Annotated in this window: 61 protein-coding genes and 1 other annotated feature (2 of these 62 cut by a window edge); of the genes, 56 read left to right on the forward strand and 5 right to left on the reverse strand. The window is 42.7% G+C overall.

Annotated elements, in window-relative coordinates; genetic code table 11:
* Positions 1-320, forward strand: the 3' end of a protein-coding gene (gene ctaG / locus QR721_RS05485) for a cytochrome c oxidase assembly factor CtaG (protein ID WP_348029449.1). 613 nt of this gene lie to the left of the window's left edge; only the last 320 of its 933 coding nucleotides appear in the window; the start codon falls outside the window, past its left edge; the stop codon is at positions 318-320.
* A 21-nt stretch (positions 321-341) separates the two neighbouring features.
* Positions 342-797 carry a DUF420 domain-containing protein gene (locus tag QR721_RS05490; RefSeq protein WP_348029450.1) on the forward strand — a complete coding sequence of 152 codons (456 nt, stop codon included), beginning with the start codon at positions 342-344 and terminating at the stop codon, positions 795-797.
* A gap of 61 nt (positions 798-858) precedes the next feature.
* Here QR721_RS05490 and ytvI read toward each other — a convergent pair whose 3' ends face one another.
* Both ytvI and QR721_RS05500 read right to left on the reverse strand, forming a co-directional pair.
* A complete protein-coding gene (gene ytvI, locus QR721_RS05495) occupies positions 859-1,875 on the reverse strand; it encodes a sporulation integral membrane protein YtvI (protein ID WP_348029451.1) in 1,017 nt (338 codons plus the stop codon).
* A 159-nt stretch (positions 1,876-2,034) separates the two neighbouring features.
* A complete protein-coding gene (locus tag QR721_RS05500) occupies positions 2,035-2,406 on the reverse strand; it encodes a YugN family protein (RefSeq protein ID WP_348029452.1) in 372 nt (123 codons plus the stop codon).
* 189 nt (positions 2,407-2,595) lie between these two features.
* Between QR721_RS05500 and QR721_RS05505 the strand changes: the two genes are divergently transcribed.
* The 7 genes from QR721_RS05505 (at position 2,596) to coaD (ending at position 6,501) form a co-directional block, all read left to right on the forward strand.
* Complete coding sequence (locus tag QR721_RS05505; protein ID WP_348029453.1) at positions 2,596-3,651, forward strand: CAP domain-containing protein; 1,056 nt, start codon at positions 2,596-2,598, stop codon at positions 3,649-3,651.
* Between the two features lie 97 nt (positions 3,652-3,748).
* Positions 3,749-4,150 carry a spore coat protein YlbD gene (ylbD, locus tag QR721_RS05510; protein WP_348029454.1) on the forward strand — a complete coding sequence of 134 codons (402 nt, stop codon included), beginning with the start codon at positions 3,749-3,751 and terminating at the stop codon, positions 4,148-4,150.
* Positions 4,151-4,161: 11 nt separating this feature from the next.
* The gene (locus QR721_RS05515; RefSeq protein ID WP_348029455.1) at positions 4,162-4,395 is read left to right on the forward strand and encodes a YlbE-like family protein; all 234 of its coding nucleotides are present in this window, start codon (positions 4,162-4,164) and stop codon (positions 4,393-4,395) included.
* A gap of 61 nt (positions 4,396-4,456) precedes the next feature.
* Positions 4,457-4,888, forward strand: coding sequence for a YlbF/YmcA family competence regulator (locus QR721_RS05520; protein ID WP_348029456.1), 432 nt, complete (start codon positions 4,457-4,459; stop codon positions 4,886-4,888).
* A 38-nt stretch (positions 4,889-4,926) separates the two neighbouring features.
* Positions 4,927-5,196: a YlbG family protein gene (locus QR721_RS05525; RefSeq protein ID WP_348029457.1), complete on the forward strand. Its 270-nt coding sequence runs from the start codon at positions 4,927-4,929 to the stop codon at positions 5,194-5,196.
* Positions 5,197-5,461: 265 nt separating this feature from the next.
* On the forward strand, positions 5,462-6,019 hold the full coding sequence (gene rsmD, locus QR721_RS05530; protein ID WP_348029458.1) for a 16S rRNA (guanine(966)-N(2))-methyltransferase RsmD: 558 nt from the start codon (positions 5,462-5,464) through the stop codon (positions 6,017-6,019).
* The gene (gene coaD, locus QR721_RS05535; protein ID WP_348029459.1) at positions 6,019-6,501 is read left to right on the forward strand and encodes a pantetheine-phosphate adenylyltransferase; all 483 of its coding nucleotides are present in this window, start codon (positions 6,019-6,021) and stop codon (positions 6,499-6,501) included. Before rsmD ends, coaD begins: the two co-directional genes overlap by 1 nt.
* 64 nt (positions 6,502-6,565) lie before the next feature.
* On the opposite strand, the gene ylbJ is transcribed toward coaD, so the two are convergent.
* The gene (gene ylbJ, locus QR721_RS05540) at positions 6,566-7,795 is read right to left on the reverse strand and encodes a sporulation integral membrane protein YlbJ (protein WP_348029460.1); all 1,230 of its coding nucleotides are present in this window, start codon (positions 7,793-7,795) and stop codon (positions 6,566-6,568) included.
* Positions 7,796-7,981: 186 nt separating this feature from the next.
* On the opposite strand from ylbJ, the gene QR721_RS05545 reads away from it, so the two are divergent.
* Complete coding sequence (locus QR721_RS05545; RefSeq protein ID WP_348029461.1) at positions 7,982-9,007, forward strand: SepM family pheromone-processing serine protease; 1,026 nt, start codon at positions 7,982-7,984, stop codon at positions 9,005-9,007.
* A 41-nt stretch (positions 9,008-9,048) separates the two neighbouring features.
* Here the strand turns inward: QR721_RS05545 and QR721_RS05550 are convergent, their stop codons facing one another.
* Positions 9,049-10,263, reverse strand: a complete 1,215-nt coding sequence (locus QR721_RS05550; RefSeq protein ID WP_348029462.1) for a nucleotidyltransferase — start codon at positions 10,261-10,263, stop codon at positions 9,049-9,051.
* Positions 10,264-10,447: 184 nt separating this feature from the next.
* Here QR721_RS05550 and QR721_RS05555 point away from each other — a divergent pair, with 184 nt between their 5' ends.
* The 41 genes from QR721_RS05555 to QR721_RS05750 all read left to right on the forward strand — a co-directional run bounded on the left by QR721_RS05555 (position 10,448) and on the right by QR721_RS05750 (position 50,766).
* Positions 10,448-10,969, forward strand: coding sequence for a YceD family protein (locus tag QR721_RS05555; protein WP_348029463.1), 522 nt, complete (start codon positions 10,448-10,450; stop codon positions 10,967-10,969).
* A 52-nt stretch (positions 10,970-11,021) separates the two neighbouring features.
* Positions 11,022-11,195 carry a 50S ribosomal protein L32 gene (gene rpmF, locus QR721_RS05560; protein ID WP_348029464.1) on the forward strand — a complete coding sequence of 58 codons (174 nt, stop codon included), beginning with the start codon at positions 11,022-11,024 and terminating at the stop codon, positions 11,193-11,195.
* Positions 11,196-11,310: 115 nt separating this feature from the next.
* Positions 11,311-11,802, forward strand: a complete 492-nt coding sequence (locus tag QR721_RS05565; protein ID WP_348029465.1) for an RsfA family transcriptional regulator — start codon at positions 11,311-11,313, stop codon at positions 11,800-11,802.
* 140 nt (positions 11,803-11,942) lie between these two features.
* Positions 11,943-12,830 (forward strand): ketopantoate reductase family protein, encoded by an 888-nt coding sequence (locus tag QR721_RS05570; RefSeq protein WP_348029466.1) that lies wholly within the window; start codon positions 11,943-11,945, stop codon positions 12,828-12,830.
* A complete protein-coding gene (locus tag QR721_RS13885) occupies positions 12,827-13,201 on the forward strand; it encodes a DUF3397 family protein (protein ID WP_431189517.1) in 375 nt (124 codons plus the stop codon). Before QR721_RS05570 ends, QR721_RS13885 begins: the two co-directional genes overlap by 4 nt.
* Positions 13,202-13,282: 81 nt before the next feature.
* Complete coding sequence (bshC, locus tag QR721_RS05575) at positions 13,283-14,902, forward strand: bacillithiol biosynthesis cysteine-adding enzyme BshC (protein ID WP_348029467.1); 1,620 nt, start codon at positions 13,283-13,285, stop codon at positions 14,900-14,902.
* Between the two features lie 189 nt (positions 14,903-15,091).
* Positions 15,092-16,015, forward strand: a complete 924-nt coding sequence (gene cyoE / locus QR721_RS05580) for a heme o synthase (RefSeq protein WP_348029790.1) — start codon at positions 15,092-15,094, stop codon at positions 16,013-16,015.
* Between the two features lie 209 nt (positions 16,016-16,224).
* Positions 16,225-16,656, forward strand: coding sequence for a division/cell wall cluster transcriptional repressor MraZ (gene mraZ, locus QR721_RS05585; protein ID WP_348029468.1), 432 nt, complete (start codon positions 16,225-16,227; stop codon positions 16,654-16,656).
* Positions 16,657-16,684: 28 nt separating this feature from the next.
* Positions 16,685-17,665: a 16S rRNA (cytosine(1402)-N(4))-methyltransferase RsmH gene (rsmH, locus tag QR721_RS05590; RefSeq protein WP_348029469.1), complete on the forward strand. Its 981-nt coding sequence runs from the start codon at positions 16,685-16,687 to the stop codon at positions 17,663-17,665.
* The gene (gene ftsL, locus QR721_RS05595) at positions 17,662-18,030 is read left to right on the forward strand and encodes a cell division protein FtsL (protein ID WP_348029470.1); all 369 of its coding nucleotides are present in this window, start codon (positions 17,662-17,664) and stop codon (positions 18,028-18,030) included. Before rsmH ends, ftsL begins: the two co-directional genes overlap by 4 nt.
* 14 nt (positions 18,031-18,044) lie before the next feature.
* The gene (locus QR721_RS05600) at positions 18,045-20,231 is read left to right on the forward strand and encodes a penicillin-binding protein (protein WP_348029471.1); all 2,187 of its coding nucleotides are present in this window, start codon (positions 18,045-18,047) and stop codon (positions 20,229-20,231) included.
* A 205-nt stretch (positions 20,232-20,436) separates the two neighbouring features.
* Positions 20,437-22,374, forward strand: coding sequence for a stage V sporulation protein D (locus QR721_RS05605; protein WP_348029472.1), 1,938 nt, complete (start codon positions 20,437-20,439; stop codon positions 22,372-22,374).
* Between the two features lie 130 nt (positions 22,375-22,504).
* Positions 22,505-23,974, forward strand: coding sequence for a UDP-N-acetylmuramoyl-L-alanyl-D-glutamate--2,6-diaminopimelate ligase (locus QR721_RS05610; RefSeq protein WP_348029473.1), 1,470 nt, complete (start codon positions 22,505-22,507; stop codon positions 23,972-23,974).
* 3 nt (positions 23,975-23,977) lie between these two features.
* Positions 23,978-25,357 carry a UDP-N-acetylmuramoyl-tripeptide--D-alanyl-D-alanine ligase gene (locus QR721_RS05615; protein WP_348029474.1) on the forward strand — a complete coding sequence of 460 codons (1,380 nt, stop codon included), beginning with the start codon at positions 23,978-23,980 and terminating at the stop codon, positions 25,355-25,357.
* A gap of 37 nt (positions 25,358-25,394) precedes the next feature.
* Positions 25,395-26,381: a phospho-N-acetylmuramoyl-pentapeptide-transferase gene (gene mraY / locus QR721_RS05620; RefSeq protein WP_348029475.1), complete on the forward strand. Its 987-nt coding sequence runs from the start codon at positions 25,395-25,397 to the stop codon at positions 26,379-26,381.
* Entirely contained in the window at positions 26,378-27,727 is a 1,350-nt protein-coding gene (gene murD, locus QR721_RS05625; RefSeq protein ID WP_348029476.1) for a UDP-N-acetylmuramoyl-L-alanine--D-glutamate ligase, read from the forward strand. The genes mraY and murD overlap by 4 nt, the downstream gene beginning before the upstream one ends.
* 81 nt (positions 27,728-27,808) lie before the next feature.
* Positions 27,809-28,921 carry a stage V sporulation protein E gene (gene spoVE, locus QR721_RS05630; protein WP_348029477.1) on the forward strand — a complete coding sequence of 371 codons (1,113 nt, stop codon included), beginning with the start codon at positions 27,809-27,811 and terminating at the stop codon, positions 28,919-28,921.
* A gap of 148 nt (positions 28,922-29,069) precedes the next feature.
* Positions 29,070-29,873 carry a cell division protein FtsQ/DivIB gene (locus QR721_RS05635; protein WP_348029478.1) on the forward strand — a complete coding sequence of 268 codons (804 nt, stop codon included), beginning with the start codon at positions 29,070-29,072 and terminating at the stop codon, positions 29,871-29,873.
* A gap of 320 nt (positions 29,874-30,193) precedes the next feature.
* Positions 30,194-31,486, forward strand: coding sequence for a cell division protein FtsA (ftsA, locus tag QR721_RS05640; RefSeq protein ID WP_348029479.1), 1,293 nt, complete (start codon positions 30,194-30,196; stop codon positions 31,484-31,486).
* A gap of 60 nt (positions 31,487-31,546) precedes the next feature.
* Positions 31,547-32,701 (forward strand): cell division protein FtsZ, encoded by a 1,155-nt coding sequence (gene ftsZ, locus QR721_RS05645; protein ID WP_348029480.1) that lies wholly within the window; start codon positions 31,547-31,549, stop codon positions 32,699-32,701.
* Between the two features lie 227 nt (positions 32,702-32,928).
* Positions 32,929-33,849 (forward strand): sigma-E processing peptidase SpoIIGA, encoded by a 921-nt coding sequence (gene spoIIGA, locus QR721_RS05650; RefSeq protein ID WP_348029481.1) that lies wholly within the window; start codon positions 32,929-32,931, stop codon positions 33,847-33,849.
* Positions 33,850-33,880: 31 nt separating this feature from the next.
* A complete protein-coding gene (gene sigE, locus QR721_RS05655) occupies positions 33,881-34,600 on the forward strand; it encodes an RNA polymerase sporulation sigma factor SigE (protein ID WP_348029482.1) in 720 nt (239 codons plus the stop codon).
* A 96-nt stretch (positions 34,601-34,696) separates the two neighbouring features.
* A complete protein-coding gene (sigG, locus tag QR721_RS05660) occupies positions 34,697-35,476 on the forward strand; it encodes an RNA polymerase sporulation sigma factor SigG (protein ID WP_348029483.1) in 780 nt (259 codons plus the stop codon).
* 96 nt (positions 35,477-35,572) lie between these two features.
* Positions 35,573-35,806 carry a YlmC/YmxH family sporulation protein gene (locus QR721_RS05665; protein WP_348029484.1) on the forward strand — a complete coding sequence of 78 codons (234 nt, stop codon included), beginning with the start codon at positions 35,573-35,575 and terminating at the stop codon, positions 35,804-35,806.
* An 82-nt stretch (positions 35,807-35,888) separates the two neighbouring features.
* Positions 35,889-36,701 (forward strand): peptidoglycan editing factor PgeF, encoded by an 813-nt coding sequence (gene pgeF / locus QR721_RS05670; protein WP_348029485.1) that lies wholly within the window; start codon positions 35,889-35,891, stop codon positions 36,699-36,701.
* Between the two features lie 28 nt (positions 36,702-36,729).
* The gene (locus QR721_RS05675; protein ID WP_348029486.1) at positions 36,730-37,422 is read left to right on the forward strand and encodes a YggS family pyridoxal phosphate-dependent enzyme; all 693 of its coding nucleotides are present in this window, start codon (positions 36,730-36,732) and stop codon (positions 37,420-37,422) included.
* Positions 37,423-37,426: 4 nt separating this feature from the next.
* Complete coding sequence (locus QR721_RS05680; protein WP_348029487.1) at positions 37,427-37,858, forward strand: cell division protein SepF; 432 nt, start codon at positions 37,427-37,429, stop codon at positions 37,856-37,858.
* 15 nt (positions 37,859-37,873) lie between these two features.
* The gene (locus QR721_RS05685) at positions 37,874-38,137 is read left to right on the forward strand and encodes a YggT family protein (protein ID WP_348029488.1); all 264 of its coding nucleotides are present in this window, start codon (positions 37,874-37,876) and stop codon (positions 38,135-38,137) included.
* Positions 38,138-38,146: 9 nt separating this feature from the next.
* Positions 38,147-38,932, forward strand: coding sequence for a YlmH family RNA-binding protein (locus tag QR721_RS05690; RefSeq protein ID WP_348029489.1), 786 nt, complete (start codon positions 38,147-38,149; stop codon positions 38,930-38,932).
* A 95-nt stretch (positions 38,933-39,027) separates the two neighbouring features.
* Positions 39,028-39,525: a DivIVA domain-containing protein gene (locus tag QR721_RS05695; RefSeq protein ID WP_348029490.1), complete on the forward strand. Its 498-nt coding sequence runs from the start codon at positions 39,028-39,030 to the stop codon at positions 39,523-39,525.
* 81 nt (positions 39,526-39,606) lie between these two features.
* Positions 39,607-39,849: a binding site (T-box leader), on the forward strand.
* Positions 39,850-39,904: 55 nt separating this feature from the next.
* Positions 39,905-42,652 (forward strand): isoleucine--tRNA ligase, encoded by a 2,748-nt coding sequence (ileS, locus tag QR721_RS05700; RefSeq protein WP_348029491.1) that lies wholly within the window; start codon positions 39,905-39,907, stop codon positions 42,650-42,652.
* A gap of 118 nt (positions 42,653-42,770) precedes the next feature.
* A complete protein-coding gene (lspA, locus tag QR721_RS05705) occupies positions 42,771-43,238 on the forward strand; it encodes a signal peptidase II (RefSeq protein WP_348029492.1) in 468 nt (155 codons plus the stop codon).
* Entirely contained in the window at positions 43,238-44,143 is a 906-nt protein-coding gene (locus tag QR721_RS05710) for an RluA family pseudouridine synthase (RefSeq protein ID WP_348029493.1), read from the forward strand. The genes lspA and QR721_RS05710 overlap by 1 nt, the downstream gene beginning before the upstream one ends.
* 191 nt (positions 44,144-44,334) lie before the next feature.
* A complete protein-coding gene (pyrR, locus tag QR721_RS05715) occupies positions 44,335-44,892 on the forward strand; it encodes a bifunctional pyr operon transcriptional regulator/uracil phosphoribosyltransferase PyrR (protein ID WP_348029494.1) in 558 nt (185 codons plus the stop codon).
* A 155-nt stretch (positions 44,893-45,047) separates the two neighbouring features.
* Complete coding sequence (locus tag QR721_RS05720; RefSeq protein WP_348029495.1) at positions 45,048-45,950, forward strand: aspartate carbamoyltransferase catalytic subunit; 903 nt, start codon at positions 45,048-45,050, stop codon at positions 45,948-45,950.
* Positions 45,931-47,223: a dihydroorotase gene (pyrC, locus tag QR721_RS05725; protein ID WP_348029496.1), complete on the forward strand. Its 1,293-nt coding sequence runs from the start codon at positions 45,931-45,933 to the stop codon at positions 47,221-47,223. Before QR721_RS05720 ends, pyrC begins: the two co-directional genes overlap by 20 nt.
* A 51-nt stretch (positions 47,224-47,274) precedes the next feature.
* Positions 47,275-48,033 carry a dihydroorotate dehydrogenase electron transfer subunit gene (locus tag QR721_RS05730; RefSeq protein WP_348029497.1) on the forward strand — a complete coding sequence of 253 codons (759 nt, stop codon included), beginning with the start codon at positions 47,275-47,277 and terminating at the stop codon, positions 48,031-48,033.
* Entirely contained in the window at positions 48,033-48,941 is a 909-nt protein-coding gene (locus tag QR721_RS05735; RefSeq protein ID WP_348029791.1) for a dihydroorotate dehydrogenase, read from the forward strand. Before QR721_RS05730 ends, QR721_RS05735 begins: the two co-directional genes overlap by 1 nt.
* On the forward strand, positions 48,941-49,654 hold the full coding sequence (gene pyrF / locus QR721_RS05740) for an orotidine-5'-phosphate decarboxylase (protein WP_348029498.1): 714 nt from the start codon (positions 48,941-48,943) through the stop codon (positions 49,652-49,654). Before QR721_RS05735 ends, pyrF begins: the two co-directional genes overlap by 1 nt.
* Positions 49,644-50,258, forward strand: coding sequence for an orotate phosphoribosyltransferase (gene pyrE, locus QR721_RS05745; RefSeq protein WP_431189518.1), 615 nt, complete (start codon positions 49,644-49,646; stop codon positions 50,256-50,258). Before pyrF ends, pyrE begins: the two co-directional genes overlap by 11 nt.
* An 88-nt stretch (positions 50,259-50,346) precedes the next feature.
* Positions 50,347-50,766, forward strand: coding sequence for an organic hydroperoxide resistance protein (locus tag QR721_RS05750; RefSeq protein ID WP_348029500.1), 420 nt, complete (start codon positions 50,347-50,349; stop codon positions 50,764-50,766).
* 23 nt (positions 50,767-50,789) lie between these two features.
* Here the strand turns inward: QR721_RS05750 and QR721_RS05755 are convergent, their stop codons facing one another.
* Positions 50,790-52,508 (reverse strand): Rqc2 family fibronectin-binding protein, encoded by a 1,719-nt coding sequence (locus tag QR721_RS05755; protein WP_348029501.1) that lies wholly within the window; start codon positions 52,506-52,508, stop codon positions 50,790-50,792.
* Between the two features lie 101 nt (positions 52,509-52,609).
* On the opposite strand from QR721_RS05755, the gene QR721_RS05760 reads away from it, so the two are divergent.
* The 5 genes from QR721_RS05760 to coaBC form a co-directional block, all read left to right on the forward strand.
* Entirely contained in the window at positions 52,610-55,258 is a 2,649-nt protein-coding gene (locus tag QR721_RS05760) for a calcium-translocating P-type ATPase, SERCA-type (protein WP_348029502.1), read from the forward strand.
* A 225-nt stretch (positions 55,259-55,483) separates the two neighbouring features.
* Positions 55,484-55,741, forward strand: coding sequence for an extracellular matrix/biofilm regulator RemA (gene remA, locus QR721_RS05765; RefSeq protein WP_348029503.1), 258 nt, complete (start codon positions 55,484-55,486; stop codon positions 55,739-55,741).
* 37 nt (positions 55,742-55,778) lie between these two features.
* On the forward strand, positions 55,779-56,396 hold the full coding sequence (gene gmk / locus QR721_RS05770) for a guanylate kinase (RefSeq protein ID WP_348029504.1): 618 nt from the start codon (positions 55,779-55,781) through the stop codon (positions 56,394-56,396).
* Positions 56,396-56,596: a DNA-directed RNA polymerase subunit omega gene (rpoZ, locus tag QR721_RS05775; protein WP_348029505.1), complete on the forward strand. Its 201-nt coding sequence runs from the start codon at positions 56,396-56,398 to the stop codon at positions 56,594-56,596. The genes gmk and rpoZ overlap by 1 nt, the downstream gene beginning before the upstream one ends.
* A gap of 72 nt (positions 56,597-56,668) precedes the next feature.
* Positions 56,669-57,671 carry the 5' portion of a bifunctional phosphopantothenoylcysteine decarboxylase/phosphopantothenate--cysteine ligase CoaBC gene (gene coaBC, locus QR721_RS05780; RefSeq protein ID WP_348029506.1) on the forward strand. Its footprint extends 203 nt past the window's final position, so only the first 1,003 of its 1,206 coding nucleotides appear in the window; the start codon lies at positions 56,669-56,671; its stop codon lies beyond the right edge, outside the window.

A 57,671-nucleotide genomic window follows, 5' to 3' on the forward strand; every position in this document is an offset into this window, starting at 1 on the left:
TCATTTTTGCATCACATCCTCTATTTGATGCATACAGCCAAAATGGAGCTTGGATGCAGGCGCTTGCGCTTTGTGTTCCTGGAGATGTGCTTGGCAATCTCCAATTCGCAATCTCAGGACCTGAAATGTTCTCATCTATGTCGACAATGGAGGATCAGCAGCTTGGTGGGATTATTATGAAAATCATGCAGGAAGGAGTGTATATTTTCCTCATGGCGAGAATCTTCTTCGGATGGTTCACGAGAGAAAGTCTGAAAGTGGATCCGTTACCTGCCGACTGGTCAGATGCGGACATTCAAGACACAAAATATACTATTTGACACCTGAAAGGAAACTGACATATGCCTATTCTGCCAACTCTTAGTACATCATTTATTGTTTTGAGCGGGATCCTTGTTGCGATTGGTTGGATTCAGATTGCGAAGGGAAAGTACAAAGCACATAAGAATACAATGATCGCTGCTTCGATCAGTGCTTTGTTATTCTTTATCATTTATCTTTCGAGAACTATCTTCGTTGGGAACACAAGCTTCGGGGGACCTGACAATATCAAGACATACTATACAATTTTTCTGATTTTTCATATCACATTGGCAACAGGAGGGGCTATTCTTGGTGTCGTAACGCTCGTTCTTGCGTTCAAACGAAGAATTGACCGACATCGAAAAATGGGGCCGATAACAAGTATTGTCTGGTTTTTTACTGCGATTACAGGTGTCGCTGTTTATTTGCTTCTTTATGTATTTTATAAAGGCGGCGAAACAACAAGTCTTATAAAAGCAATTCTTGGAACATGAAAAAGCAGGAGCAACCGCTCCTGCTTTTTTGGTTTATATGCATATTTACCGCAACCGCTAGTTAAACTTTTACATTCCATTTAATAATTCCGGCTTCTTTAGCTGATTTGAATGCGATGACGAGTAAAGGTCCTAATATAAATCCAAATATGCCAAGAAGCTTCAGACCGATGAACATTGAGACTAGAGTTGCAAGTGGAGAGAGTCCTATATGTTGTCCCATGAACTTAGGTTCAAGAATACGTCTAATAGCAAGCAGGATTACCGCCAATATTGCAAGTTTGGTGCCGAGGACTGTATCGCCTGAAAGGAAGGTGAAAATAAACCACGGTCCAAGTATGATAATGGAACCGATTATCGGAATGATATCGATAATCCATATAATGAGCGACATGATGAATGCAACTTCTGGAACAATCAGAAATAATCCGATCAGCGAGGCGCCCAAAATGAAGAAACTTACAAGTACTTGTGCCTTGATAAAGCCAAGAACAACACTTCCGAGTCGTTTGTTCATGAATGTCACTTTAGCCGCAGTTTCTTCTGTCAGCATTGCATAAATGCGAGCCTTAATTATAGGAAGTTCCAGCATAAATAAGAACAAGGCAATCAAATAAACAAGAATACTGATCAAATATTGAGGAACTTTAACAAAAAGTTGAGCAATATTATCAAGCGTTAGTTTATCCTTAGCTGCATTTCCGATTGTTGTAAGATTATCTTGCAGACCGCTTGTCACTTGCCGAACAAATTCTGGAGGCAAATTTTGGGCGTATTGCTGCAGTTCTTCTTCAAGCTTGCCGTAAATGACATTTAAGTCGTTGATGTATTTTGGCATATCATCAATCAAATGAACAATTTGTGTTAGAGTCGTAATGATTATATATGTACCAGCTGTTCCTACAAGGAAGAGAAATAGAAGGAAAACAATCAAAACGGCATGCTGTCTGCTTAATCTCGCCCGGCGTTGCAGCAACTTTACGAGCGGGTTAAGAGCAAGTGCTGTTATAAGACCAGCAATTAGTGGAATGGATACAGGGAGTATGAAATAAAGCGCAATAATTGCAATGGCGAACATGAATATGAGCGTCCATTGGCGTTTGGATATTTTACGTAACAAGACGATCGGCTGGCTCCCTTCAGTTAACGGTTTTTCTTAAAGAATATAGCATGAACTGACACTTTTTAACAGCTTGTAAAAGTAAACAGACCAGCTTACTTCAGCTGGTCTGTTCCATTAGACATGGGCTTTATATGCTTCTATTTCTTCTTGTATTTTGTCCACAAGCCCCTGGGCCCGTTCTACAAGAGATTGAGGAAACTCTTCGTCTGGTCCATATTCAATACCATGGGGATAATAATGTTTGCCTAGCAATGGTGTCATAAGTTTAATGATTGCATCACGGCGATCGACATCGCCTTCAATTGCGCGGCCCTGGATGCGGATGTAGTATGTAATGTTCTTTTCATTGGAGCCGATTTTGAAATCATATGTAACGCGTTCATAATCCCATTGGCCTGCACGGATGAAACCATGTTTGCCCATCAGGTGGTCAAGCGGACGCAGTTCTACAATTGCACCATCTACCACGGAATTCTCAATCTTCATTAATTATACACCTCGCAAAATTAGCCTCTCACTCCATATAATAGTATGAATTGACAGAAGTTGCAATGATTTCAGAATAACACCTTCTTACCAGCTTAAAAGACTCATATTTCTGTTCTATTTTCCTCAATAACGGTTATAATGTTCTAAAAGAAAATAAGGCGGTGCCTTGGCAGAAAGGAATGCGATATGCGAAAGATACGCAATCTGCTTTTAATATTTTTAGTTATTTTTGCAGCTTATTCCATCTTAACGAGCAATAATGCAGAGAAAAAAGAAACAATGAACAGAGCTGAAAAAATAATAACGAATACAAATTCTGAGAAGAACCTTCAAACAGGTGCAGGAACAATCCCGTTAAAGGGTGATCTTTATAAATGGATAGGCAAGAAGGATTCAGACCTATTGAAGGCTTATGGTAAGCCACTGCGAAAGGACTTAAGCGCTTATGGTTATAAGTGGTGGGTGTATAAAAATAAAAACAACAGCTATATTCAATTTGGTGTTGAAAATGGAGTCGTTCAGACTCTTTACGCTATTGGAAAAGGAATAGGAATGGATCCTGTTAAATACGGAGATTCTTATTCAGAAGCTAATTCCAAATTGCATTTCAAGAAACGGGTTACGTATGAGAAAGGGATGTCCTCCTATACGTTCAGATTGAAAGATAAGGATATGAAGATGTGGCCGCTGATGAAAATCAACGATTCCCTTTTCGCTCAATATTATTTTGATACATTCACAGATCAGTTGTCAGCTGTAAGAGTTATGAATGCAAATGTGCTGTTAAAGCAGCGTCCTTATGAAGTTGAATATCGTGGTAATTTGCCGGAACGTCCAGAACTGACGGAGGTCGATTGGGAGAAAGCAGAGTCTGGAATGGAAAAGCAAATTCTGGATATTACCAATGTGATGCGTCAGTCACATGGCAAGCGAGTATTGAAACCAGATACAAAAACAGCTGAAGTTGCCTATTTGCACAGTAAGGACATGTCCGACAACAATTATTTCTCACATTATGGTCTGGATGGAACTGGACTTAAAGAAAGACTTGCCGAAAAACACCTTACCTATATTTCTGCCGGGGAAAATATCGCGGCTCAATATCCAGATGCTGCGGCGGCTATGGAAGGATGGCTTAATTCCAAAGGCCATCGTGAAGCATTACTGCATAATGGCTATACACATCTTGGAGCAGGTGTTTATAAGTATTACTATACACAGAACTTTTTGCAGAAACCTTAATGATAAGAGGCTGTCCGCCGTGACAGCCTCTTTGTATATTCATCTTTTGTTATCGCTTTGCATATAAATGGTAGAAAAATAGTCCGGAGGTGAGTGCGTGGCAGATCAAGAACTACATCCGCAGGTCGTGCAGTTCAGGGAGTTCCTTCAAAGACGTCCTGGTTTGGTCCGGGCTGCGAGGGAAAGTGGAAGGGGATATCAGGAGTTTTTCGAGAATTGGGTATTACTTGGAGAGAATGATCCTTATTGGAAGAAATTCGAAGAGGGAGAAGAAACCAAAGATACCGAAAAGAAAGCGGAAAAATCTTTGCCTTTTCTTGATACAGTTATGAATTTAGCAAAAAAAACGGACCCTGCTGAAATCCGCAAACATGCTGAGTCTTTTGGTGAGACGATCCGCTCTCTTCAAGAAATGGTAGCACTATTTCAGAAAAACGAAAAAAATACGGTGAAGAATCAATCTGGGAATAGTGAATTGTTTCATGTATTCCGTGACTAGGAGGAAGGATTATGGATTCAGATACGAGAATCAGGCTGCGGGAACAGCCGGAGCTCATTCGTTATGTGAGAATGCACCCTGACTGGTACCGGCAGCTGTCGCGTGATCCGGAAAGTTTTTCGAAACTTGAAAAGGAAGCTAAAGTATTCTATGGAAAGACGTTTCCCCAACGAGTTGAAAGAATCGGAAATCAGCTGCAGATGCTTCGACTTCTTGCGGGTATGGCAAAATCGCTGGATGAATGAAGTCGATACAGTATTTCCCACGGTCGCATTTTCGTGTTAATATAAGACCGGGGGAGATAACATGATTGCAACGCTCGAATATGCCCGGATCCTTGACGAGTCCGAGGCTTTAGGCCAGATGATTTTACGTTCTGAGCAGGCAAGTGCTTACATCGAAGCCCGCCGTGCAATGGAAGAAGATCAAGAAGCCCAAATGCTAATTAAAGCATTTAATCATATAAAAATGCAGTATGAGGACGTTCAGCGATTTGGCCGGTATCATCCGGATTACAATGAAATTATGCGGGATGTTCGTAAGACAAAACGGGAGATGGATATGAACTCGTTAGTCGCTGCGTTTAAAATAGAAGAGAGAAAGCTGCAGCAATTGCTCGATGAAGTTAGCATAATCATTGCCGATAGTGTCAGTGAGCAGGTCATTGCCCCGCGAGGAACTTCCGGTGGCGGCTGTGGTTGCGGAAGCGGTGGCGGTTGTGGTTGTAAAGTCGGATAAGCGATGCTCCGCCTCGCCCTCGGAAAGGTAGGTAAACGATGGATGTATCACGTCAGGGACTGATTGTCTGGTTCCAGCATATGAAAAATCTACGTCAAATCAAAAGACATGGGCATCTCGTATATGCATCAAAAAAGATGCGTTATGCTGTTCTCTATGTAAACCAGGATGAGATCGGCGATGTGGAAGTACGATTGCAGAAACTCAGCTTCGTCTCGCGGACAGAGCGGTCTGAAAAGCCGTTTGTCAATACAACTTTCGAGAATGCGCTTCCCGACAAGGCAAAGCAGTATGATTATAAATTCTAAAAAAGAACCTGCAGACACATGTTCTGCAGGTTCTTTTGTTCCTGGGAACAAAAGGCAAAGGGAGAGGAGAAACTGAAAGAGAATTTACGGGGAAAGATAAACTCTCTTCCTTGAACAGCCTGGCATTCGCGCGCTGTTCACTAGTTATTATGGACAGTTACGGAAGATATATACATATTTATTGATAAAATTTTTTCGTATATAATAACGAACAGAGACTTTATAAAAGAAATGGGTGATGATGATGCGTGTTATAGCAGGAGAAATGAAAGGGCGAAGACTGGATGCGGTTCCTGGCTCAGCAACAAGGCCTACAACAGATAAAATTAAAGAATCGATTTTTCAAATCATGGGCCCGTACTTTGACGGTGGCATTTGTCTGGATTTATTCGCTGGGAGCGGATCGCTTGGTATCGAAGCGCTAAGTCGAGGGATGGACGAGGCGATTTTTGTAGATAAGAATCCGAAAGCTGTACAGGTGATCAAACAGAATCTCCAAACATTAAAGATTGAAGAACATGCAGAGGTATTCCGGGCTGATGCTTTTCGTGCCTTGCAAGCTATTGCCAAAAGAGGGCTGAAGTTCAAGCTCATCCTTCTAGACCCTCCATATGGAAAAGTGGACTATTGCAAGCTTATTGAAGTGATTGAAGCCTCAAGTTTGCTTGATGACGGCGGTATTATTTACGCGGAACATGAACCTGGAGAAAAAGTTCCGGAATCGACATCTACTTTGCATATTACAAAGCAGACCGATTACAGCCGTTCGATAGGTATCACAATATATGAAAAAAATATTAGAGAGAATGAGGTGGAAGCCTAATGGGTGGAAGAGCGATATGTCCAGGGAGTTTTGACCCCGTAACGAATGGGCATCTTGATATTATCAGCCGCGGTGCTAAGGTGTTCGATGAAGTGATAGTTGTCGTTTTCAACAATGAAACAAAGCGTCCATTATTTACAGTTGATGAGCGTGTTGCCTTATTGGAAGAGGCTACAGCTGATTTGCCAAATGTGAAAGTAGATGCATCGAAAGGGTTGCTGATGGATTATGCACAGGCCCATCATGCACAGGCAATTTTAAGGGGACTTAGAGCGGTTAGCGATTTTGAATATGAAATGCAAATTACGTCTATGAACCGCAAGTTGAATCCGTCAATTGAAACATTTTTTATGATGACGAACAACCAATATTCCTTCCTAAGTTCGAGTGTTGTAAAAGAAGCTGCTAAATTCCATGCTGATGTCGCAGATCTCGTGCCCGAAGTTGTAGCCAAAGCACTCAAGAAAAAATTTTGTAAATAAAAATAAAAATAAAAACTAAAGCCCCCTGACTCGAGTCAGGGGGCTTTGCTTTACAATTAATTGCTTATGCGGAGTTCTTTTTTGTCTTTAAAATCTGCACTAACATTAGATAAGCTGCGAGTGCAAGGCAACCGATTGTGAGTATGGGGCCAGCTATCGCAGTAACTTCGATAAGATCGTTAACCTGTTCAGAAAACACAGTTTCAGTTACAGGGAAGTGCTGATAATCAAATACTTGCCTGTTCAAATATAGCGGCTTGTACAATAGGAAGGTCAAAGATGCTGCGATAATCCCGTGCAGGATACGAGCGAAGAAATATGGCTTGAACCGGATATCTGACTTTGCCAGTATACTTGCTACTTGTGATTGTATGGAAAACCCATTAAAACCGAGAATAAAGCTGACAGCTATGGCCATTCCAAACATATCATCAAGAGCGAGCTGAGAAATCATTTGCGAGCCAAGTGTAATTTCAAACATTCCTGACATGATTGGCAAGCCGAGTTCACCCGGCAATGACAGCATTTCTAGTATGATTGTAAGTATAGATGCGATAACCGGGGTGATGCCGGTAAGGTAGAGTAATTTAGTCAATACAGAGAACAAAATAATGAAACCGCCGACCATTACGAGTGTTTTAATGGAATTAATAACGGCTGTGCTAGCGATTTCACCGAGGGGGCGTTTTTCTCTAAGACGGGTTCGATGCATCTCTCTCAATGCTCTCAGAAGTGGCATACCGCTTTTTTTAGTTTGCTTGCTAGTTGTATTTCTCTCCTCTTTATGTCCATAAAAGCGCATGCATATTCCAACTATGGCGTTGCCTGCATAGTGACTGATTGCAAGGAGGATCCCTAGTTTGGAATCATGGAAAAAACCGATTGAAACAGCACCGAAGATAAACAGCGGGCTCGATGCATTAGTAAAACAGACGAGCCGTTCTGCTTCAATCCTTGTAAGCTGTTTTTCTTCACGGAGACGGACAGCTATCTTAGCTCCTGTCGGATATCCGCTTGCCATACCCATGATCCAGCCGAAGCTTCCAGCACCTGGTACACGGAAGAGCGGCCTCATGACTGGTTCAAATAAAACACCAAGGAACCTGACAACCCCGAAGGATATTAGTAATTCTGCCGTTATGAAAAAAGGCAGTAATGATGGGAATACGATTTCCCACCACATGTTAAGCCCGTGTATGCTCGCTCCCACAGCCTGATCGGGAAATGTGATCAGGCCAAGGGCAATGAATGACGTTGCCCCGGCGAATAGCAATGTATGTAAAATCTGTTTCATGAATCAGTCCTCCTGAAAAAGAGCTCGGGCTTTTACAACCTTTTTAGGGCATAGTAGAATAAATGAAGAATTTGCTATGCGAGTCTCTAACAATATACGCACATACAGCAGAGCAATATGCCATAATAATATAAACACCGGCAGCCGTATCAAGGATTATTGGATGAAGAGCGACAGGAGGAACTTATGAAGAATTTACGCAAATATCTTATAACGACAATGATCATGCTGATCGTCGTTTACTTGCTTGTCGGTTTTAGGCTGCCATATTACATATACAGACCAGGCAGTGCCGATGTTTTAGAGCCAATTGTGAAAGTCGATGATGGATACAAGAGTAAAGGCAGCATGCATATGGTGACGGTGAGTGGTGGACAGGCGACATTGCTAGGACTCATGCTTGCAAAAATGACGCCTCATAATGAAATATTACCGATTGACGAAGTGCGTCCTAAGGGCATTACGAATGACCAATACAGACATGCTCAAATTGAGATGATGGAGGGCTCACAAGAGAAAGCGACCATTGTTGGGTATAAAGCTGCAGGGGCTGATATCGAGATTAAGTATAAGGGTGTCTATGTCGTCTCAGCAATTAAAGGAATGCCGGCATATGGCAAACTTAAAAAAGGCGATCTTATTACATCAATTGATGGTACAGAAGTGAAAAGTGCTGAAGATCTGATGCGAATCTTGCAAGATAAGCAAGCGGGAGACAAAGTGCAAGTTGACTATAAGAGGGGTAAGAAAAAACAGCAAGCTGAGATTCAATTGAAAATGTTTAATAAAGGTTCCGAAAAAGCTGGTCTCGGCATACAGCTTGTGACAGACAGAGAACTTGATGTCGATCCTAAGATACATTTTTCGAGTGGCGATGTGGGAGGACCTAGTGCTGGGCTTATGTTTTCGCTTGAAATCTATGACCAATTGACAAAGAAAGACCTTACCGGAGGGCACGAAATTGCTGGTACAGGAGAAATCAGCTATGAAGGAGATATCGAGCCCATAGGGGGAATCGATAAGAAAGTGATTGCAGCCGATCAGCAAGGCATTGAAATATTCTTTGCGCCAAATGAGCACGGCAAGGAAAATTCCAATTATAAAGTTGCTAAGGCCACAGCAGATGAGATCGGAACAAAAATGAAAATTGTTCCTGTTGATACATTTAAAGAAGCATTGAATTATCTAGAGAAACTTCCTCCGAAAAAATAAAGGACCAGCCCCGGAAAAATAGTGGGGCTGGTTTTTCTTTTTTAATCTGCAATAACAGGTCCTAGCATTTCTTGCCTGTACAGACTGGTTCTTTGTTCAGGGCTAAGAATACTGTAATAGGCTTGTGCTGCACGCTCTTCAATTTCAAGTTCCAAAATAGGTCTCTCGTGAACACGCGTAATCAGGGGTCTGTCCAGTGATTTCTTGATTCTGTTTAAGTAGAGACGTCCGTTACTATTCATGCCGAGGATTCGGAGGTATGGTGTGGCGAGCCGAGAATGGGAAATAAGTATTTCCTCTTTAGTCACATTCGCTAAAATGTGGACGAAGGCACGCTGGAGACGAGTCCACGTATAGCGTTTCGTCTTAATAGCAGCAATCCATTCATTCATATTTCGTGCTGTTGCTGCTGTTTTTTTAATCCGGTTTTCCAAACCTTCTTCCACGCCATGATAAAGCGAGAGTTCTTCTGCCGAGGAAACAGAAACTTTGTAATGGAGAAGCGGAAAATAGTTCTCCCAGCTGTGCCAAAAGCCGGCAGCTTCCTTATAGAGTATAAGTTGTGTGGCAGACTGTTCTGTAATCGCCTTTTTTGTCTTCTCTGTAAGTTTCCCATCTGCAAGCAGCTGCTTTCGAATGCTCGTTGCGCTTGCGATTCTCCCAGTAACTTCTGGGTCGTGATAGCCACTTTGTGTTCTCTTGATTGTTAGAGGTTTAATATTTGGATGTCTCTCAATAATCTCTCTAACATAGCTGAAACCGAGAATGTTATTTGGCTGAGTTAAGTCTAATGCATCACGATCAAGTCCAATTGCTGTATAGGCTGCCTTGTTTGCCTCCGGGAAAGAGAGTCCCTGATCCATTTTGCTTCGGAACATTTCCTGATATTCTGTTTCCCTCTCTTTGCGCAAGTCGTATGACTTTTTGAAAGAATCAGCTTCACCGGATTCACTGCCAAAGCAGATGGAAGAGACTCCAGCAGCTGCCAGGGTTGCAACAGAACCTCTTGCAAACCACTCGCTGCTTTCCACAGCATATGTAAAAGGGAGCTCCAGAACAAGATCCGCCCCTGATGCCAGTGCCGCCCGAGTCCGGTGGAATTTATCAATTATTGCAGGCTCACCGCGCTGCAGGAAATTACCGCTCATTACACAGATAATAATTTCTGTACCGGATACTTTTCTAGCTTCCTGGACATGATGCAGATGGCCGTTATGAAAAGGGTTATATTCGACAACAAGGCCGCAAGCATCCATTATGTTCACTCCTTCTAATTCAATTCATAACAAACATTTTAACAGAAGAAGGGTTGTCCGTCTTTTTCATTTGCAGATAAGTTGTAAACACGCATCTATTCGGATAGAATAGATGTAAAGAAAAAAACATTGACAAACACCCTGTTTACTTTTAAAATTACTCTTGTTGTCATGAGGTGATCTTATGAAATGGGCAGTAAGCCAGATAAAAAAACAAGCTTTCAACGAGCCGTTCAAGTTCGATGAAATGGTTGATGTTTCAGAGCTCGCTACCCTGAACAATGACTTGATCCGCATTGATCCAGTTCATGTGAAGGGGCAGTGCGATTTCCGGCATGGTCAATATATATTTGATCTTGTGATTGAAGGGGAAATGATTTTACCTTGTGCACGTACACTTGTTGAAGTGCCTTATCCATTCAGCATTAGCACACGTGAAATTTTTGCCTCATCTGACATGGGCAGTGAACATGATGAAATTCATCCGATTGATGGAGAAGTTCTTGACTTAATGCCCATCATCAAGGAAAATATTTTATTGGAGATCCCTTTTCGAGTTTTTTCCGAAGATGCAGAAGCAGAAGCCGCCGCTCCCAAGAGCGGGAATGGCTGGGAATTGGTAACGGAGGGAAACACTGAACCGAAAATTGATCCCCGCTTGCAGAAACTGCAGTCTTTGTTGAAAGATAGAAAGAATGAGGAATAATATCCTGCATGCAAGAATCTCAAGCTTATCCAATTTGAAGGGGGTGTAAGACATGGCAGTACCTAAACAAAGAACGTCCAAGAAAGTTAAGAACCAGCGCCGTACTCACAAGAAACTTCACGTACCAGGCATGGTTGAGTGCTCTAACTGTGGCGAGTACACTAAGCCACACCACGTTTGTGCGTCTTGCGGTCACTATGATGGCAAGGAAGTAGTAAGCAACTAATTTGATTAAGAGGCGGGCAGTCTTAGAGACTGCCCGCCTCTTTTTGCGTTAATTCGTGATTCTATCAATTTGCCTTATAGCATATATTGCATTAAGACTTAAGGGAGTTGATTGGATGAACGGTTCACGGCAAGACGCCTGGACAACTAGTGAAGATAGGATTCTTGCGGATACTGTACTCCGCTATATAAGAGAAGGCGGCACTCAGCTTGATGCTTTCAAAGAAGTAGGGGAAAAATTAAAGAGGACGCCTGCAGCTTGCGGCTTTCGCTGGAATGCTAATATTCGCAAAGCTCATGAGAAGCAGATTGCAGAAGCTAAAAGACTAAGAAAAGGTCTTTTACAGAAAGTGGAAGAAGAAGTGCTGCCGAGCAAAGATGCGCTTGATCATGCGATTATGCTGCTTGAGAATTTGAGAAATGATGGAAAAGAGAATGAAGAAGAGGACTATAAAATGTTGTTTGTGAAGCTGAAAGAGGAGAATATACAACTTGAGCAGCTGATCGGGCAATATGAAGACATTTTAAAACAAATGCTGCAGCTTCTACATCAAGCTCAGAAAGCGGGCAGAGAAGTTCTGCCATTCGAAAGAGATAAAGGATATTAGAACTATAAAAAACCGGCCTAGCGAAAGGATGAATTTTATCCTTTAGCAATTGCTGGTTTTTTGTTTTTTTGAAAGACTCTTTCCAATACAACCTAGCTCGAATTATAATAGACTTATTGGATTGAAAAGGACGGGGTAAGATGAAGGTGGGAATTATCGGCTGTGGAGCGACAGGCTTGCTCATGGCCAGCTTCCTTGGCAGAGTTCATAATGTTACATTATATGCCAGAAGATTGGAGCAAGTGGAAGATTTAAATAAAAATGGTTTTGTATTGGAAACATCAGCGGGAAGCAAGGTATTTCATATTCCGGCGAAGCATATTAACGAATTGGAAGAGGAAGAACTGGCTATCATTTGTGTCAAACAGCCGGATGTACAACCTCTATTGGCAAATTTGAAGAACCATCCTGCTATGCCGATTCTGTTCTTGCAGAATGGAATGGGTCACGAGCGATTGGCGGCAAGTTTACCAAATCCTGTACTGATAGGTGTGAACGAGCATGGTGTTCGACTTGTAAGTCCAAATCGTATCAGATATGGCGGCAGTGGCAATATAATAATTGGTCCGCTTCAGGGAGACCATGATCTATTGGTGAAAATATCAGAAGCACTTGATTCACAAGAACATCCTTTCGTACTTTCAGATAATATCATCTATTTCCAGAAGATGAAACTGCTTGTGAATGCCGTGATCAATCCTATTACGACCCTGTTTCGTGTAAATAACGGAAGAATTATCGACAATACACATTTGCGGGAGCTTGCTCTAAAAACAAGTAATGAAGCGTCTTTTGCTCTTGGTATTGATCAGGAAGCTGCTTGGCAGCAATGTTTACTGATAGCCGGGCGTACAGCAGAGAACCGTTCTTCAATGCTACAAGATATGGAGGCGGGCCGTCGTACCGAAATTGATTCGATACTTGGCTATATAATTGACGTGAGTGACAAGGAACTTGTGACGATTGATTTTCTAATTAAATGTATTAAAGCTTTGGAAACTATTCACGTACAGGGGGAAGACGAATGAACATTGTATTTCGTATTATTGCTTTACTTATTGTCTTTCCCCCTATAAGTACATATATTCTCTTTAGAATTGTCCGGAGACCGTTAAGAAACCGCAGGAGGGCCATACACTTTGCTGCTGAATGGACGGCACCTCTTTATATGATCGCGACAACATTTATAATTTCGGGAATCATCAGACATGGAATGGGTCCCTGGATGCTAGTTGTACTGATTGCGGTTTTCTCAATCTTATTAATTATTCATGTTCGTAAAGAAGGTGAGTTGATTATAGGTGAAATGGTACGAAGGTTTCTGCGCGGCTCGTTTATAATCTTCTTCTTGCTCTATTTAATTCTTGGAATTGTGTCCATATTAATGTACATTTTCTGATTGTCCAAACAGATTATGTGAATTTGCGGGTAGCATTCGGTAAAATAACGTTTGATATCGAATGAAAAAAGGAGTTATGTCATGCAAATCGAGAAGGCATCTTTGCCAAACTTGAATAAATTGATCCGTGATTATAAAAATCATGATACATATATTATGAATTATTTTGACTACGAGCCGTTCTCAGAATCATTTGATAGCCGGCTGACAGATTTGCAAGACAGAACATTTGACCGTGATGAATTGGCAGATGTGCTAGTAAAGGCAAATAAGCAATGGAATGCCCCTGAATCGACTTTCTCCAATATTGAAAAACTGCGCCGCAATGATTCGGTTGCTGTTGTTGGTGGGCAACAGGCTGGATTGCTGACAGGGCCCCTTTATTCTATAAATAAATTGATTTCAATTATTCAGCTTGCAAAAGCTGAAGAGGTTAGGACTGGGGTACCTGTTGTTCCCATCTTCTGGATTGCAGGTGAAGATCATGACTTCGATGAAATTAATCATGTCTTCATGCCTGTGGAAGGGAAGATGGAGAAGATCAAGCTGGCGCAGAAGCCTGATAAGAAGTCGGTATCAAAAGTGGCAATAAATGCTGAAAAGAGCAGGGATTTTCTCGATGCGGTTTTTGCTACTTTGGAAGAGACTGAGTGGACGAAAGAATGGTATCGCATCTGTATGGAAATATTGGAACAATCTGATTCATATGTGGATTTTTTTGCACGTCTTATTTTCTCTATCTTTGAGGAAGAAGGCGTCATTTTGCTTGATTCTGCAGATCCGGACATTCGCCGTTTGGAGAGTAGACATTTTGTGAAAATGATTGAGAAACAGCAAAATATTGCGGCTTCAGTAGTAAGGTCTCAAAGTGAACTTGCAAGCAAAGGGTATCATGTACCGCTTGAACCAGCATTTACAGATGGAAATCTGTTTATAGAACATGATGGTGAGCGTGTGTTGCTGCAAGTTGATGAAACTGGCAAATGGGTTGGAAAGCAAAGAGAAACAGTGTTATCTACTGATGAACTATTGGAAATTGCCCGCACATCACCGGAGAGGCTGAGCAATAATGTAGTAACTCGACCTATTATGCAAGAACTGCTTATACCGACTCTTGCTTTTCTGGGTGGGAATGGAGAAATTGCATACTGGTCTGCGTTGAAAGATGCGTTCCATGTGCTTGATCTTAGGATGCCACCGGTATTGCCGCGTTTATCATTTACATATATAGACAAGGCAACAATGAAAAGAATAAACCGTCTCTCTCTTGAAAAAGATTCCATTATAACTATGGGGACTGGAAAGGCTCGGATGAACTGGTTAAGGAGTCAAATCTCCCCACCGGTTGACTTGATGCGAGATGAATTAAAACAGACAGTGGCGAACGCCCATGAACCTTTAAAAGACTATGCGCAAACTATTCGTCCTGATATTGGGAGGCTTGCTGAGAAGAACATCCGTAAAATAGAGAAGGAAATTGACTTTCTGTATAAACGGATTATGTTGGCTTTAGAGGAACAACATTCAGCTGTGCTAGCAGATTTCGATGATATAGAACTGATGCTGCATCCTTTAGGAGGTCTGCAGGAGCGAGCTTGGAATCCAGTCAGTTTCCTGAATCTGCACGGAAAGGATTTCTTTAAAAGGTTGGCTGCAGAAGAGCTCTCGTTCCAAGCGGATCATTATTTTGTGTACATTTGACCCTTTTGGATAAATATGAACATATTGTTACAAGAAGTAAGTGATTATTGTTTGTTTAGGCGCGGAATCCGTCTTTAGGAAACGTATTATGTGCTATACTATAATATGAAGAAATGAACGAGTCATGCGCTTAACAGCTGCATGGCTTTTACACCGTTTAAGAATCAGGAGGGACAGGCTTTGATCAAGATGAAAAAAACAGCAGCTGTCCAAGTTGCAAGTACTCAGGGTGCTGCAGCGATTAAAAGTATATCTCTTTTTTCTGAAATAAAGTTGCTTGTAAAAGGAATCGTTCTTGTTATGAATGTGCTTCCTGTTTTTGTAGGTTTTGTACTTGCTCTTTATTTCACACATGGATCTCTATCTGCAAATATCCCATTATTTATTCTGACAATGGCAGGCAGTACGCTTGTCATGGCAGGTGCACTTATCCTGAACAATTGGTATGAAGCCGATCTGGATGAAAAAATGGATCGGACAAAAAAGAGGCCGACTGTAACAGGTACTTTGCAAATGAACACGGTTCTCTGGCTTGGAATCGGAGCATCTGTCCTCGGAATGATCATGATGCTGTTCACGACAATGGAAGCGGCGCTTTACGCATTTATTGGATGGTTTGTCTATGTTGTATTGTATACATTCTGGTCTAAGCGACGCTTTACGCTAAATACGGTAATTGGTAGTGTGTCGGGCGCTGTCACCCCACTTATTGGCTGGGCTGCAATCAGCTCCTCATACCATATCATCCCGGTCATGATCAGCATTATTCTATTCATTTGGCAAATCCCGCATACTTTTGCAATTGCAATGCGAAGATATGATGACTATAAGGCAGCGGGTGTGCCTATGCTTCCGGTTGTTTATGGATTTGGCATGACAAAGCGACAAATGTTCGTCTATGTCGCTGCTCTGTTACCGCTCCCGTTTTTTATGACATCTTTAGGTACGGCTTTTGTTATTGTGGCGACAATTCTTAATATCGGTTTCCTCTTTATATCTGGTATAGGTTTTGTCACAAAGAATGACCATCAATGGGCAAATGGAATGTTCCGGGCATCACTTATTTATTTAACGCTCCTATTTATGGCGCTGCTCGTTGTGGCAGCCATATAAAATTTCAAAGATCCTGCTGGCAAATTATGCCTCGCAGGATCTTTTTTTGCTGTATTTTGGAGTGTTTGACAAGAAATTTTGCCTTACACGCCCGAATGCAGGCGGGGAGCGGAAATCTGACAGTAATTTGTCGTTATTTTTGAAAGGTTACTGGTGGTGTAAAGTGGTGGGTTGTGGTAACATGAAACCATGAAAGTGGGGAAGCCGGCATGTTCATGGGAGAATTCCAGCACAACATAGATATAAAAGGCCGAATGATTGTTCCTGCCAAGTTCCGTGAAGGGCTCGGCAGCCGGTTTGTTGTGACGCGAGGCTTGGACAAATGTCTCTTTGCCTACCCTATGGATGAATGGAAAGAAGTCGAAGGTAAATTAAGACAACTTCCCCTTACTAAAAAAGATGCTCGCGCATTTACCCGCTTTTTCTTCTCCGGCGCCATTGAGTGTGAAGTGGACAAGCAGGGAAGAATCAATATTCCGCAGACTTTAAGAAGTTATGCTGGACTTGAAAAAGAATGTGTTGTCATCGGTGTTTCCAGCCGAGTGGAGCTATGGTCGAGAGAAATTTGGGAAGACTACTTCAGTGAATCCGAAAATTCGTTCGCTGAGATAGCGGAAAACCTTATGGATCTTGATATTTGATATGAATGTAAATGGAGCGGGTGTTACAATGTTTGAACATTACAGTGTATTGAAAAGAGAAACAATTGAAGTATTGAACATTAAACCCGACGGTCTTTATGTAGACTGTACACTCGGGGGGGCAGGCCATTCTTATGAGATTGCCTCACGCCTCGGGGAAAAAGGGTTGCTTATCGGTTTTGACCAGGATGAAGATGCACTTGCTGCAGCTTCTGAGCGACTGGAGCCTTTTAAGGACAAAGTTAAACTTGTCCACGCTAATTTCCGGCAACTTGGTTATAAACTAAAAGAACTTGGCATTGAAAACGTGGATGGAATTCTTTTTGATCTAGGTGTGTCTTCACCACAGCTGGACCGTGGAGAACGGGGATTTAGCTATCAACACGATGCACCGCTTGATATGCGTATGAACCGTCAAGAGACACTGACTGCATACGAAATTGTAAATGAATGGCCATATGAGCGCCTCGTTTCGATTTTCTTCAAATATGGAGAAGAGAAATTTTCTAAGCAGGTTGCCAGGAAAATTGAAGAAAATAGGAAGAAGAAACCTGTGGCTACGACACATGAACTTGCTGAACTGATAAAGGAAGCAATTCCGGCAGCAGCGAGAAGGACTGGCGGACATCCTGCAAAACGTGTTTTCCAAGCGTTGCGAATTGCTGTGAATGATGAGCTTGCTGTTTTTAATGATGCTCTTCATCAAGCTGCTCGCGTTCTCAGAACAGGAGGAAGGATAGCAGTTATTACTTTCCACTCCCTTGAGGATCGCATTGCTAAACAGGCTTTCAAGAAGTGGAGTAGTAATCTGCCTGTGCCACGTAATCTTCCAGTCGTGCCAACAGATCATTTGGCACCGTTCAAGCTTGTAGATAAGAAGGCGATTTTGCCTGATGAAAAAGAATTAAATGAAAATAGAAGATCCCGATCGGCGAAACTTCGGATTGCCGAAAAAGTGCGGGAATGGGATGATACTTTTCAATATGAGGAAGGATGGAACAAAAAATGAGCGCCAACCATGCCCGTAAATGGCAAGAAAGCTATACCCCGCCAGTACGGAAGAAACAGGTCACAGTACGTGTACATAGACAAGGCTGGATCACAAAAGGTGAAAAGCTTCTCTACTCGATTGTAGCTGCCTGTACAATTCTGGGAGGAATCTATACAGTTAACTATGCATCTTCCACTGATTCTGTGAACAGAGAACTGCAGTCGGTGGAAAGCAAAGTTAAGCAGCAAAAGAGCGAAAACAACGACCTGACATACGAAGTCAAAGAATTGAGCCGTCCAGAAAGAATTACGAAAATCGCAAAAGAGAATGGGCTCAAAATCCAGGACGCCAAGGTGAAACAGGCAGAGCTGCTTGACAAATAGACAGGAGAGCTGGCATGAAAAAAAACAAAACTACCCACCTCATGGCCGGCATCTTAATGCTATGCTATGCGGTGGTTTTTTTGATTATTACCGGAAGATTCGTTTATGTTGAGGCTACAGGAAAGGTTTCTGGAATGGACCTTAACAAGTGGGCTGAGAGCAAAAGGACCTCATCCTACACACTGCACGCTGAACGAGGAAAGATTTTTGACAATAGCGGCATGACCCTAGCTTATGACCGACCAGCGTATCGCGTCTATGCTGTGCTTGATCCTGCCTACTCGGAGAATTCGGATAAGCCTTTGCATGTTACAGATGCGCATAAGACGGCGAAGCAGCTTGCCCCGATGCTCGACATGGCTGTTAGCGAAGTGGAGAGCAGAATAGAAGCAGGCATGCGCAAAAAAGCATTCCAGGTCGAATTCGGCGTAAAAGGCAAGAACATTTATCAGAGCAAGAAGGACGCAATTGAAAAGAAACATATACAAGGCATCCAATTTGCTGAAGAACCGAGCCGCTACTATCCAAACGGTCTGTTTGCTTCACATATCATTGGTTTTGCAAAGAGAGACGATAAAGGCGATATCAATGGAATTGCCGGTATGGAAAAAGAGATGGACTCAATCCTTAAGGGAAAGGATGGCTACATCTCTTATAAGCGGGATAAATATAATAAAAAGCTGCTTAATCCAGATGAAGTTGTCAAAAAACCACATGATGGTAAGGATATTCATTTGACAATCGATCAAAAAATCCAGACATTGCTTGAGGATGTAATGGGTAACATGCAGCAAAAATATGATCCAGAGCGGATGATCGCAATCATTATGAATCCGAAGACTGGTGAGATTGTGGCAATGAGTAACCGGCCAAGCTACAATCCGAATCAGCCAAATGATGTGGAAAACTGGTACAATGATGCGATTTCTACACCTTTTGAAGCTGGTTCGACAATGAAAATGTTCACTTGGGCTGCTGCAATTGAAGAGAATGTTTATAATGGAAATGAACTGTACAAGTCAGGACGTTACAAAATAAATGAACGTACAGGCCCAGTAGTCGACCATAATGGTGGAGAAGGCTGGGGACCGATTTCATACGATGAAGGGTTTCAACGTTCATCGAATGTTGCAGCCGCAAAGCTCGAATGGGAAAAAATTGGACCTGATAAGTATCTTCAGTATTTAAAGTCTTTCCATTTTGATCAGAAGACAGGAATTGACTTACCAGGAGAAGTATCTGGGAAAATCTTATACAACTGGCCGCTTGAGAAGCTGACAACCTCCTTCGGTCAGGGTAGTACAGTTACCCCGATCCAGCAAATGACTGCCGCAAGCGCTATTGCAAATGGCGGCAAGATGATGCGACCTTACATCATTCAAAAAATCGTAGATCCTACAACAAAGAAAGTTGTAAAAGAAAAGAAACCTGAAGTCATAGGCCAGCCGATTTCTAAAGAAACGTCTGAGCAGATGCGCGAATTACTGGGTTCAGTCGTAACAGGCGAAGAGGGAACAGGTAAAGCATACAAGCTTTCTGACTACTCGGTTGCTGGTAAGACTGGAACCGCTCAAATTCCGAGAGAAGACGGACCGGGCTATATGTACGGACATAGTAATTATGTGTTCTCATTCCTCGGGATGGCACCAAAGGATGATCCGCAGTTGATGATGTATGTTGCGGTTAAGCAGCCGAACTTAAAACCGACTGAGGTAGGCAGCGAACCAGGGGCATTCATCTTTAAAAATGTTATGGAAAATGCCTTGCAATACATGAATATCAATCCGGATATGAAGAAAGAGAAAAAGACAAAGGCAGTTAAAATGCCTGATCTTGAAGGGTTGACAATCGAAGAGGCAAAACAGAAACTTAAAGAAAGCGGATTGGAAGCTGTGGTCATTGGTGATGGTAAGCAAGTCACTGAAGTGAGTGAAAATGCTGGTGAGCCGATGTTATCAGGAGACAAAGTAATGGTACTGAGCGATCAGCCTGTAATTCCGAATATGAAAGGCTGGTCCATGCGTGAAGTCCAAGAATTTGCGAATTTAGCCGATTTGAAGCTTGAGACAATCGGTAACGGATTTGCAACAAGACAAAGCATTAAACCAGGAAAACCTTTCAAAAAAAATGCATATCTCGGTGTCGAATTCCTCGAACCGGGAGAAAAAGAAACGAAACAACAACCTTCAGAAGTCCGATGATAAAAGTCTAAAGGAACGTTCCATAACTTATGGAACGTTCCTTTTTTGTTTAAAGGGAATATGCCGCAAAAGCTGAAAGGCTTTAGGGATGGAATGGTTTTTTTACTTAGAGCTATTCTATTTTTTCTCTTTTTGCTAACGGTTCTTTTCTATTGGCCTGTTTCATATATTATGTGCAAGCCTGTCTATGAAGAGGGGATTGCAGATGAAACGTGTATCAAATGTTATAGTCAGAAGGCGGATTGTTACTGTATTTTTATTTGGTTTGCTCATTTTTTCGGTGATTATGGTCCGACTTGGCTATGTCCAGTTCATCATTGGGGATAAACTTACTGGCATGGCGGATGACTCATGGAGCCGCGATGTAAAGTTCGAACCGAATCGAGGAAAGATCCTTGACCGTAATGGTGTTGCGTTAGCTGAAAATGTATCGGCACCTTCTCTTGTTGTCGTGCCGCGCCAAATAAAGAATCCGCAACAAACTTCTGAACAGCTCGCAAAAATACTCGACATGCCTGTCAAAAAAGCTTATGAAAAGCTGACGATGCAGACGAGCTCAGTTGCGTTTAAGCCGGAAGGTAGAAAGTTATCAGATGAACAAGCGAAGGCGATACGAGCATTAGATCTCGATGGGGTTTATCTTGCGAAAGATGCAAAACGCCACTATCCATATGGTAATCATCTGTCACATGTACTTGGATTTACCGGTATTGACAACCAAGGGCTCATGGGACTGGAATTGTACTATGACGAAAATCTGAAAGGAGAGAAAGGCAGTCTCTCATACTATTCAGATGCTAAGGGCAGAAAAATGAAACAGTTGGCAGACAGATATACTTCTCCCCAAGATGGACTTGATTTGAAGACGAGCATTGATTCCAAGGTCCAGACTATTATTGAGAGGGAGCTAGATATCGCTGTTGAGAAGTACAATCCGGACGGTGCGCTAGCTATTGCTGTCAATCCGAAGACCGGAGGCGTCCTAGGTATGAGCAGTCGGCCAAATTTTTACCCCGAAAACTACCAGGAAGTCGATCCTAAAATCTTTGATCGCAATTTGCCGATCTGGAGCACATATGAACCTGGATCCACTTTTAAAATCATCACGCTTGCTGCAGCACTTGAAGAAGGACTTGTAAATCTTGAGAAGGATACATTTAATGACTCAGGTTCGGTGACAGTTGGGGGAGCAAGGTTGCGCTGTTGGAAGAGTGGTGGACATGGGCATCAGACTTTCCTTGAAGTTGTCCAGAACTCATGCAACCCCGGTTTTGTAAGCCTCGGTAATAAACTAGGCGATAAAAAACTCTTTTCCTATATTCGCAACTTTGGTTTTGGCTCAAAGACAGGAATTGATCTTCAAGGAGAAGGAAGTGGTATTCTCTTCAAGCCTGAAAATGTCGGACCGATTGAACTGGCGACGACAGCATTCGGCCAGGGAGTATCTGTGACACCAATACAGCAAGTCATGGCAGTAGCAGCTTCCGTTAATGGTGGCTATTTGTATGAACCACATATTGCCAGTGAATGGATTGACTCAAAAACAGGAGAAACGGTAGAGAAAATTGAACCGAAAATAACACGCCGTGTCATTTCAGAAGAAACGTCCAAAGAAGTTCGGAATGCTTTGGAAAGCGTAGTAGCGAAAGGAACTGGAAGGCCTGCATTTGTGGAAGGGTTCCGAGTAGGGGGAAAAACAGGGACAGCCCAAAAAGTAGGTACTGACGGTCGCTATATGAAAAACAACCATATTGTTTCCTTTATCGGTATTGCACCAGCCGATGATCCGGAAATTGTTGTCTATGTTGCGGTAGATAACCCTAAAGGAACTGTTCAGTTCGGGGGCGTTGTTTCCGCACCAATTGTTGGTAATATAATTGGTGACAGTTTGAGGGCAATGGAAGTGAAGCCACGTAAGAAGGGACTTGATAAAGAAGTCCAATGGCCAGACATGCCGAAAGTGGAAGTACCTGAATTGATCGGTCTGGAAAAAGAAGAACTACAAAAATATATGACCAATCTAAAAATCGAAACGAGCGGAAAAGGGACACATGTTATCGATCAGGAACCTCGAGCAGGGACTAAAGTTGAAGAAGGCACAAAAATCAGAATTTACTTATCTTCCGAAAGCGTTCGTGATTGACTCCCAAATTTGCTATAATATCTATTGGAAGAAAGGCGTTTTTCATAAATTAGTTCGAAAAACCGTCAAAAAATGATATTTTCTTTCGGAATAGTATATTTCAAACTTTGTGAGATGGGATTGTTCTGCTATGAAACTAGGTAAACTGATAGAAAGCCTGCCATTCAGTAAATGTCCGGAAGGCAGCGAACAGATTGAAATTGAGACAATAGAGATGGATTCAAGAGCCGCAAGAAGCGGTGCTCTTTTTGTATGTGTCAAAGGTTTTACGGTTGATGGTCATGATTTCGCGTCACAAGCGGAGGAAAAAGGCGCTGCGGCAATTATAGCCGAGCGTCCGCTTGATGTCAGCGTCCCGGTCATCATCGTCTCAGATACAACACAGGCGTTAGCGGAACTCTCGAACTGCTTCTATGGAGAACCGACTCGCAATATGAATCTGATCGGAGTAACAGGTACAAATGGCAAGACAACAGTTACATACTTGCTAGAGCAAATCTTCAATAGATTCAATCAAAAAACTGGTATTATCGGTACAATTCAAATGAAAATCGGTGACGAAACAATACCGTCCGAGAATACAACACCGGATGCACTTCTGCTCCAGAAAACTTTCCATAAAATGCAGGATGCACACGTGGATACTGCCATTATGGAAGTATCATCCCACGCGCTTGATCTTGGCCGTGTTCATGGCTGTGATTTTGATGTAGCAATTTTTACGAATCTATCTCAAGACCATCTGGATTATCATAAAGACATGGATGAATATTTACATGCAAAAAGCCTCCTATTCTCCCGTCTAGGCAACATATATGGTAATACTGGTCGTAAATTTGCCATTTTGAATGCCGATGATAAGCATTTTGATTATTTGAAAAGAAGTACGGCTCAGCATATCCTTGCCTATGGCATTGAGAATGACGCTGATATTAAGGCGGAAAATGTTGAGCTTGCTGTTACTCACACGGCATTCAAACTAGTTACTCCTTTAGGAGAGACAGAAATTTACAGCCATCTTATCGGCATGTTCAACATTTATAATATGCTTGCTGCAGCAGGTGCTGCCATCGCAAAAGGTGTCCCGCTTAACATAATCAAAGAAGCATTCGAGGCGATTCCAGGGGTGGATGGCCGATTTGAAGCTGTTCGCGAAGGTCAGGATTTCGCAGTAATAGTCGACTATGCCCACACACCTGATTCCTTGGAGAATGTTCTTCTGACAATTAAAGAGTTCGCGAAGGGTAAAGTATATGTCGTTGTAGGCTGTGGAGGCGATCGTGACCGTTCAAAACGCCCGCTTATGGCAGGAATTGCAGTGAAGCATGCGGACCAGGCAATTCTTACATCCGATAATCCGCGTACTGAAGATCCGGATCGCATCCTCGATGATATGGCTGAAGGGCTTGATCCAGCAGTTTATACTCGTATTACGGATCGTAAAGAAGCGATAGAACATGCGGTCAACTTGGCTGAACCGAATGATATCATTCTGATTGCAGGCAAGGGACATGAAACATATCAGATAATTGGCCATACAAAGATTGATTTTGACGACAGGGTGGCAGCACGCGAAGCCATTCGCCGCAAAGGAGAGTAAATAATGTTTGCGATTGATTTTTTACAGCAGCTTTTTCCTGACAATCAGCTGAATGGGAAATTTGCAGGTGATGAAATCAGCCAAGTTTCGACAGACAGCCGAGGGGATTTATCCGGCAGCTTGTTCGTTCCGCTCCGCGGCGATCGCTTTGATGGCCATGACTTTGCGAAAGGTGCAGTAGAAGCGGGAGCAGTTGCAGTTCTATGGGATCGGACGCTTCCTGTTCCGGGAGAAATTCATTCAAGCGCTGCTGTATTTTTTGTTGAAGATACGCTTCTTGCACTTCAGCAATTGGCACAAAGCTATCGTAAACTCGTTGATCCGCGCGTTATTGGAATTACCGGTTCCAATGGTAAGACGACGACCAAGGACCTTGTAGCTGCAGTTCTCGGCACAAGCTTACGGACACATTGGACAAAGGGTAACTTGAATAATCATATTGGAGTGCCACTTACCATTCTGGGCATGCCTCGCGATACGGAGATGCTCATCGTGGAAATGGGTATGAATCATGCGGGGGAAATCGAGCTGCTTTCGAATATTGCCCAGCCTGATTACGCAATAATTACAAATATAGGTGAATCCCACATTGAATATCTAGGTTCGCGAGAAGGAATAGCTGCTGCCAAATTGGAAATTGTCTCAGGCCTCTCAAATGAAGGCAAACTGATCATCGATGGCGACGAGCCATTACTTGAGACAGTTCACGACTCAAGCCAGACAATTACATGCGGTTTTTCAAATGCGTGTCAACTTCAAATTGTAAATGCATCAGTAATCGATGAAGGTACTATATTTTCTCTAAGAGACGGTACTGAGTTCAAAGTTGGGCTTTATGGCCGTCATCATGCAAAGAATGCAAGTTATGCGATTGCACTCGGGCGTTTGCTTGGTATAAGTGATGCCGCCATTCGTGAAGGTCTTGCAAATATTATGATGACAGGGATGCGTTTCCAGAAGGTCGAAGGCAGAAATGGTGCGATGTTGATTAATGATGCATACAATGCGTCACCGACTTCCATGAAAGCTGCAATAGATGTGGTCCGTGAAATGGATGGATATGAAAGGAAGATCGTCATTCTCGGTGATATATTCGAGCTCGGTTCACATGCACAAGAGCTGCATATTTCAGTAGCACCGCATATTAAGGAACCGATTGACGCCCTCTTTACATACGGAGAGTTGTCTAAACTTATTGGGACTAAAGTTAACGAACTTGATCCACAGATCGCAACAGCTCATTATTCTGATGCAAACGGACTTGTCCAAGCGCTGGAACCGTATCTTGAAGCAGGTACTGTCCTGCTGTTCAAAGCATCTCGCGGCATGAAGATGGAACAGGTTATTAACCTGCTTGCCGTGCAAGAGACAAATCAACTGTAGATAAAAGAGACAGTTTTCAAGCAAAGGGGGAAGAGAAATGAACACTACAGTATTAATCATGACAATTGCCATCGCCTTTTTGATTACCGTCCTCCTGTCGCCGATTTTCATTCCGTTCCTCAGACGGTTGAAGTTCGGCCAAAGCATCAGAGAAGAAGGACCAAAATCACATATGAAGAAATCCGGTACGCCTACGATGGGCGGGATTACAATCGTGCTGAGCGTCATTCTCACATCGATTATCATGGTCGCAAAATTCAGTTCTGCTCCGATCGGCTATGAATTGTGGCTTCTCATTTTCGTGTTGGCCGGATACGGGCTGCTTGGCTTCCTTGACGATTTCATTAAAGTGGCGATGAAACGAAATCTTGGCCTGACTTCAAAGCAAAAAATGTTCGGCCAGATTGTAATTGCGCTCATCTTTTATTTCGTATTGCGAATGAATGATTTTCCAACATATATCCAAATACCTGGAACGAGCATTCAATTCGATCTTGGTTGGGGCTATGCAATACTCGTCCTATTTATGCTCGTCGGTGCTTCGAATGCCGTCAATTTGACGGACGGACTTGACGGTCTGCTTGCTGGTACTGCAGCTATTGCCTTCGGTGCTTTTGCAATTTTGGCATGGTATGGTTTCCCACAGATTGAAGTTAATATTTTTGCATTGGCAGTTGTCGGTGCATTGCTCGGCTTCCTAGTGTTTAACGCCCATCCTGCAAAAGTGTTTATGGGAGATACCGGTTCACTCGCACTTGGAGCAGCAATTGCAGCAATTGCGATTTTAACTAAGCTGGAAATACTTCTAATTATCATTGGCGGTGTATTCGTCATTGAGACCTTGTCTGTAATCATTCAGGTCATATCATTCAAAACGACAGGAAAGCGTGTATTCAAAATGAGCCCGCTGCATCATCACTATGAATTGCTAGGCTGGTCGGAATGGCGTGTCGTAACTACATTTTGGCTCGTCGGCCTGATCTTTGCGGCTCTGGCCATTTATATTGAGGTGTGGCTAACATGAAACAATTGATTGATTTTCCATATAAATCGGCACTCGTGCTTGGACTTGCAAAAAGTGGAACAGCTGCAGCGGACCTGTTGCTGAATCAGAGTGTCAAAGTAAGAGTGAATGACATGAAGACGGAAGAAACAGATCCGATTGTCACTGATTTGAAAAGACGTGGAGCGGAAGTTGTTCTCGGCAGTCATCCGCTATCTGTTCTGGACGGTATTGATTTGCTCATCAAAAACCCTGGTATTCCATATGACCATATCATCGTTGCTGAAGCGGAAAAACGTGGTTTGCCAATAATCACAGAGATTGAACTTGCAAGCGAACTGGCCGAGGGACCGATCATCGGCATTACCGGCTCGAACGGTAAGACAACGACAACAACGCTAGTCCGGGAAATGCTTGCTGCTAGCAATGTACCAGTAAAAGCGGCAGGCAACATCGGAAAAGTTGCAGCGGAGACAGTGCAGAGTATGGGAAAAGATGAGCGGCTCGTTCTGGAACTCTCATCTTTCCAATTGCAGGGGACAATCAAATTCCATCCGAATGTCGCAGTGTTTCTTAATCTGTTTGAAGCCCATCTTGATTATCACAAGACGATTGATAATTATCTGGAAGCGAAAAGCAAGATTTTCGCAAATCAGTCAGAAGATGATTTTCTAATCTACAATGCTGATGATGAAAAGGTTTCAAAAGCGGCCCAATCAGCTAAATCTCAAAAAATCCCGTTCTCTCTAAAGCAGCATCTTGAAAACGGTGCATGGGCTGACGACAATGCAGTCTACTTTAGAGGTGAGGAAATTATAAAGCGCGCTGAAATTGCTCTAGTCGGAGAACATAATCTGTCAAACATTCTTGCAGCTATCAGTGCATCTAAGCTAAGCGGGGCAACGACAGAAGGAATCCGTTCCGTTTTGAAGACCTTTTCTGGTGTAAAGCATCGGCTTCAATTTGTCACAGAGCTTCAGGGACGTTACTTTTATAATGACTCCAAGGCGACGAATATCCTTGCAACGGAAAAGGCGCTATCCTCGTTCACTAAGCCGGTGATTCTATTGTGCGGAGGTCTTGACCGTGGTAATAGCTTTGAAGAACTGGAACCAAGCCTTTCAGGTGTAAAGGCAATGGTCGTTTTTGGTGAAACAGCAGCAAAGCTTACACAATCCGGAAAGGCAGCCAACATCGATCAAGTTGTCCATACAGACAATATGCAAGAGGCAGTCGAGGCTGCTTGGAAACTATCTGAACAAGGAGATGTCATTCTCCTTTCACCAGCGTGTGCAAGTTGGGATCAGTACCCGACATTTGAAAAAAGAGGCGACATGTTTATAGAAGCGGTGCATACCCTTATATAGGGGGTTGTACTGCTCGCATATTTATAGAGACAGAATCATTGACACCCCTCATTTCCAATCAGGAAGAAGGGGTGTTTTCTTTTGTCTAAATTAAATACGAGACATCAGCCACAAGTGGACAAGGTACTGCTATTCATCATCCTTGCTTTGCTAGCAGTTGGTGTCATTATGGTTCTCAGCTCGTCGTACGTGTGGGCGGAATATAAATATGATGATCATTTATTCTTTGCCAAGCGCCAACTTTTGTTTGCCGGAGTAGGGGTTGTCGCTATGTTCTTCATTATGAATGTTCCGTATCATACATGGGAAACACACGCAAAATTGCTTCTGATTATTTGTTTTGTATTGCTTGTTTTGGTCCTTGTTCCAGGGGTGGGCCTCGTAAGGGGAGGAGCGCGTAGCTGGATTGGAATCGGAGCTTTCAGTATCCAGCCTTCAGAATTTATGAAGCTTGGTTTGATTGCATTTTTGGCCAAATTCCTTTCGGAGAGGCAAAAGTACATGTCCTCGTTCAGAAAAGGATTCTTGCCCGCGGTTTCTCTCGTCTTCATAGCATTCGGTTTTATTATGCTCCAGCCAGATCTCGGTACAGGAGTTGTCCTTGTCGGGACATGCATGCTTATGATCTTTGTCTCTGGAGCTAGTATTAAGCATTTCTCCGGGCTCGCTGCACTTGGAGTTGGGGGATTCATTTTCCTGATTGCTTCAGCGCCATACAGAATTAAACGAATTACGGCCTTTCTTGATCCGTGGCAGGATCCTAGAGGAGATGGATTCCAAATCATTCAATCTCTATATGCAATTGGACCTGGAGGCCTGATGGGCACGGGAATTGGAAAGAGTCTGCAGAAATATTTCTACTTGCCAGAACCTCAAACTGATTTCATTTTCGCAATCCTGGCAGAGGAACTGGGCTTCATAGGAGGAGCAGCAGTTATTGTCCTATTCATTCTTTTCTTATGGAGAGGAATTAAAATTTCACTTGAAGCACCTGATGGTTTTGGAAGGTTGCTTTCATTGGGTGTCATTTTTATGGTGACAATTCAGGTTATGATCAACGTCAGTGTTGTTATTGGATTAATTCCGGTCACTGGAATAACACTTCCGTTTCTTAGTTATGGGGGCTCATCACTCACACTCACCCTTATGTCGGCAGGCGTCGTATTGAATATAAGCAGGCATTCCCGTTTATAAATTCGATTTCCCCTTAATTTTCCGGTCATATGGGTAGGATGAGAATAACAGTTGACGTTATTTTGTGATATAATTCAATATGTTCACGGCAAAACGGCTTTCCAAGGAATGCCGTTTTTGTGCTGATTACGAAAAAAGGACGAGAGGCATGCAAAGAAGGAAAAATATCCTGTCTATTGAAGAACACATACCGAAGTTCAAAGATGCTAGAAAAAAGAAACAGAATCGCAGGCTCATCACCTATTTGTCAATCTTTTTCCTTTTAATCTTTTTTGTAATCTATATCCAATCTCCACTGAGCCGCGTACATACTGTCCACGTGAAGGGGAATGCTCTGCTGTCAGACAGTGAAGTAAAGAAGCTGACTGGCATCAGCAGGAAAACGAATATCTGGTCAGTTCATAAAGAGGAACTGCAACAGAAGCTTGAGAAGAATCCACTTATAAAACAGGCGACTGTTTCGAGAGATTTTCCTAATACTGTCTCTATCAGTGTCAAGGAATATACACGAATTGCCTATATCATTAAAAATAAAGGCTATGAACCCTTATTTGCAAGTGGCAAGACTGTTGATAAATTCCGGACAAAGTCTATTCCCGGAGACGCCCCTGTCTTATATGGATTTAAAAATTCCAAGCAATTGGAGGAAATGGCGGCGGAGTTGGAAAAGCTCAATCCGGGCATTCGCAAGCTGATTTCAGAAGTCCACTTTAATAATCAAAGTGACAAAAATGAGAAGCTTGAATTGTTTATGAATGATGGGCTTATTGTCAAAGCGGCAATTCATGATTTCGCAAAAAAAATGGAAGTATATCCATCAATTGCTTCCCAAATCAAAAAAGGGACAAAAGGCATTGTGCATATAGGTGTCGGTGCTTATTTCGAAAAAATAGAATCCCCGCATGACGAAAAAAAAGACCAGAATAATAGCACAGAAGAACCGATTCAGTAGGATTTTCATATAAGAAGAAGCCTTCCGGACTCGTAAAAAGGAAATTCGGCTATTCTTTTGAGAAAATAAAGGACTCTGGGACATTTTTGTTGAAATGTAATTCTGTATATATTTTTTAGCGGAAATCTTGCAGAAATTCACAAATTCAAGCACATACGTTTGCCTTTTTTGTTCTGAATGAATTTTTTATATGACCATTCTGTTTCAGGCGTGCGCTGTGCCTCGGAAAATGCTAAAATAATAGACTATGAGATAACATTTGAAAATGAAACTTGACAATATTGAAATTATGAAAATGACGGAAACAGGAGGTGCCATCATTGAAAAACAGTGAAATACTCGTTGGACTGGACATTGGAACAGCCCAAATTAAAGTGATTGTCGGAGAAGTATTTGATGACTCACTGAATATTATCGGTGTCGGCACGGCTGCATCAAACGGAATGCGCAAAGGAGCCATTGTTGATATAGATCAGACTGTCCATTCGATTCGCAATGCAGTCGAACAGGCGGAAAGAATGGTTGGCATGCAGATTGAAAGTGTGGTTGTCGGTATTAACGGGAACCATATACAGCTTCTTCCATGCCACGGTGTAGTAGCAGTTCAAAGCGAGAATAGAGAGATTGATGATGAGGATGTAACACGGGTTATTGAAGGTGCTCGTGTCATTTCCGTCCCGCCAGAACGGGAAATCATTGATGTGATCCCTAAGCAGTTCATTGTTGACCAGCAGGATGAAATTACGGATCCACGTGGTATAACAGGTGTACGTCTAGAAATGGAAGGCACAATCATCACTTGTCCGCGGACAATCTTACATAACAATCTGAAATGTGTAGAACGAGCTGGATTGCAAGTAACTGATATATGTTTGCAGCCGCTTGCTGCTGGTACTGTAGCTCTATCAAGAGATGAGCGGGAGCTTGGTGTTGCGCTTATCGATATCGGTGGAGGCTGCACTACTGTGTCTGTTTTCGAAAACGGACATCTTGCTATGACGAGTGTCATTCCGTTAGGCGGAAGTACAATTACAAAGGACCTTTCTATCGGTCTCAAGACTTCTACTGAGGAAGCGGAAGAGATTAAACTTAATTATGGACATGCTTTCTATAATTCAGCGAGAGAAGAAGAGACATTCGAAGTGAAATTGATTGGAAGTAATGAAAAAGAAACATGCAATCAGTTGCAGCTGTCTGATATGATAGAAGCCAGAATGGAAGAAATCTTCCTACTTGCTGAACAGGAAATCCGCAAGATGGGCAAACATTCACTTTCTGGGGGAATCGTACTCACAGGCGGTACAATGAAAATGCCAGGAGTTCTTGAACTCGCTCAGGATATTTTCAGAACGAATGTAAGAATCGCCATTCCTGACTATATTGGAGTACGTGAACCGCAATTTGCAGCAAGCATTGGAATCTTGCAATTTGCCTACCATAATGCGAAAATCCAAGGTAAGGATCTTAATCCTTCTTTAGGCGGCGAACAGATTCAGGAAGAGCCGCAACAAACACGAGTTCAACAAAAACAGCAAAAAACAACTGCCGAAAAGAAACCGGCTAGGAAAAAAGAATCCAAGTTTGCGAGCATGTTCAAATATTTCTTTGATTGATCTGCAAATGACGGATCTCCCGTTTCGCAATGTGATTTTGCATATTAGGAGGAGCACAATATGTTAGAGTTTGATACAAATATGGACCAGCTTGCAACGATCAAAGTAATCGGTGTCGGCGGCGGCGGGAATAATGCCGTAAACCGAATGATTGAGCATGGAGTAGAAGGTGTTGAGTTTATTGCAGTCAACACAGACTCCCAGGCTTTGAATCTATCAAAAGCTGAAGTGAAATTGCAGATTGGCGGCAAGTTGACACGCGGTCTTGGTGCCGGAGCCAATCCTGAAGTAGGTAAAAAAGCAGCAGAAGAAAGCAAAGAACAGTTGGAAGAAGTCCTGCAGGGAGCAGATATGATTTTTGTTACTGCCGGCATGGGTGGAGGTACTGGTACCGGTGCTGCACCAATCATTGCTCAAATTGCCAAAGATCTTGGCGCTCTAACTGTAGGTGTTGTGACACGGCCATTTTCTTTTGAAGGAAGAAGACGTGCAACTCAGGCGATTGGTGGAATCGAATCATTAAAGAGCGCGGTTGACACGCTAATCGTTATTCCGAACGACCGATTGCTTGAAATTGTTGATAAAAATACGCCGATGTTGGAAGCTTTCCGTGAGGCGGACAACGTACTTCGTCAAGGTGTACAAGGTATCTCCGACCTGATTGCAAAACCAGGGTTGATTAATGTAGACTTCGCGGATGTCAAAACGATCATGTTCGACAAGGGGTCTGCATTAATGGGAATTGGTGTCGCAACAGGGGAAAACCGTGCTACTGAAGCTGCCAAAAAGGCAATTTCCTCTCCGCTCCTTGAAACATCTATTGATGGAGCACATGGCATTTTGATGAATATTACAGGCGGAACGAACTTGAGCCTTTATGAAGTACAGGAAGCAGCAGATCTCGTAACTTCTGCAGCAGACAATGAAGTAAATGTTATCTTCGGTTCTGTCATCAACGAGAATCTAAAAGATGAAATTGTTGTTACCGTAATTGCCACAGGCTTTGATGAAACGATTCAGCAACAGCCGAATCCGATCAAGCAGCGCCCGGCAATCAATCATCAGCAACAGCAAGCTCCACGTATGATGGATGAACCAGTGCGTGAACGTGAACCACAGCAACAGCAGCCGCTTCATAACCAGCGTACTGCACCTAAAGAAGACGATATGCTTGATATTCCAACATTCCTAAGAAATCGAAATAGAAGAAGATAAAGCATACCGCATCAGGCGGCCGCATCTATAATTGCGGCCGCCTGATTTTTTGCTATTCACTTCTATTTATTTTGCTATCGGATTTATATAAGTCTCGACAAGACCTTTGCAAAGTAGTGTAAATTAGCCCTGCTTTCAATACATAAACTGACAGACTTTGCCTATAGGCTTGGCTATAATTGATTCAGCAGCTGGCGCACAGCTTTGGTTGGGAAAGGAATGATTAAGTGCAAATATACCTGGATGCAGTCTGGCTTCTGAATTTGCTGCTTGATTGGATGCTACTTTTACTGGTGAAAGCGCTTACCAGAGATGAAACTGTACATCCTAGAATGTTCTTAGGTGCAGTCGTCGCTTCATTGATTGTACCGCTAACAATCTTTTATCCTGAAATGATCCTGACTACAGTACCTGGCAAGATTCTTTTTTCAGTCCTCATTATATTAACTACTTTTAAATTTAAAAGTTTTAGGCGCAGCGGCAAACAGTTGCTTCTATTTTATTTTTTAACTTTTGCTGTTGGAGGCGGTTTAACTGGTCTTCATTTTATGCTCAACCAGCCATTCGCCATACATTCTGGTGGGGTCATGACGATGAACAGCGGTTATGGCGATCCGGTCAGCTGGCTATTTATCCTTGTAGGTTTTCCAATCGTATTGCTTTTTTCCAAAAGGAGAATGGACGAGCATGCGTCAGAAAAGCTCCGATATGATGAGATTCATCCCGTTCGGATTCAAATTGATGGTAAAGACAAGACAGTTCCAGGTTATATAGACAGCGGAAACCAACTTAGCTGTCCGCTCACGAAAAAGCCGGTTGTCATAGGGGATGCGTCTTTAATGAACACTTGGCTAAGGAGTGAAGAAATGCTGGAACTTAAAGCAGCGAGCGAGAAGATGGATCCTGCACGTATCCCATTGCGTCTCCAACATTTGGTACAGCTTATTCCATACCAGGGGGTCGATGGCTCTACTTCATTCATGTGTGCTTTACGTCCTGATTTTATTGAAATTATGTACGAGGACAAGTTCATTCATGTGGACAAAGTACTCATTGGCATACAATTTGGCAACATGACTGCAGATAAAACTTATCATTGTTTATTGCACCCGCAACTAATTCAGCAGTCTTTAGTATATTCTGCGTAGATTTTTTATTATAGAAGGGAGAGCGTATTAATTGAAAAAGTGGATACTCCGTTTTCAGACGTGGTTCATAAAGCTTAAAATAAGACTCGGTTTTAAACCAAAAGAAATTTACTATATTGGCGGGAAAGAGGCATTACCCCCGCCGCTTGATAAAGACGAAGAGCAGGTTGTGCTGGCACAGCTTGCTGAAGGAGACGAGAGAGCACGTTCCACGTTAATTGAACGTAATTTAAGGCTTGTCGTCTACATTGCCAGGAAGTTTGAAAATACCGGAATTAACATTGAAGACTTGATTAGTATTGGTACAATTGGACTGATTAAAGCGGTTAACACATTTAAATTAGATAAGAAAATTAAGCTTGCAACATATGCATCAAGGTGTATTGAAAATGAGATTCTAATGTATCTCCGCCGCAATAATAAATTAAGATCCGAAATTTCTTTTGACGAACCTCTTAATGTCGATTGGGACGGCAATGAATTGCTTCTTTCTGATGTTCTTGGAACGGATAGTGACATCATTACAAAAGATCTTGAATCCAGTGTGGACAAAGATCTTTTAAAAGATGCCTTGTCGCAACTGACAGATCGCGAAAAGCAAATTATGGAGCTCCGCTTCGGACTTGCAGGAGAAGAAGAGAAGACACAAAAAGACGTAGCCGACATGCTTGGAATTTCACAGTCATATATATCACGGCTGGAGAAAAAAATTATCAGGCGACTACAAAAAGCTTTCAATAAAATGGTCTGAATTGTAAATACCAAGTAAAAAATGTATTTGCATAAAACAATTTCCTCCCGGAGATACTGTCCATGAACAGCATCGTCAACTGGGAGGAAATTCATTATGATGAGACATAAGGTTGAAATATGCGGCGTCGATACATCTAAGCTGCCTGTTTTGAAGAACGAGGAAATGAAAGAACTATTCGTTAAATTGCAGTCAGGCGAACTGTCTGCAAGAGAAAAACTGGTGAATGGCAATTTGCGACTAGTGCTAAGTGTCATCAAACGTTTCAATAACCGTGGAGAATATGTCGACGATCTGTTTCAAGTCGGCTGCATCGGGCTGATGAAGTCGATTGATAATTTTGACTTGAAGCACAATGTCCGTTTTTCAACATATGCTGTGCCGATGATCATTGGTGAGATACGCAGATACTTAAGAGACAACAACCCGATACGTGTTTCGAGGTCCTTGAGAGACATTGCCTACAAAGCTTTACAAGTAAGGGAAGACTTGATTAATAGAACGTCCAAGGAACCGACAACGATGGAAATTGCGAAAGAGATGGAGATTCCGCACTCTGATATCGTCTTTGCACTTGATGCAATACAGGATCCTGTTTCGCTTTTTGAACCGATTTACAATGATGGCGGTGACCCAATCTTTGTAATGGACCAGATTAGCGATGATAAGGATGACGAGCATTCCTGGGATGATTATTTATCCTTGAAAGAAGGGATGCGCCAATTGAATGACAGGGAGAAGCTCATTCTAACTAAACGCTTTTTTCAAGGAAAAACCCAAATGGAAGTAGCGGAGGAGATTGGAATTTCACAGGCTCAAGTATCCCGTCTCGAGAAGGCTGCAATCAAGCAAATGAACAAAGAAATGTTCGAATAAAGAGTTTGCCGTAATGGCAGACTCTTTTTTTGCTGTAATGGCAGATGTAATGACGCAAACTGAGCATATATATTTAAAAAGAAAGGGAGGATTTCTATGATAACACTATCCGAAATGCAGGCGCTGGAAATTATTGCAGTAGAAGATGGAAGCAGGCTTGGTAATGTTCTGGATTTAGAAATTGATGCAGATAGAGGACAAATCACTGCACTTGTCGTTGCAGAGCAGTCTGGAGGAGGTTTTTTTAAAAAGCAGGAGGAGAGGCTTATTCAATGGGAACATATTCTTAAAATTGGCTCCGATGTCATTCTCGTTAAAACTGAAAGCTGACCTATGCACCTGCAGTTAAAACATGGAGAATTTTTGTTCAAAATGGTAAGATGAAGGGAGAATAACCAGGAGGCGGATGATGATGACAGAGCCTTTCGTGAAAGACCAGGCTGAACCTTCCATATTATTTATAGATTTTTGGCAAAATGAGATGGCGGGACTTGTTGCCGGTTTTACGAGACGAGCAGAAGGTGTAAGTGGAAAGCCATTTAACAGTTTCAATTTTGGACTTCATACAAATGATAAGAAAGAAAACGTCATAAAGAACAGGGAGCTGCTAGCTGAAAGGCTTGATTTTCCGCTAACAGACTGGGTACTTGCAGAACAGATTCATGGAACTGAGATTGCTGTTGCAGGAAAAGAAGAATGCGGAAGGGGCACGATGGATCTGAACACAGCAATAAAAGGAGTCGACGGTCTCGTTATTGATCAGTCTGGAATTTTATGTGCTGCATTTTTTGCAGATTGTGTCCCGCTTTTTTTCCTTGATGTGAAGAAACAGATAGCAGGAATCGCACATGCTGGCTGGCGAGGAACAGTCGGCGGAATGGCCGGAAAAATGATTGAGCGCCTTCTTGCCATGGGTTCAGAGTTACAAGATCTGCGTGTGGCAATCGGTCCCTGTATTTCTGGTGACAATTATGAAGTAGATAACCGGGTCATTGAGCAGATTCCCGAGAAGTTTAGACCTTTAGTTGTGAAGCACTTGGCAGAGGAGCGTTTTCTTCTGGACCTTAGAAAACTTAATCATTCGCTGCTCTTGGAAGCGGGCGTTAAAGATGAGCAGATTGAAGTAACTGAAAGATGCACATTTGCAGATGAAGATGATTTCTATTCATATCGAAGGGATCAGGGCAATACGGGCAGAATGTTAGGTTTTATCGGTTTTAAATGAACAATATACTAAGAAGGGGTAAAATCAAATGATCAAAGTAGACGTCTCGAATAATTTGCATGGAATTGAACAGGACATTCGGGAGGCATGTGAGAAATCCGGCCGCAGCCCGGAAGAGGTTAAGCTTATCGCCGTAACAAAATATGTTACAATTGAAAGAGCAAAAGAAGCTGTAGAAAATGGCATCAAGGATCTCGGAGAAAACCGTCCGGAAGGTCTCCTTGAGAAAAAAAATGCGATTGGCGACGAAGCAACATGGCACTTCATTGGTACATTGCAATCTCGCAAAGTGAAGGAAATTATCGATGTTGTTGATTACATTCACTCGCTTGACCGAATGTCACTCGCTAAAGAAATTAATAAACGTGCTAGCCGGGTCATTGACTGTTTTGTCCAGGTGAATACAAGTGGTGAAGAGTCCAAGCATGGGCTGGAACCTTCAGAGGTATCTGAGTTTATAGATAAGCTGGTAGACTACCCTAATATAAGAGTGGCCGGATTGATGACAATGGCTCCTAATATTGAGGACGAAACTGAACTCAGAAATTATTTCCGTAAATTAAAAGAATTACGCGATGAAATTAGCAATCGTCATCTATCTCATGCTCCTTGCATGTTCCTCTCAATGGGAATGAGCAATGATTATAAGATTGCAATTGAAGAAGGAGCCACACATATCCGTATCGGCACTAAACTTGTCGGAGCGGAACTGAAGAGGTGAAAATATGAGCTTCAAAAATAAAATCAAGTCATTTTTCACAATGGACGATGAGTACGAGTACATCGAAGAAGAAGTGGAAGAACCTGTAAAGGAGCCGTCTCCTTACCCTGTTCAAAAAGAAAAATCGGATAAGGTTGTTAGTCTGAAAGCGCTGCAACAGTCAAACGCTAAGCTTGTCATTTGTGAACCGCGTTCTTTCAATGAAGCGAAAGATATAGCCGATAACTTGATTAATCGCCGTGCGGTCATTATCAATTTTCAAATGTTGAATTCTGAAATTGCCAAAAGCTTCATTGATTTTTTAAGCGGCACTGTATATGCCCTTAATGGCAGTATTCAGAAACTTGGACCAAAAACATTCCTATGTACTCCCGATAATGTGGATGTATCAGGTGCTGTTTCGGAAATATTTAACGACGAAGAGCAATTCAGGTAAAGAGAGGTACCTTTGATGGACATGCTGATTAATGTATTAGGCACGGCTTTAAGGCTTTACAGTTACGCGATTATCGTATATATTCTTTTGTCTTGGTTCCCAGGGGCGCGAGATTCAGCATTCGGCCATTTCCTTGCAAGGATTTGTGAACCATTTCTGGAACCGTTTAGAAAGATCATTCCACCGATTGGAATGATTGATTTCTCTGCATTCGTTGCAATTATTGTTCTAAATCTGGCGCAAATGGGGCTGCAGCAGCTCTACTTCATGTTAGGTTAGGTCTTTAAAATGTCGGGACTCTATCAGCACTTTAGAAAAGACGAGCACCCTTTTATTGATCAGGCCCTCTCCTGGATCAGCCATGTAGAGCTTGTATATGAATCCAAATTGACTGATTTTCTTGATCCGCGCGAGCAGGACATTCTTCGCTCGCTCGTCGGTTTGGGCAACGATACGATTCGTCTTGAATTTTACGGTGCAAATGAGAATTCAGAACGCAAACGTGCCATCATCGCCCCTTTCTATGAAGAACCAGTACCAGATGATTTTCAAATTGTCGTACTTGAGGCGAAATATCCGGAAAAATTCGTTCAACTAGAACATCGTGATTGTCTAGGTGCTTTTATGTCACTCGGCATCGACCGAAAGAAGCTTGGAGACATGATTGTAGAAGAGGGTCTAATCCAAATTGCAGTTGGTTCGGAAATTGCTTCATATGTTCAGGCGAATCTTGTATCCATTAAGCATGCAAAAATAAAGCTTACTGAAGTCTCCCATGAAACTTTCCGCCTTACACCTGCACATTGGGATGAATCCGCTAAAACAGTTTCGTCATTGCGCCTTGATGCTGTCATTGGAGAAATTTACAATCTTTCACGGAAAGTAGCGCAAGAGGCGATTGCAAAAGGTTTGGTAAAAGTAAACTACAGACTGATTGAGGACAGTAAATTCCAATTACAGGAAGAGGATATGATTTCCTTGAGAGGAGAAGGAAGAAGCAAAATTATTGCGATAAAAGGGACTACAAAGAAGGATAAAATACGCATTACATGTGCCCGTCTCATGCCATCTTGAGTACTCTTATGCTCGTTCTTGTTGGATAATGACGAAAAAGGTAATGAAATCATAAACGCAATAAGATATAATCAAATGCAAAGGAGGTGGCTTTAATGCCATTAACGCCGCTTGACATTCATAACAAAGAATTTTCAAGACGCTTTAAAGGATATGATGAGGATGAGGTCAATGAATTCCTCGATCGGATCATCAAAGATTATGAGGCCATTCTTCGGGAGCGCAACGAGCTTCAGGAAGAAGCGAGGGAGCTCCAAGAAAGACTTGGCCACTTTACAAATATCGAAGAGACTTTGAACAAATCTATTCTCGTAGCACAGGAAACTGCAGAAGATGTGAAGAGCAATGCCCAGAAAGAAGCAAAGCTCATTATCAAAGAAGCAGAAAAGAATGCTGATCGTATCATCAATGAAGCACTTACTAGATCCCGCAGCATTTCCCTTGATACAGAAGAAATGCGCAAACAGGCAAAAGTATTCCGTACACGTCTGAAGATGCTTGTTGAAGCTCAGTTGGAAATGATTCGTACTGACGATTGGGACACTGTGCTTGCTGATGAAGATACTGAAGACGAAGCGAAAGTCAACTCTTGACGCAGGACTTCAAATTACATATAATCTTTAGAAACAAATGACGATTTTCGGCTGTGCGTGGCACGGATCCCGAGTTGAATATGAAAAGCGATGATAGAGACAGTAGGAAGGATTAAGCTGCATTAGCGAGCCGGAGAATGGTGAAAGTCCGGTACAGCTTTCCTTTTGAATATCACTCTTGAGCATTCATTCGAAAAGGATTGCTATTGAGGTAGGTAGCGGTCCCAAGTAGGATTGAACGGCACATTCCCGTTATGAATGCATCTTAAAGAGACATGCGTCTTTTTTAATGAGGGTGGTTTTGCGAGTCTTCTCGTCCCTTTTGGGATGCGGAGACTTTTTATTATTTATAAAAAATTAAAATTGGAGGCAGGAATTAATGGACTACAAAGACACACTTCTTATGCCGCAAACGGACTTCCCAATGCGCGGCAACTTGCCAAACAAAGAACCGCAGAGACAAGCAGATTGGTATGAGAACCATCTGTATGAGAAAGTACAGGAAAGAACGAAAGGGCGTCCTCTTTTCATTCTTCATGACGGCCCTCCATATGCCAATGGTGACATCCATATAGGTCATGCACTTAATAAAGTTTTGAAGGATTTCATAACACGATATAAGTCTATGTCCGGATATCATGCTCCGTACGTTCCAGGATGGGATACACACGGGCTTCCGATTGAAACGGCACTTGCGAAGAAAAAGGTTGACCGCAAGAAGCTGAGCATTGCTGAATTCAGACAGAAATGTGCTGAATATGCATTGCAACAAGTTGATGGACAGCGTGAACAATTCAAAGGCCTAGGTGTTCTTGGTGACTGGGAAAATCCTTATATTACATTGACGAAAGAATATGAATCTGCACAAATTCGTGTGTTCGGTGAAATGGTGAAAAAAGGTTACATCTACAAAGGATTGAAGCCGGTCTATTGGTCACCTTCTTCTGAATCAGCACTTGCTGAAGCTGAGATTGAATATCATGACAAAAAATCACCATCCATCTATGTGACTCTTGAAGTGACAGACGGTAAAGATGTTCTTGAAGGCGGCGAGAAGTTCATCATCTGGACAACAACGCCTTGGACAATGCCTGCCAACCTCGGTATTAGTATTCATCCGAACTTGAGCTATGCTGTTGTAGCTGTAAATGGAGAGAAATACATTGTAGCCAAGGATTTGATTGAAGCAGTAGCTGAAGAACTTGACTGGTCCGATTATGAAATTGTCAAGACGTTCAAAGGTGAAGAGGCCGAACGAGTTGTAGCAAAGCATCCATTCTATGATCGTGATTCAATCGTCATGCTCGGTGAACACGTAACAATCGAAGCCGGTACGGGTTGTGTTCATACGGCTCCAGGGCATGGTGAAGATGACTTCTATGTAAGCCGCAAATACGGAATTGAAGCACTTTGTCCAGTTGATGATAAAGGTTACTTTACAAATGAAGCTCCTGGTTTTGAAGGCATGTATTACGATGAGGCGAATAAAGTCATTACCGAAAAACTTGATGAAGTTGGCGCATTGTTGAAGCTTAAATTCATCACACACTCTTATCCGCATGACTGGAGAACAAAGAAGCCGACAATTTTCCGTGCAACTGCACAGTGGTTCGCATCTATTAAAGATTTCCGTCTGGATATCCTTTCCGAAATCAAAAAAGTACACTGGTATCCACATTGGGGTGAGACGCGTCTTTACAACATGGTCCGTGACCGTGAAGACTGGTGTATTTCACGTCAACGTACATGGGGTGTTCCAATTCCTGTCTTCTATGGTGAAGACGGTACGCCAATCATCACAGATGAAACAATCACTCATATTTCCAAGCTGTTCAAGGAACATGGATCTAATATTTGGTTCGAATGGGATGCAAAGGATCTCCTTCCGGAAGGTTATACTTCTGAGTACAGCCCGAATGGCGAGTTCACGAAGGAAACAGACATCATGGACGTTTGGTTCGATTCTGGCTCTTCTCATGAAGCGGTCCTTCATGAGCGTGATAATTTGCGCCGTCCTGCAGACCTTTACCTTGAAGGCAGTGACCAGTATCGCGGCTGGTTTAACTCATCGCTTTCAACAGCGGTTGCAATCACTGGCGAATCACCATACAAGACAGTACTCAGTCATGGATTTGTCCTTGATGGCGATGGCCGCAAGATGAGTAAATCACTTGGTAATGTCATCGTTCCTTCAAAAGTACAGAAGCAGCTTGGAGCGGATATTCTTCGTCTTTGGGTATCTTCTGTAGATTATCAGTCCGATGTCCGTATTTCCGATGACATTTTGAAACAGGTTTCAGAAGCTTACCGTAAAATCCGTAATACATTCCGCTTCATGCTTGGTAACCTGTTTGACTATGATCCGAAAGTGAATCGTGTTGATGATGACCAGCTTGAAGAAGTGGATCGTTTCATGCTTCACCGTTTGCAGGACTTGACTAAAGAAGTGCATGAGAGCTATGAAGGATACGATTTCTCAAATGTCTTCCAGCTGATCCACAACTTCTGTTCAGTCGAACTCAGCTCATTCTATTTGGATTTTGCAAAAGATATCCTTTATATCGAATCAGCTGACAACATTCGCCGCCGCAGCTTACAGACGAGCTACTATGAAATCGTTACAAGCCTTGTCAAACTGCTAGCACCTATCATTCCTCATACTGCTGAAGAGGTTTGGGAGCATGTGCCTGGTGCAGAAGAGGAAAGCATTATGCTTACAGACATGCCACAGCCGCGCTCATTGAACAATGTAGATGTCGCTAAGTGGGATCTGTTTATGAAAGTCCGCGATGACATCCTGAAAGCTCTTGAAGAAGCGCGAAACGAGAAAGTAATCGGAAAATCACTCGAGGCAAAAGTAACAATTGTGCCGCAAGATGATGAAGTGAAGGAAATGCTTGCTCAAATTCCGCATCTGAATCAGCTTTGCATCGTTTCAGAAGCAGTCGTTGCCGATAAGGAACCAACAGCTAAAGTGTATCGCTATGTAAATGTAGCTGTTGAGAAACATGAAGGTGAACGCTGTGAACGTTGCTGGGTTGTTTCCGAAACAGTCGGAAATCACGATAAGCATCCTGAACTTTGTGAACGCTGTGCAACAATCATTGAAGAAAGTTACAACAGCTAATTTCAAAAAACCGCCTGTCAATGAAGACAGGCGGTTTTTTAGATGGATAAAGTGCTGTGATATGCTAAAATATAAGAGGCAAAAGGCCTGATTAGGTAAACATGAAGCGGAGGAAAACATGTACATATATTATTTGCTCGCCATTCTTGTCATTGGATTAGACCAGTGGACAAAATGGTTGATTGTAAAAAAGATGGATCTGTATGAATCAATACCGGTAATTGATGGCTTTTTCCATCTGACTTCCCATAGGAACAGGGGAGCTGCATGGGGAATACTTGAAGGCAAAATGTTCTTTTTCTATGTAGTCACAATTGTTGTTGTCGCTGGAATCGTCTATTATATGCAAAAGCATGCAAAGGGCAACCGGCCTCTTTCGGTATCTTTAGCACTCATACTTGGTGGGGCGATCGGTAATTTTATCGACCGGGCAACGAGAAAAGAAGTTGTTGATTTTTTTGATTTTAATATTTTTGGTTATCATTATCCAATTTTCAATATTGCGGATTCAGCTCTTGTGATTGGAATTGTCATGTTGCTGATCGTATCTTTTATTGAAGAGAGAAAGAAAGGGAAGGCATCCTAATGAACAACTATGTAATCAAGGCAGAAGATGCAAAGACACGTATTGACAAGCTGCTTGCAGCCCTGAACCCTGAGCAGTCTCGTTCCCAACTCCAGAATTGGATTGAGAGTGGACATGTTACTGTTAATGAAAAATCGGTGAAAACGAATTATAAATGCCAGGAAGGAGATGAAATCAAGTGGAGCGAGCCGGCAGCGGTTCCACTTGAGCTTGAAGCAGAAGATATACCACTTGATATCATATATGAAGATCGCGATGTTCTTGTCGTCAATAAACCAAGAGGAATGGTGGTCCATCCATCGGCAGGTCATCGTTCAGGTACGCTGGTGAATGCACTTCTTTACCACTGTAAAGACCTTTCCGGCATTAATGGTGTGGAACGCCCTGGCATTGTTCACAGAATTGATAAGGATACGAGCGGACTTCTCGTTGTTGCTAAGAATGATAAAGCACATGCCAGTCTTGCTGAACAGTTGTCGGAGAAAACGATTGAACGTAAATATGAAGCAATCGTTCATGGTATTATCGAACATGAAACGGGTCTTATTGATGCACCTATCGCTAGAGATCCTAAAGACAGACAACGCATGGGAGTAGTGCAGGGAGGTAAGCCTGCTGTCACACATTTCCACGTTCTGGAACGCTTTGAAAATTTCACGTATGTTGAATGTCGTTTGGAGACAGGAAGAACACATCAGATTCGGGTCCATATGCGCTATATTGGGCATCCTTTGGCAGGAGATCCGAAGTATGGGCCGCGCAAGACATTGGACATCGGAGGACAAGCTTTACATGCTAGGGACATTGGATTTGATCATCCTTCAACAGGAGAATTCATGCGCTTTTCCGTACAAGCACCCCAGTACTTCCAGGATTTGTTGACAAGACTCGACAAAATGTCTTGACTTAAAACAGTATATCTGTAATAATAGGACCAACTCAATAAGTCCTTTAACAAAGTCCAGAGAGGCTTGGAAGGAAGCGGTTTGCGCATGCGAGATGAGGCATGTGTGCATAGTGACGCCCTTTTTTCCACCTGGAGAGAAGGGCGTTTTCTTATGTCCGTATAAAGGGCAGTTAAGAAAGGAGCGGTTAGATGTACAAAAAAACAACAGTGCTTGATGACGCGGCAATTGGCCGGGCGCTGACCCGAATTGCGCATGAAATACTTGAACGCAATAAAGGAGGAGAAAATCTCCTTCTGGCGGGAATTAAGACACGCGGAACACCGCTCGCCAAACGTCTCCAAGAAAAAATATTAAAAATTGAGAACATCGAAGTGCCTATAGGTGAAATTGACATTACACTGTATCGTGATGATTTGGAGTATGTCAGAAATGATTCCGATCCAAAAGTGAAAGCGGCAGAATTCGAAATTAGCCTTGAGGGCAGAACAGTTATTTTAATTGATGACGTTCTTTATACAGGAAGAACTGTAAGAGCCGCCATGGATGCAATTATTGACCAGGGCAGACCGTCACAGATTCAACTGGCTGTCCTTGTTGACAGAGGTCATAGAGAGCTGCCAATCAGGGCAGACTATGTTGGAAAAAACATCCCAACTTCTCTAGATGAAGTCGTCGTAGTTAAGCTTGAAGAATCAGATCAAATAGATGAAGTAAGCATTTTTGATAAAAACGAGCCAGGCCTTTAATTAAGTCCAGAGAGATTTAAAAGGTTGCAGCGGCATATGTGCATTGATTTTGTCATGCACAAAAAGCCTCTTTGCAGCCATCTGCAAGGAGGCTTTTGTTTTATGCAAAAAAACCTCTTGCTCCCTCTAATCCCGGAATTGCCAAGGAGGACAACATGAAACATTTTATTTCAGCAAGCCAACTTAGCGTCGAAGAAATTCAGGAATTGTTGCAAACTGCAGAACAACATAGACAACATGACGTGCACATAGCAAAGAAAGTATTCGCGGCCAACCTGTTCTTTGAACCAAGTACACGAACATTGATGAGCTTCATCATTGCCCAGCGTAAATTGGGTATCGAAGTACTAGACTTTAACCCGCAGAGCTCAAGTGTCCAAAAAGGCGAATCCCTTTATGACACAGCAAAGACATTTGAATCGCTTGGAGCAGATCTCTTGATAATAAGGCATTCATCAGACCACTGGGTAGATGAGTTCAATTCTAGTATTTCTGTGCCAATCATCAATGCGGGGGCAGGTACGTTGGATCATCCAACGCAATGCATGATTGACCTTGATACGATTTATCAGGAATTCGGATCCTTTAAAGGTCTTAATGTTGTTATTGTAGGCGATATTCGTCATAGCCGTGTCGCTCATTCAGACGCAGTAGCCTTGCAGAAGCTTGGAGCTAATGTATATTTAAGTGCTGCCCCGGGCTTTGAAGATCCTACATTAGATCTTCCTTACATCTCAATAGACGAAGCTGTTGAGATGTGTGATGTAGTTATGCTGCTCCGCATCCAGCATGAACGTCATAATGAATATACTGATCCAATGCTGAATTATCACCAATGCTATGGTCTGACAACAGAACGTGAGAGAAGAATGAAAAAAGATGCGATCATCATGCATCCGGGTCCTGTTAACCGCAATGTTGAAATTGCATCTTCTCTTGTTGAATGTGAACGCTCTAGAATATTCAAACAAATGGCGAATGGCGTGCACGTTCGCTCTGCAATTATGGTAACCTTATTAAAAGAATGGGGGATTATAGATGAAAACTCTATTGTATAATGCGAAACGATTGAATGAAGATGGCGCTATTGTAGAGACAAGCCTGCTCATTGAAGATGGAAAAGTCAAGGAAATTGCTGCAGGAATCGATTCAGCAGCTGATCAGAAGATTGATTGTGAAGGGCATCTTCTTCTGCCAGGTCTTGTGGATGTACATATTCATTTGCGCGAACCAGGCGGTGAACATAAAGAAACAATCAAGACTGGAACGGAAGCTGCTGCACGTGGAGGATTTACAACAATCTGTTCCATGCCAAATACAAAACCTGTACCGGACTCTGTAGAGAATCTTCAAGATGTCAATCGTCGAATTGAAGAAACCGCAGCTATTCGTGTATTGCCATATGCCTCTATTACAAGAGAACTTCAAGGCGGCGGTGAATTGACTGATATTCCTGCCCTTGCAAAAAATGGAGCATTTGCATTTACTGATGACGGTGTTGGTATCCAGACCGCTCATGACATGCTTACAGCAATGAAACTTGCTGCAAAAGAAAATAAAGCTGTAGTTGCTCACTGTGAAGACAATTCTATCGTTTATGGTGGGGTTGTACATGACGGTGAAGTAGCTGAGCGCTTAGATTTGCCGGGACTTCCTGGTTTGAGTGAATCTGTTCAAATTGCTCGTGACGTATTGCTAGCTGAAGAGGCGAATTGCCATTATCATGTCTGCCATATTAGCACGAAGGAATCTGTTCGCGCTGTTCGTGATGCAAAAGCTGCTGGGATTAAAGTGACTGCAGAAGTAACACCACATCATCTATTGCTTACTGAATTTGATGTCGTAGATCGAAATGATACGAATTTCAAGATGAATCCGCCATTAAGAAGCAAGGAAGATCATCAGGCAATTCTTGATGGACTTTTTGACGGTACTATTGATTTCATCGCTACTGACCATGCACCTCATGCAGAAGAGGAGAAAGCAAAAGGATTTATTGAATCTCCGTTTGGTATTGTCGGCCTTGAAACAGCATTCCCGCTCATGTACACATACTTTGTCCAAGAAGGCAAATGTACCCTGAAGCAGCTTGTTGAATGGATGGCAACGAAACCTGCTGATGTATTTGACCTGCCATATGGTAAAATGGAAGAAGGCGCAGTGGCTGATCTTGTCCTTATGGATCTTGATAATGAATATACAATTGACAAAAATGATTTCAAATCAAAAGGTCGTAACACGCCATTCCATGGCTGGAAAGTGAAAGGCCGTCCGGTTCTGACGATTTTTGAAGGTGAAATTGTCTATGATTTGAAAAAAGAAGGCAAGTAATTGCAAGACGTCTTATGAACGGAAATGAATACAACCTTGAGGTGCTTATCAATGATAAAAAAAGAATTCATGGAAATTATCTCGAATAAAGAGATTGCGCTCGATACATTTGAATTAGTGTTAAAAAATAAATATGTTAGCCAAGCAGCAGGGCCTGGCCAATTTTTGCATATCAGTTTACCGGGACATACACTGAGACGTCCGATTTCCATTGCTAGCGTTGACCCTGATGCTTGCACTGTGACAACGATTTTCAAAGTGATTGGTTCAGGTACAAAAGCCCTTTCTTTCTGTAAAGAAGGAGAGATGATTGATGTTCTCGGGCCGGGAGGCAATGGGTTCAGTCTCGAGAATGAGGCCGGCTCTCGTATTCTGCTTGTTGGCGGAGGAATTGGTGTCCCGCCACTCTACTATCTTGGCAAACAGTTGGCTGCACAGGGGCATAAGATTGTTTCAGTGCTCGGTTTTCAAAACAAAGAGAGTGTTTTCTATGAAGAGCGCTTCAAGGAATTCGGTGAAGTTCATATAGCGACGGACAATGGTTCATACGGCACGAAGGGATTCGTGACGGACGTAATAGGCAATATTGGTGAAATAGATCGTTACTATACAGTCGGTCCAATTCCAATGCTGCGGGCAGTTACTGAGAAACTTGCCGGTACGCCGGGTTATATTTCACTTGAAGAACGAATGGGTTGTGGAATCGGTGCCTGCTATGCTTGCGTTATTCCTCTTAAAGGTGAGGAACATGGCTATAGGAAAATCTGTTCGGAAGGCCCTGTCTTCGAAGCAAATGAGGTGGCACTATGATCGACTTGTCAGTTAAACTTCCAGGATTAGATATGAAAAATCCAATTCTACCGGCATCTGGTTGTTTCGGATTTGGCAGGGAGTTCAGCAATTTTTATGATTTGTCCAAGCTCGGCGGTATTACGATGAAAGCAGCGACACTTCATGCCCGTTACGGTAATCCGACACCTCGTGTTGCCGAGACGGCTTCCGGTATGCTGAATGCTATCGGATTGCAAAACCCGGGAGTGGCCAAAATCATTCAGGAAGAAGTTCCTTTTCTTGCTCAGTTTGACACGAAGATTATGGCCAACATTGCTGGGAGCACAGCTGAGGAATATATTGAAGTAGCAAAAAGTTTCAATGATACGGATGATGTCCATGCCCTTGAGCTGAATATATCATGTCCGAACGTAAAAGAAGGCGGTATCCAGTTTGGAACGGATTGCATGATGGCAGCATCTATTACGGAACAGGTGAAAAAGGCAAGCCGCCATCCAGTTTATGTAAAGTTGTCTCCAAATGTATCTAATATTGGAGAGATGGCAAAAGCGGTGGAAGCAGCAGGAGCCGACGGGATTACGATGATCAATACGCTTACAGGAATGCAGATTCACTTGCCTTCCAAGCGTCCGTTGATTGCGAACAAAACTGGCGGGCTTTCGGGTCCGGCAATCAAGCCGGTAGCTGTGCGTATGATCTATGAAGTGAAACAGCAAGTGAATATCCCGATTATTGGAATGGGTGGCATTTCTACAGCTGAAGATGTATTGGAATTTCTATTGGCAGGGGCAAGTGCTGTTGCAGTAGGCACAGCTAATTTCCAAAATCCGTGTGTATGTTCAGAAATCATAGACGAGTTGCCACAAGTGCTTGAATGTTACGGGTTCAACAGTGTTCAGGAAACAATTGGAAAGGGGATCCAATAATGGACCATCATAATATGTATCTCGCACTTGATCTGCCTAACTGGGAAGAGGCAGGAAAGTTTTTGGATGATAATAAACTTCACGGTGTGCCTGTAAAAGTAGGCATGGAAATGTTTTACCGAGAAGGCATTTCAGTAATTGAAAAACTTAAGGAAAACAATCACCCGATTTTCCTTGATTTAAAATTGCATGATATCCCTACAACGGTTATGCGTGCAATGAAAAATCTAGCGCGTCTTGATGTTGATATGGTGACAATCCATGCACTTGGCGGTGGGGAAATGATCGCAGGGGCGAAAGAAGGTCTGATTGCAGGATCAAGATCAGGAAAAGAAACAAAGCTTGTCGCTGTGACACTTCTTACGTCAATGGATCAAAATGCACTTAACAATGAAGTTGGTATTCAGGGAGAAATGACTGAACAGGTCATCCGTCTGGCTTCAGTTGCAAAAGACAATGGAGCAGACGGTGTTGTATGCTCTGTTCATGAAGCAAAGCAAGTTAAGGATCAGTGTGGCCCTGAGTTTCTCACAGTTACTCCAGGAATCCGTCTTGTAAAATCGCAGCAAGATGATCAAAAGCGTGTCGCAACACCGAAATTTGCCAGGGAAAACGGTTCAGACATCATAGTTATCGGCAGAAGCATTACCCAGGCAGAGAACCCGGTTCGTGCCTATCAGCAAGCGTTGGGAGGATGGCATGATGGCAAGTAAGCATGATATTGTAAAGGATCTTCTTGATATAAAAGCAGTGCAAATCAAAACAGAAGGCTACTTCACATGGACTTCAGGGTTAAAATCACCAATCTATTGTGACAACCGCCTAACAATGTCTTATCCGGCAGTCCGCCGTAAGATTGCAAAAGCTTTTGCAGAGAAAATTAAGGAACTCGGTGTAAAGCCGGATGTGATTGCCGGTTGTGCAACTGCGGGTATTCCACATGCTGCTTGGCTTGCAGAAGAACTTGATCTTCCAATGGTTTATGTGCGCAGTAAGCCAAAAGCACATGGAAAAGGCAATCAGATTGAAGGTGCAGTTTCTGCGGGTCAAAAAGCGATTGTAATTGAGGATCTCATTTCTACAGGTGGTTCCAGCATTGAATCTGCTAAAGCACTTCAGGCAGAGGGCGTGGAGGTCATTCAAGTTATGGCGATCTTTACATACGGTCTAGACAAAGCGAAGAACAATTTCGCTGAAGCAGGTCTAGATTACTCCACAATCTCAGGATTTGACCAGCTGATCGACCTGCTTGTAGATGAGGGAGAGATTACGACAGCTGATAAGGAAAAGCTTCTTGACTGGCGCAGTCAATTGTAAAAGAGCTGAATCATCAGCTCTTTTTTTGTTTATATAAAGGCAAAAAGTGGAATAATCCCATTATTAATACAAGGAAGGGTGTTGCGATATGGGAAAAGTGTTCTTTACATCAAAAGCAACTGCGAAAAATGGACGTGATGGCCATGTTAAATCTGACGATGGTTTAATTGATTTTGATTTAGTGAACCCCCTTAGTAAACGTGATGTTAAAGGTTCAAATCCGGAGCAATTGTTTGCAGCTGCCTATTCCGCTTGCTTTGATGGTGCGCTGAATAAAGTTGCAAAGAAGAAGAGCCTTACAATAGACTCGGAAACAACAGCTGAAATTGGATTTCTCGAAGATGATGCAGATAGTGGTTTTAAGATCCAGGCAGATTTATATGTAGAGATTAATGGAGTGAGCCCAGAACAGGCAGAAGAACTTGTAGAGGCGGCTCATCAAGTATGTCCTTATTCAAAAGCAACACGTGGTAATATTGAAGTCAAACTTCATCCAATTGCAAAATAATAGAAGAAGCTGGCAGAGCTTAGTTAGCTCCTGCCAGCTTCTTTCATTTCTCTAATTTTTCTTTCTTCAGGTGTTACAAACACTGTTTTTTGATTATCGTAGGTTACAAAACCAGGCTTCGCACCACTCGGTTTCTTAACGTGTCGAACTTTTGTGTAATCTACAGGAACAGAAGAAGATTCACGGGACTTACTAAACCAAGCTGCGAGTTGAGCTGCTTCCAGGATTGTTGTTTCACTCGGATCTTCAGAGCGGATGATAACATGGGAGCCTGGTATATCTTTTGTATGCAGCCAGATTTCATCTCGGCGGGCAATCCGGTTTGTAAGGTGATCATTCTGTTTATTGTTTTTACCTACAAAAATTACTGTGCCATCTGAAGCAGCGAACTGTTCTGGCTCCGGTTTTTGTGACTTGTTCTTTTGTTTTGTCGTAGTTTTTTTCTTCAAATAGCCTTCTTGCAGCAATTCCTCACGTATTTCCTCAAGATCTTCAACACGCGCACTGTCTATTTGCTGAAGCAAGGAATCGAGATAATCGATTTCTGCCTTCGTCTTTTTCATTTCGGTTTCCATATGAACTTTTGAATGTTTTAGCTTTTGGTAGGTTTTATAATAACTTTGAGCGTTATCACTTGGACTCTTTTGTTGATTGAGTTCAATAGTCACCTTTTTTTGTTCAGGATCATAATAGTCAGTCACCTCAACTGATCTATCTCCTTGTTTTACGAGATGGAGATGCGCTGTCAACAGTTCACCGAGACGTTGATATTTCTCTGCGTCCTCTGACTTTTGTATTGTGTTCTCCTGTTTTACAAGCTTACGTTCGTTCTTTTCTTTCTCTGTTTTAAGGAAACGATGCAAATCTTTGGCCTGCTGACGAACCCGGTCACGTTGAGCTTTACCGGAATAAAATTGGTCTAGCATTGTCTGTACATCCGCAAAAGTTTCTTTTTCACCTTTAACTGACGTAAGATTTAAAACGTGAAAATCTTCTTTATCCCCGTTTATATAAGTGGACGGGTCAAGATTGCCTTCTTCAATTTGCTGTTTCATTTCCAGAAATGCACGTTCATAATTACTTCTCTCTCCAAGACCTGCTCGTGAGACGAGCTCTTTGGCGATCACAGTCGAGAAACCAGTCAGATTGCTCACGATCTGTTTGTCGATTCGCCCCTGGTTAAAGTCAATGAGGCGGATAAATCCTTCGCCATCCAGTTCGAGCGGATTTACTTTTTCCTGGGCAGGTGGAAGTACATAGGGCTGGCCAGGTAAAATGGAACGAACCCGATTCTGTGCACTGGAAATATGTTTTATGCTGTCAATGATGTTGTTCTTATCAGCATCGACAAGCATAATATTGCTATGTTTGCCCATGATTTCTATATTAAGCTGCCTGGTCGAAATGTCTCCTATTTCATTACGGGCTTGCATTTCCATGGTGACAATACGTTCCATTCCGAATTGACGGATTTCCTGAATAACAGCACCAGTAAGATGCTTGCGCAACACCATGCAAAACATCGGTGGTTCTTGAGGATTGGCAAATTTGTCACCTGTCAAGTGAAGCCGCGCATAATTCGAATGAACAGATACGACCATGTTTCGGTTCTTGCCTTTTGCCCTGATTTGCAGAACAATTTCTGTAGGAGAAGGCTGGTATATTTTATTAATTCTGCCCCCGGTTAGCATTTCTGCAAGTTCTCCGGTAACAGCTCTTGTTACGATTCCATCAAATGGCATGCGATCACCTCTGCTCTGCATTATAGCATGATTGTGGACAAGGCTGCATACATATCCCTTAAGGGTCATGAAGAACAGTATTGACAACGGGGGAATGTAAAGTGAATTGGTACCAGCTTGGGAAAGCAGAGGTGGAGAAGAAACTCGCCTGTGATGTTCAAAAAGGGCTCGCTGACAAGGAAGCTGAAAAACGAGGCATGAAATTCGGGCCAAACGTTTTGAGCAGCGAGAAGCAGACTTCTAGATGGCTCATATTTCTGAAACAATTTCAGGATTTTATGGTCATCGTCCTTTTGGCGGCGACGCTCATATCTGGCTTGCTAGGGGAGTATGTAGACGCGATCGCAATCATGGTCATCGTCTTTGTAAACGGATTAATTGGCTATTTTCAGGAGCAGAAAGCCGAAAAGTCCCTAGAAAAGTTGAAAGAGCTTGCGGCTCCGGTCGCTACCGTTCTACGGGAAGGGGCCTGGGAACAGATTCCATCAAAAAACCTTGTGCCTGGTGATGTTGTGAAGCTTTCAAGCGGTGATAGAATTGTCGCTGATATGCGCATCATCGAGACAAAAGGACTCGAAACCGAAGAATCTGCTCTTACAGGAGAATCGCTTCCTGTACTGAAGAGTGATCAAGCAATTCGAACGGTTGGTCTTGAAGCGCAAGATCAGACGAATATGGCGTTTATGGGCACGCTCGTTACGAAAGGATCCGGAAAAGCGATTGTTACATCAACTGGAATGGACACAGTGATGGGCCAAATCGCCACATTAATGTCCACGGCAAAGAAGACTGCCACACCGCTTGAATACAAGCTGGCTGAGCTTGGAAAGATTCTTATAGCTGTAGCACTTGGCCTCACTGTACTTGTCGTAGTCCTGGGTATTGTTCAAGGGCATCCAGTTTATAATATGTTCCTTGCCGGGGTATCACTTGCCGTCGCCGCAATTCCAGAGGGGTTACCGGCAATTGTTACTGTAGCTTTGTCTCTAGGTGTTCAGAGAATGATTCGCAAAAAAGCAATTGTCCGTAAACTGTCTGCTGTCGAGACACTTGGTTGTGCCTCTGTCATTTGTTCGGACAAGACAGGAACACTTACGGAAAATCGCATGACAGTTAAGGAGCTTTACTTGAATGATCGCCAATTCTCTGTAACCGGGGATGGTTATGATCTTGCCGGGAAGTTCCTTGACTCAAGTGGACGTGACGTTAGTTCATCACCGAATTTGGAAGCGATGCTCCTATATGGTTCAATCTGTAATAATGCTGAGCTGCAAGTTAAAAAAGGGAAGCATTTGGTAAGCGGCGATCCGACTGATGGAGCATTGCTTATTGCAGCACGCAAAGCCGGTATTGATTACAAGGCTGCTGAAATGTATAAAACAATCCGGGAGTATCCTTTTGATTCAGATCGTAAAAGAATGAGTGTCATTGTAGAAGGTCCGGAGAAAGAGCGGATTCTTATTGTTAAAGGTGCGCCTGATGTGCTTCTCCCAAGATGTTCTTTCCAACTTGGAGAAAGAGGAAAAGAACTTCTGAAAGAACCGCAAAGAGTTGGACAGGCGATCGATCAAATGGCTTCGAGAGCGCTTCGCACATTGGCAATTGCTGTGAAACCTCTGCCTGAAGGACAGCTTGGAGAGGCTTCCATGCTTGAAAAAGATCTTACTTTCATCGGTCTGTACGGAATGATTGATCCGCCACGCAAAGAAGTAGCAGGAGCAGTCAAGGAATGCCGCGAAGCTGGTATTAAAACCGTCATGATAACAGGAGATCACGAACTGACTGCCAAGGCGATAGCTGAACAGATTGGCATTTTACCATCTGGTGGTAAAGTTGTCTCAGGCAAGGAATTGAATGAAATGACAGAGAAGCAACTTGCAACTGTTATTGATGATGTGTATGTTTTTGCCAGAGTCACACCTGCTCATAAATTGAAAATAGTAAATGCCTTCCAGGATAAAGGTCATATTGTCGCCATGACAGGAGATGGTGTAAACGATGCACCGGCAATAAAGGCGAGTGACATCGGAATTAGTATGGGTATCACAGGAACAGATGTAACAAAAGAAGCATCCTCGTTAGTTTTAATGGATGATAATTTCGCAACAATTAAATCTGCCATTCACGAGGGTCGGAATATTTATGAGAACATACGGAAGTTCATCCGTTACTTGCTTGCATCAAACGTCGGCGAAATTCTTGTAATGCTGTTTGCGATTTTGCTTTCCATGCCTCTACCGCTCGTTCCGGTTCAGATACTGTGGGTAAACCTTGTTACTGATGGATTGCCAGCTATTGCGCTAGGGCTTGACCAGCCTGAAGGTGACGTCATGAAGAAGAAACCGCGCAATCCTAGAGAAGGTATATTTTCCCGCGGACTCGGTTTTAAAATTATAAGCCGTGGGATTCTGATTGGGATTGTTACGCTAATCGCTTTCATAATCAGCTATCAGAACAACCCTGACCAGCTCACATACGCTCGTACTGTCGCATTTGCTACTCTTGTTATGGCGCAGTTGATACATGTATTCGATTGCCGCAGCGACCACTCAGTCTTTGCCCGTAATCCACTGCAAAACGTTTATCTCGTGTTTGCTGTGATCTCATCTGTTGCATTGCTAGCTGTCGTCATTTACTGGCAGCCGCTTCAGCCGATTTTCCATACAATGGAACTTGGTCTCAGAGAGTGGCTTCTAATTCTTGGCTGTGCGGCATTGCCAACTGCATTGTTCGGCTTCACGAAAAAATAATGATGTAATACCGGTTTCTATTTAAGAAGCCGGTTTTTTGTATGAATCCTCTGTTGAAGAATAACAGAGGAAATAGGAGCAAAACTGACAATTACATGTTATAATAACGATTCAAGCAGTAAATGACCGACTTTCAAGCAGCAAATGGTAAGCCGACAGATTGGCCAGGCTATCCGGGCCTGGCTAAAAGCCGGGCATAGAGATAGGAACGGGGGCCTGCTAGACATGGGATTGCAACTGATTAATATTGGTTTCGGCAATGTCGTTTCTGCCAATCGGATCATTTCGATTGTTTCGCCGGAATCTGCACCGATCAAACGTATTATTACTGTGGCAAGAGAGAATAATAAACTGGTAGATGCTACATATGGGAGACGGACGAGAGCAGTCATTATTACAGATTGTGATTATGTTGTCCTTTCCGCTGTTCAACCGGAGACCGTTGGACAGCGCGTTCTGAGCTATGAAGAGGACGAAGAGTAAGAGCAAGATAGAATTAAGTTAAAAAAGAGGGATAGCATTGATCGAACAAAAAGGTATATTGTTCATCCTCTCCGGCCCATCAGGTGTCGGTAAAGGAACAGTAAGGGAACACTTGTTCAAACAAAAGACAGATTTGCAGTATTCAATCTCCATGACGACCCGTGATAAACGGGAAGGCGAGGTGGATGGTGTTGACTACTTCTACAAAAGCCGTGAAGAGTTTGAAACATTGATTGAGCAGGACGAGTTGCTTGAGTATGCCAAATATGTAGACAACTATTATGGCACTCCAAGGAAATATGTTGAGGAGACATTGGCATCTGGTAAGGATGTCTTTTTGGAGATTGAGGTACAAGGAGCCATGCAAGTGAAGAAGCGCTTCCCGCAAGGCGTCTTCATCTTCCTGTTCCCGCCTAGCCTTGATGAACTGAAAAACCGCATTCTAGGTCGGGGTACAGAATCAGAAGAGCTTGTTCTCAATCGACTGAGAGAAGCACGCAATGAAATTGAAATGATGCATGCTTACGATTATGTTGTTGTGAATGATGAAGTCCAGCGTGCTGTCGACAAAGTACAAGCAATCATTGCCAGTGAACATTGCCGACGCGAGCGGATTGAAGCAGATTATAAGAAAATATTGGAGGCTGAACTATAATGCTGGAACCATCAATTGATGCTTTGCTTGAAAAGATTGATTCAAAATATACACTTGTTACAATAGCTGCAAGAAGAGCGAGAGAGATGAGCGACGTGAAGAACACTCTCATCGAGAAACCAATTTCGCATAAAGTCGTTGGCAGAGCACTTGAAGAAGTAAATGCCGGCAAATTGTATATTGATCATTCCAAAGATTGATTTGTAAGTACCTCGCAGAAAGTTGGCGAGGTTTTTCTTTGTATGTGAACATTTTATTGAGGAGGCGGTAAGATGATAGGCAAAAAGATTCTTCTCGGGGTATCAGGCGGAATTGCAGCATATAAAGCTTGCACCATTGCCAGCCGGCTTGTTCAGGCAGGGGCTGAGGTTCGTGTTATTATGACAGGCGGCGCACTGAAGTTCCTTACTCCTCAAGCTTTTCTGGCTCTAACCGGTAAGCCAGTACATACGGATACATTTGAAGAGCCTGACCCATCCCAAATTGCTCATATTGAACTCGCTGATTGGGCTGACCTAGTTCTCGTTGCTCCGGCAACTGCCAATACGATTGGCAAGCTTGCAAATGGCATTGCTGATGATATGCTGTCGACTACTCTGCTTGCAACAAAAGCACCAATTTTTATAGCGCCAGCTATGAATGATAATATGTACGCCAACTCTGCTGTACAACGTAACATGCGTGTTCTTGCTGATATGGGCATGCAGCTTTTAGAGCCTGGTGCTGGGTATCTTGCTTGTGGACATGTTGGAAAAGGCCGCTTGGCAGAGCCGGAAGAGATTGTTGAGGATTTGCGTGTATATCTTTCCAGAGAAAAAGATTTTGCAGGACTTAAAGTTCTTATCTCTGCCGGTCCCACAAGGGAAGTAATTGATCCAGTGCGCTTTTTTACGAATCATTCAACCGGGAAAATGGGCTTCGCACTTGCGGAGGCAGCTGCTGAAAGAGGTGCCAGTGTGACATTGGTCGCTGGTCCAGTATCACTCACAGCAAACCATCCGAACATTACGAGAGTCGACGTGACTACGGCTGAAGAAATGTACGAGGCAATACATTCTCATTTTAAACAATCTGACCTCGTTATCAAGTCGGCCGCTGTCGCCGACTACCGTCCGAAAATCCGATCGAATGAGAAAATGAAAAAACAGCCTGGTAATCTTACTATTGAGATGGAAAGAACTAGAGATATACTCAAGTCACTTGGAGAGGCAAAACAAAATCAGTTTCTGGTCGGTTTTGCTGCAGAGACATCCAATGCTCTAGCATACGGACGTG

Origin of the sequence: Aciduricibacillus chroicocephali (assembly GCF_030762805.1) — a bacterium.
GTDB lineage: Bacteria > Bacillota > Bacilli > Bacillales > Amphibacillaceae > Aciduricibacillus > Aciduricibacillus chroicocephali.

Excerpts from the sequence above, each read along its gene's own strand:
- QR721_RS05490 (WP_348029450.1), top strand. The coding sequence starts at position 342 with ATGCCTATTCTGCCAACTCTTAGTACATCATTTATTGTTTTGAGCGGG.
- ytvI (WP_348029451.1), bottom strand. The coding sequence starts at position 1,875 with ATGTTCGCCATTGCAATTATTGCGCTTTATTTCATACTCCCTGTATCC.
- QR721_RS05500 (WP_348029452.1), bottom strand. The coding sequence starts at position 2,406 with ATGAAGATTGAGAATTCCGTGGTAGATGGTGCAATTGTAGAACTGCGT.
- QR721_RS05505 (WP_348029453.1), top strand. The coding sequence starts at position 2,596 with ATGCGAAAGATACGCAATCTGCTTTTAATATTTTTAGTTATTTTTGCA.
- QR721_RS05515 (WP_348029455.1), top strand. The coding sequence starts at position 4,162 with ATGGATTCAGATACGAGAATCAGGCTGCGGGAACAGCCGGAGCTCATT.
- QR721_RS05520 (WP_348029456.1), top strand. The coding sequence starts at position 4,457 with ATGATTGCAACGCTCGAATATGCCCGGATCCTTGACGAGTCCGAGGCT.
- QR721_RS05525 (WP_348029457.1), top strand. The coding sequence starts at position 4,927 with ATGGATGTATCACGTCAGGGACTGATTGTCTGGTTCCAGCATATGAAA.
- rsmD (WP_348029458.1), top strand. The coding sequence starts at position 5,462 with ATGAAAGGGCGAAGACTGGATGCGGTTCCTGGCTCAGCAACAAGGCCT.
- coaD (WP_348029459.1), top strand. The coding sequence starts at position 6,019 with ATGGGTGGAAGAGCGATATGTCCAGGGAGTTTTGACCCCGTAACGAAT.
- ylbJ (WP_348029460.1), bottom strand. The coding sequence starts at position 7,795 with ATGAAACAGATTTTACATACATTGCTATTCGCCGGGGCAACGTCATTC.
- QR721_RS05545 (WP_348029461.1), top strand. The coding sequence starts at position 7,982 with ATGAAGAATTTACGCAAATATCTTATAACGACAATGATCATGCTGATC.
- QR721_RS05550 (WP_348029462.1), bottom strand. The coding sequence starts at position 10,263 with ATGGATGCTTGCGGCCTTGTTGTCGAATATAACCCTTTTCATAACGGC.
- QR721_RS05555 (WP_348029463.1), top strand. The coding sequence starts at position 10,448 with ATGAAATGGGCAGTAAGCCAGATAAAAAAACAAGCTTTCAACGAGCCG.
- rpmF (WP_348029464.1), top strand. The coding sequence starts at position 11,022 with ATGGCAGTACCTAAACAAAGAACGTCCAAGAAAGTTAAGAACCAGCGC.
- QR721_RS05565 (WP_348029465.1), top strand. The coding sequence starts at position 11,311 with ATGAACGGTTCACGGCAAGACGCCTGGACAACTAGTGAAGATAGGATT.
- QR721_RS05570 (WP_348029466.1), top strand. The coding sequence starts at position 11,943 with ATGAAGGTGGGAATTATCGGCTGTGGAGCGACAGGCTTGCTCATGGCC.
- QR721_RS13885 (WP_431189517.1), top strand. The coding sequence starts at position 12,827 with ATGAACATTGTATTTCGTATTATTGCTTTACTTATTGTCTTTCCCCCT.
- bshC (WP_348029467.1), top strand. The coding sequence starts at position 13,283 with ATGCAAATCGAGAAGGCATCTTTGCCAAACTTGAATAAATTGATCCGT.
- cyoE (WP_348029790.1), top strand. The coding sequence starts at position 15,092 with ATGAAAAAAACAGCAGCTGTCCAAGTTGCAAGTACTCAGGGTGCTGCA.
- mraZ (WP_348029468.1), top strand. The coding sequence starts at position 16,225 with ATGTTCATGGGAGAATTCCAGCACAACATAGATATAAAAGGCCGAATG.
- rsmH (WP_348029469.1), top strand. The coding sequence starts at position 16,685 with ATGTTTGAACATTACAGTGTATTGAAAAGAGAAACAATTGAAGTATTG.
- ftsL (WP_348029470.1), top strand. The coding sequence starts at position 17,662 with ATGAGCGCCAACCATGCCCGTAAATGGCAAGAAAGCTATACCCCGCCA.
- QR721_RS05600 (WP_348029471.1), top strand. The coding sequence starts at position 18,045 with ATGAAAAAAAACAAAACTACCCACCTCATGGCCGGCATCTTAATGCTA.
- QR721_RS05605 (WP_348029472.1), top strand. The coding sequence starts at position 20,437 with ATGAAACGTGTATCAAATGTTATAGTCAGAAGGCGGATTGTTACTGTA.
- QR721_RS05610 (WP_348029473.1), top strand. The coding sequence starts at position 22,505 with ATGAAACTAGGTAAACTGATAGAAAGCCTGCCATTCAGTAAATGTCCG.
- QR721_RS05615 (WP_348029474.1), top strand. The coding sequence starts at position 23,978 with ATGTTTGCGATTGATTTTTTACAGCAGCTTTTTCCTGACAATCAGCTG.
- mraY (WP_348029475.1), top strand. The coding sequence starts at position 25,395 with ATGAACACTACAGTATTAATCATGACAATTGCCATCGCCTTTTTGATT.
- murD (WP_348029476.1), top strand. The coding sequence starts at position 26,378 with ATGAAACAATTGATTGATTTTCCATATAAATCGGCACTCGTGCTTGGA.
- QR721_RS05635 (WP_348029478.1), top strand. The coding sequence starts at position 29,070 with ATGCAAAGAAGGAAAAATATCCTGTCTATTGAAGAACACATACCGAAG.
- ftsZ (WP_348029480.1), top strand. The coding sequence starts at position 31,547 with ATGTTAGAGTTTGATACAAATATGGACCAGCTTGCAACGATCAAAGTA.
- sigG (WP_348029483.1), top strand. The coding sequence starts at position 34,697 with ATGATGAGACATAAGGTTGAAATATGCGGCGTCGATACATCTAAGCTG.
- QR721_RS05665 (WP_348029484.1), top strand. The coding sequence starts at position 35,573 with ATGATAACACTATCCGAAATGCAGGCGCTGGAAATTATTGCAGTAGAA.
- pgeF (WP_348029485.1), top strand. The coding sequence starts at position 35,889 with ATGACAGAGCCTTTCGTGAAAGACCAGGCTGAACCTTCCATATTATTT.
- QR721_RS05675 (WP_348029486.1), top strand. The coding sequence starts at position 36,730 with ATGATCAAAGTAGACGTCTCGAATAATTTGCATGGAATTGAACAGGAC.
- QR721_RS05680 (WP_348029487.1), top strand. The coding sequence starts at position 37,427 with ATGAGCTTCAAAAATAAAATCAAGTCATTTTTCACAATGGACGATGAG.
- QR721_RS05685 (WP_348029488.1), top strand. The coding sequence starts at position 37,874 with ATGGACATGCTGATTAATGTATTAGGCACGGCTTTAAGGCTTTACAGT.
- QR721_RS05690 (WP_348029489.1), top strand. The coding sequence starts at position 38,147 with ATGTCGGGACTCTATCAGCACTTTAGAAAAGACGAGCACCCTTTTATT.
- QR721_RS05695 (WP_348029490.1), top strand. The coding sequence starts at position 39,028 with ATGCCATTAACGCCGCTTGACATTCATAACAAAGAATTTTCAAGACGC.
- ileS (WP_348029491.1), top strand. The coding sequence starts at position 39,905 with ATGGACTACAAAGACACACTTCTTATGCCGCAAACGGACTTCCCAATG.
- lspA (WP_348029492.1), top strand. The coding sequence starts at position 42,771 with ATGTACATATATTATTTGCTCGCCATTCTTGTCATTGGATTAGACCAG.
- QR721_RS05710 (WP_348029493.1), top strand. The coding sequence starts at position 43,238 with ATGAACAACTATGTAATCAAGGCAGAAGATGCAAAGACACGTATTGAC.
- pyrR (WP_348029494.1), top strand. The coding sequence starts at position 44,335 with ATGTACAAAAAAACAACAGTGCTTGATGACGCGGCAATTGGCCGGGCG.
- QR721_RS05720 (WP_348029495.1), top strand. The coding sequence starts at position 45,048 with ATGAAACATTTTATTTCAGCAAGCCAACTTAGCGTCGAAGAAATTCAG.
- pyrC (WP_348029496.1), top strand. The coding sequence starts at position 45,931 with ATGAAAACTCTATTGTATAATGCGAAACGATTGAATGAAGATGGCGCT.
- QR721_RS05730 (WP_348029497.1), top strand. The coding sequence starts at position 47,275 with ATGATAAAAAAAGAATTCATGGAAATTATCTCGAATAAAGAGATTGCG.
- pyrF (WP_348029498.1), top strand. The coding sequence starts at position 48,941 with ATGGACCATCATAATATGTATCTCGCACTTGATCTGCCTAACTGGGAA.
- pyrE (WP_431189518.1), top strand. The coding sequence starts at position 49,644 with ATGGCAAGTAAGCATGATATTGTAAAGGATCTTCTTGATATAAAAGCA.
- QR721_RS05750 (WP_348029500.1), top strand. The coding sequence starts at position 50,347 with ATGGGAAAAGTGTTCTTTACATCAAAAGCAACTGCGAAAAATGGACGT.
- QR721_RS05755 (WP_348029501.1), bottom strand. The coding sequence starts at position 52,508 with ATGCCATTTGATGGAATCGTAACAAGAGCTGTTACCGGAGAACTTGCA.
- remA (WP_348029503.1), top strand. The coding sequence starts at position 55,484 with ATGGGATTGCAACTGATTAATATTGGTTTCGGCAATGTCGTTTCTGCC.
- rpoZ (WP_348029505.1), top strand. The coding sequence starts at position 56,396 with ATGCTGGAACCATCAATTGATGCTTTGCTTGAAAAGATTGATTCAAAA.